This window comes from Nevskia soli DSM 19509, from assembly GCF_000711955.1.
In the GTDB taxonomy this organism is placed as follows: Bacteria; Pseudomonadota; Gammaproteobacteria; order Nevskiales; family Nevskiaceae; genus Nevskia; species Nevskia soli.
Genome location: NZ_KL544000.1, coordinates 1 through 57,096 on the forward strand (window position 1 = coordinate 1; position 57,096 = coordinate 57,096).

Sequence of the window (57,096 nt, forward strand, 5' to 3'; positions counted from 1 at the left end):
GCGCTGGAGGCGCCCACGTTCATCGGGATCACCTCACCCTGCTGCGTGCGCAGGTGCTCGATGGCGATGCGTACCGAGTCGATGGCCCGCGCCACCTCCACCTTCGAATCCACCAGTGGCTTGCCGCCCTCGCGCGCCGCCTCGATCGCCAGGTATTCGGCCCGCGCCTTCATCATGCTGGCGGTGCCCTCGAGGATCGAGATGCGCTTGGCCAGCGGCAGCCAGGCATCGCGGTTGCGGTAGAGCTTGTGCGCCGTCGCCAGCGCATGCTCGATGGTCGCGGCATCCGCTGTCGCCACCGTGGCGATGGGCTTGCGGTCGAACGGCGCCAGCACCGTCACATCCGGCGAAGCGCTCTTCGCACCCGGGACCTTCAAGGCATACCGTTCCGTGGCCATCGCGCGTCCTTGGTTCTGGAGGGGAGGCTTCCGACTCTAGTAGCCGCCGGCGCTGACCGCAACCCCGCGGCGATGACGGCGTCGGCGAAGACGGGCCAAGTGGCTGCCCGTCATCCGAATTTGATGGTGCGCAGCGGCGGGCACGGCCCGCCCTACGATTAAAGCGCGAGTACATAGTAGGGCGGGCCGTGCCCGCCGCTGCGCCCTAATCCAGATCAAGATCCGGCGACATATCGCACCAATCCGCCGTATAAATCCCTTGTTTCAGATAGCGGTGAAATGTCGAATACGGCCAATCAAGCGCCCGCTGCGCCAATTGGTGTTTGACCGGATTCCAGTGGACGTAGTCGAAGTGCCGCTGGAAATCGGTTTCGTCGCGAATCAGGTGTTCCCAGAAGCGGGGTTGCCAGACGGAGCGCCCGACTGTCTGGGTAGTAAGTCGCTTGATCGTGGCCCACCGCCTGGAAAAATCCGCGTCTCCCTGCGGTAACGTCCACAGGCAATGCAGGTGATCGGGAAGCAACACCCATGCATCGACGGTGAACGGCCATCGAGTGCGTGTAGCTTCGATTGCATCGCGCAGGGCATGACGAACTTCGTTGTTGACCAGAACGGGGGCGCGATTTTGCGTCGTCAGCGTGAAGAAATAAGTCGCCCCTTCGACGCGGGCTCGCACGTAATTCGGCATGCCCGATTGTAGGGCGGCCTGTGGCCGCCGTGCACGGCCTACGCGTGACGCGACGGTGGAATCAATCCACCCGGAGTCGCGGATGGATGGTGCGCATCGGCGGCCACAGGCCGCCCTACTATGTGGACGGCGCAAGGGGCGAGTTCATCGCTTTGATTTTTGTGTGTGCCCACAAAAAAGCCCGGCATCGCCGGGCTTCTTCTCAAACTCGATCCGGCTTACGCCGTCTCGAGCTGTTCCTCTTCGATCGCCTTGCGCAGCTTCTTCATCGCCGCCGATTCGATCTGGCGGATGCGCTCGGCGGAGACGCCGTATTCGTCGCCCAGCTCCTGCAAGCCGGCCTTGCTGCCGTCGCTGAGCCAGCGGCGCTGCAGGATGTCGCGCGAACGGTTGTCGAGCTTTTCCAGGGCGTCGTGCATGCGCGTCTCGCGGCGCTCGCTCCAGTCCTCGCGCTCCAGTTCGCTGCTCGGGTCATCCGACGCGGCCAGGTAGTCCTCCGGCATGTAGCTGGACTCCTCGCTGTCGTCCGGGGAAGCGTTGAAGGAGACGTCGGCACCGCCGAGGCGGGCTTCCATCTGCAACACTTCTTCCGGCTTGACCTTCAGTTCCTTGGCCAGGGCTTCCACTTCCGCCTGCGTCATCCAGCCCAGGTGGTTCTTGGACTTGCGCAGGTTGAAGAACAGCTTGCGCTGCGCCTTGGTGGTGGCGATCTTCACGATGCGCCAGTTCTTCAGGATGTACTCGTGGATCTCGGCCTTGACCCAGTGCACGGCAAAGGAGATCAGGCGCACGCCGACGTTCGGGTCGAAGCGCTTGACCGCCTTCATCAGGCCGATATTGCCTTCCTGGATCAGGTCCGACAGCTGCAGGCCGTAGCCCATGTAGCCGCGGGCGATATGCACCACGAAGCGCAGGTTGGAAAGCACCAGCTGCTGGGCGGCGCCGAGATCGTGTTCGTCGTGGAGGGCATGCGCCAGGCGCGTCTCTTCCTCCGGAGTCAGCAGCGGCACGCGGCTGACGCTCTGGATATAGGCGTCCAGGCTGCCGGACAGCGGCATCGGCAGGCTGGCAGGCCGTACAGCAAGGGCTGTGGTATTCATTTGTTTCATGACCCCCCTGATGTTATCAGGCTTCAACAGGTTTGGCACTCGGATGATTGGAGTGCTAAACACTTGAAAAGTTCAGCCTGAGGCAGCAAACGATGGGGGTGCTCCGGGGGCGTTCAAGGGCCTGGCCGCAAACTGCTGCGAAAGAGCCCGTAAGCCGCCCCGGAGGCCGCTTACAGCCGGCTCAGATGGCCGGTTCGATGTGGCGCAGGTGGCGGGAAACCGCCCAGAACGCCCCCAGCCAGCCCAGCCCCAGCCCGGCGGCGAAGACCCCGGCCGCCGCATTCAGGGACAGGCCCTGGAGCGTCGCCTGGCTATCGTACAGCCCCGCCAGCTGCCGTGCCGGCTGCACCAGGGACATCACCCCCGCCTGCACCAGCAGGCAGGCCAGGATGCCCCCGGTCAGCCCGTACCACAGGCCGGTATAGAGGAAGGGCCGGCGGATGTAGCTGTTGGGGGCGCCGATCAGCTTCATCACCTCGATTTCGTCGCGCCGGTTCTCGATGTCCAGGCGGATGGTGTTGCCCACCACGATCAGCACCGCCAGGGCCAGGGCGCCGGCGATCATCATCACCGCCCTCTGCACCAGGTCCAGGATGGCGTAGAGGCGCTGCAGCCACTTCTCGTCCAGCTTGGCCTGCGCCACCTCCGGCAGGGTGCCCAGGTCCTTCAGCAGGGCCTCGGTCCTGGCCTGCGGCTGCTTGGCGCTGGGGGTGACCACGATGGTCGCCGGCAGCGGGTTGTCCTTGAGGATGTCCAGCGCCTCGCCGAAGCCGGAGAAGGTGCGGAATTCCTCCAGCGCCTGCTCGCGCGAGATGTAGCGGGCGCTGCTCACCCCCGGCCGCCGGGTGATGTCGTGCGCCAGCTCGGCGCCGCGCTCGGCGCTGACGTCGTCGTTGAGGAACAGCGACGCGCGCAACGAGCCCTGCAGGCTGTCGCCGGCCTGGCCCAGATTGGCCACCAGGGTGTTCAGCCCGGCGGGCAGGGCCAGGGTGATGCCGATGACGAAGGCGGTGAGCAGGGTGCCGATCGGGCGCCGCGCCAGGGCCGACAGGGTGCCGCTGATGGCGCGCACATGGTCCTGCGTCATCTTCTCCAGCCACGAGGGCTGGTGGGCGACGCGCTTGGGGCCGGGCTTGGCGGGCTTAGCTGAAGTCATGTGTCTTATCCATGAGTTCCGCCTTGCGCCGTTCCTCCAGCGTGCCCTTCTCGATGTGAATTACCCGGTGCGGCAGCCGGCTGATCAGGCTGATGGCGTGGGTCGCCACCAGCACGCTGACGCCGACCTCGTTGAAGCGCATGAACAGCGCCATCACGTCCATCGCCAGCTGCGGGTCGAGGTTGCCGGTGGGTTCGTCGGCCAGCAGCAGCGGCGGCTTGGCCACCACCGCGCGGGCGATGCCGACGCGCTGCTGCTCGCCGCCGGAAAGGGTCAGCGGAAAGGCTTTTTCCTTCGGCAGCAGACCCACCGCGTCGAGCGCGGCGCGCACGCGGCGGCCGATGTCGTCGCCGCTGTGGCCGCGGATCAGCAGCGGTAGCGCCACGTTGTCGAACACCGTGCGCTCGTTGAGCAGGCTCGGGTTCTGGAAGATCACGCCGATCTGGCGGCGGAAGGCGGGGATCTGGCTGCGCTTGATGTCGGCGAGGTTCTTGCCCTCCACCACCACCTGTCCCGCGGTCGCCCGCGCCAGCAAGGCGGTCAGGCGCAGCAGGGTGCTCTTGCCGGCGCCGGAGGGGCCGGTCAGGAAGGCCATCTCGCCCTTGCCCAGGGTGAAGCTGACGTCCGAGATGATCTGCGGGCCGCCGTCGTAACGGTGGCTGACGCGATGGAAGTGGATGATGTCGGCCATTGACGCTTTTTTTGATCTGCGGTGCTGCGGACGATGACCCGGCATCCGGGCCGGCATGCGGCAAAGAATAGCAACCCGGCGGCAACTTCGTTAAGCGCTGCGGCCGGCCCGGCTCAGCCGATCAGCGCATCCACGTAAGCCTCGGCGTTGAACGGCTCCAGGTCGTCGATCGCCTCGCCCAGCCCGACGAAGCGGATCGGCAGCGCCAGGCGCCGCGCGATCGCCAGCAGCACGCCGCCCTTGGCGGTGCCGTCGAGCTTGGTGATGGTGATGCCGGTCAGGCCGATCGCCTCGTGGAACTGCACCGCCTGGTTCAGCGCATTCTGACCGGTCGTCGCGTCCACCACCAGCATCACCTCGTGCGGCGCGTAGGCGTCGTGCTTCTGCACCACGCGCTTGATCTTGCGCAGCTCGTCCATCAGATGACTTTGCGTGTGCAGGCGCCCGGCGGTGTCGGCGATGACCAGGTCGGCGCCGCGGCTCTTGGCCGACTGCACCGCGTCGTAGATCACCGAGGCCGAGTCGGCGCCGGCGCCCTGCGAGATCAGCGGCACCCCGGCGCGCACCGCCCAGGTGTTGAGCTGCTCCACCGCCGCCGCGCGGAAGGTGTCGCCGGCCGCCAGCAGCACGTGGCGGCCCTCGTTCTTGAAGCGCGCGGCGAGCTTGCCGATGGTGGTGGTCTTGCCGACGCCGTTGACCCCCGCCACGAACAGCACGTAGGGCTTGATGAAGGGCGGGATCACCAGGGGCTTGGCGATGGGCTGCAGGATCTCCAGCAGCGCCTTCTTCAGCGCCGCGCGCAGCTGCGCCTCGTTCTTGATGCGGCCGGCGCGCAGCTCGGCGCCAAGCCGTTCGGTCAGCCAGGTGGTGACCTCGATGCCGGCGTCGGCCAGCAGCAGGCGGTCGCCCAGCTCGTCGATGGCGTCTTCCTTGAGCACGTCGGCCGTGAACAGGCGGCCGAGGTCATAGGTCAGCCAGGAATCGCCGCGGTTGATGCCCTTGCGAAACTTGGCGATCAGGCTCGGGTTTTCACTCATTTGCCGGCCAGCTCCGCAAACGCCTCGCGGGCGGCGACGATGGTCGAAGCGATCTCGTTCGGGCCGTGCGCGGCGGAAACGAAGCCCGCCTCGTAGGCGGAAGGCGCCAGGTAGATGCCGCGGCTCAGCATGCCGTGGAAGAAGCGCTTGAACGCCTCGGCGTCGCAGGCCATGACTTCGGCGAAGCTGCGCACCGCCTGTGCCTTGGTGAAGAACAGCCCGAACATGCTGCCCACCTGCACCGTGGTGAAGGGCACGCCGGCGGACTGCGCCGCGTCGCGCAGGCCGTCGAGCAGGGTGCGGGTACTTTGTTCCAGGCGCGTGTACAGCGCCGCGTCGTCGAGCTGGTGCAGCAGGGCCAGCCCCGCCGCCATCGCCAGCGGATTGCCGGACAGCGTGCCGGCCTGGTACACCGGCCCCACCGGGGCCAGCTTCTGCATGATGTCGCGGCGGCCGCCGAAAGCGCCCACCGGCAGGCCGGCGCCGATGATCTTGCCCAGCGTCACCAGGTCCGGCGTGATGCCGTAGAGGCCGGCGCTGCCGCGCGGGTGCACGCGGAAGCCGGTCATCACCTCGTCGAAAATCAGCAGCGCGCCGCTGGCGGTGCAGATGCGCCGCAGGCCTTCGAGGAAGCCGGGTGCGGGCGGCACGCAGTTCATGTTGCCGGCAACCGGCTCGACGATGATGCAGGCGATGCGGTCCGGGTAGGCCTGGAACAGGCGCTCCACCGAGTCCAGGTCGTTGTAGTGCGCGGTCAGGGTCAGCTTGGCGAACTCGGGCGGCACGCCGGGCGAGGTCGGCACGCCGAAGGTCAGCGCGCCGGAGCCGGCTTTCACCAGCAGGGCGTCGCCGTGGCCGTGATAGCAGCCCTCGAACTTGAGGATGCAGTCGCGGCCGGTGAAACCGCGCGCCAGGCGCAGCGCCGACATGGTGGCCTCGGTGCCGGAGTTGCACATGCGCACCTGCTCCAGCCCCGGCACCCGCGCGCACAGCAGCTCCGCCATCTCGATTTCCAGCTCGGTCGGCGCGCCGTAGCTGACGCCGATCTGCGCCTGCGCCAGGATGGCGTCGCGCACCCGCGGGTTCTGGTGGCCGAGGATCATCGGCCCCCAGGAACCGACGTAATCGATATAGCGCTTGCCGTCGGCGTCCTGCAGCCAGGCGCCGTCCGCCGCCGTGATGAAGCGCGGCGCGCCGCCGACCGCACGGAACGCGCGCACCGGTGAATTGACCCCGCCCGGGATGCTGCGCTGGGCGCGGTTGAAGAGTTCTTCGGAACGATCCATGAAAAGCGTTTCCACATGTAGGCCGGGATGTGTGCAACGAACCCCGGCGATGACCTCGATAGCGCCTGCCGGGATTCGCTGCGCTCATCCCGGCCTGCTTGGAGCTTATCCGCGGACAAGCGTTCAATGCATCAGTTTACGAACAGCAGCGCGTAGCTGCACCAGCATCGCTCCGGCCTGGAAGAAGTCATGCGCTGCGTCCGGGGACACGTCCTGGAATGCGCCGGCCCTGTCCGACACGGATAGCCCGCTGCAAGGCCTGCTGGGTCCACTTCTGCGCCTGCAGCAGCGCCGCCTCCACCGGCAGGCCGCGCGCCAGCAGTACCGCGATGGCGGAGGCCAGGGTGCAGCCGGCGCCGTGGAAGGTTTCCGGCAGGCGCGGCCAGGTGTAGCGGCGCGGCGGCTGCCCCGGCGCGTACCAGGTGTTGACCACCTTGGCGCCCGGCTCGTCGCCGCCGGTGATCAGCACATGGCCGCAGCCGGCTGCGAGCAGGCTGGCGCCGCAGTCGTCGAGCGTGGCGCTGCCCGGGCACAGGCGGCGCGCCTCGGCGGCGTTGGGCGTCAGCACTGTGACGGCGGCGAACAGTTCGCGCCGCAGGGTCTGCGCCGCGGCCTCGTTGTGCAGCAGGGTGCCGCCGCCGGCGCGCAGCACCGGGTCGCACACCACCGGCACCGGGCAGCGCCGCAGCGCCGCCAGAATCACCGGCAATTGTTCCGCCCCGCCGAGCAGGCCCAGTTTGAACGCCTGCGGCGGGCTGTCGCGCAGCAGCAGGTCCAGTTGCTGCTCCAGCAGCGCCGGGTCGGTCGCCACCACCCGCGCGACGTTGCTGGTGTCCTGGGCCGTCAGTGCGGTGACCACGCCCAGCGCATGGCCCCCAAGGGCGGCAATGCTTTCGATATCGGCTTGGAGGCCGGCGCCGCCGCTGGGATCGAGACCGGACAGGCAGAGGACGAGGGGAGGGGAGGGCATGGCGCAGTTTATCGAAAGGGCGTTTTCCGATCCTCCCCAGCGGCACGATCCGTGCGAAAAAAATCGGGCTGACCTATTGCTTTGCGCATTTACTTATGCACATTGCAGTGCAACAAAGGGCTGGAAGGCCCGTCACTACGACATATTTCTGTAAGAATGCAGCAGAAAGTTGGCAACTTATTGATTTTATTGACTAGTACCGGATGACCATAAAATGCCCGCACCTGTAAAAACCCGCATCACAGCGTGCGATTCGGCATTTGCACAGGGGCTTGTCAACAGTGTTATCCACAGTATTTGTGCGTGAATGGCGGTTTGCCATTTACACCAATAAGTTACGGCGCTTATTTAAAGTAAATCCTTGAATTGGCTTGAATCCGGCGCGGCGCTCCGGGCCTTGTTTTTTCAGCCGCAAAAAGCATTTGGAGCGACCGGCGCCGGCCAGCTATTCACAGGCTCCGCGCCGGCCAATCCCTGTCGTGGAAACGGCACTGGCCGTCGTTGAGGTAAAGGTCGGATTCGTTGGCGCAAACTCAGCTGCGAACCATGCCCGCCGGCACCGTCGATATCGGTGCCGTTCTGTCGTTGCCGGCACTGCCGGCGCAGGAAGTGGTGTTGTAAAGCGCGTTGCGCACCCTGGCCGCCGCCTTCAAGAATCTGTCGCAGGGCTGGGGAGCCCGGCCCTCGCCTCTAGCGCAGGTCTGCCAGGTAGTCCGATCCCAGCAGGCGCATCTGTCCCTCGATATCGTCGGCGCGTTCCTGCACGTAGGCGGAAGGCCGGCCGGCGTGCATCTTCTCCGGATTGGGTAGGACGGCTGCCAGCACGGCCGCCTCGTGCGCGTCCAACCGCGCCGCCGGCTTGCCGAAGTAGCGCTGCGCGGCTTCCTCCACTCCGTACACGTCCGGCCCGAACTGGGCGAGGTTGAGATAGACCTCGAGGATGCGCCGCTTCGGCCACAGCGCTTCCAGCAGCACCGTGAAGTACGCCTCCATGCCCTTGCGGAAGTAGCTGCGGCCGGACCAGAGGAACAGGTTCTTGGCGGTCTGCTGGCTGATGGTGCTGGCGCCGCGGAGGCGGCGGTGCTTCTCGTTGTGCTCCAGCGCCTTGTCGATGGCGTCGAAATCGAAGCCGTGGTGGTCGGGGAATTTCTGGTCCTCCGAGGCCACCACCGCCAGTCGCGCGGGCGGGGCGATATGCGACCAGCTGACCCACTCCTGGTGCACCGGCCGGATATCCGCTTCCAACATGAAGGCGCTGGTCGGCGGCGGCACCCAGCGGAACAGCAACACCAGCAGCACGCTGAAGGCGAACAGGCCCAGCACCACCAGCAGCAGGCGTTTCAGGATATATCCGATCACGTCGGCGGACCGTTTTCTTCCGGCGGCAGCTCGTACACAGGCAGCGTCAGGTTCCAGGCGATGGAGGCGAAGCGCAGGCCGGCAATCACCCCCATGCCGAGCAGGGAGGCGATTTCACGCGAAACCCCCAGGCTGCTGGTGACGACGTAGAGGCTGACGCCGGCGATCGCCGCCGTGGCGTAGATGTTGCCCTTGCGCAGGATCATCGGGATCTCGTTGCACAACACGTCGCGCAGCACGCCGCCGAAGACGCTGGTGATGGTGCCCATCACCACCATGATCACGCCGGGGAAATGCGCGTTCTCCGCCACCTGGGCGCCGCTGATGCCGAAGAAGGCCAGGCCCAGCGCGTCGGCGACCTGCAACGTCTGCGTCGGCGTGCGGAAGTGGCGGGTATACGGCACCGTCAGCAGGGCGGTGGCGACGATCACCAGCAGGTAGGTGGGGTTGCCGATCCAGAACACCGGCTGGCGGTTGAGCAGCACGTCGCGCACCGTGCCGCCGCCGATCGAGGTGACCAGGGCGATCACCACCACGCCGAGCAGGTCGAAGCTCTTGCGCCCGGCCGCGATGGCGCCGCTCACCGCGAACACGGCGACGCCAGCGTAGTCGAGGGTTTGCAGGATCGTCATGGCGGCGCGAGCATGCCCGCGGGCGCGGGAAAAATCAAAAGGTGCGCGAGAATGACGGGGTGAGGGTGTTTCGCATTTTCCGAACGGCGCCGTAGGCGCCGCCCGGCTTCAACCCTCTGCTACACCGGTACCGGCAGCGCCAGATTCTTCCACAGCCGCAAGGTCGGCTCGGCCTGGTTGATGGTGTAGAAATGCAGCCCGGGCGCGCCGCCCTTGAGCAGGGTTTCGCACAACCGCGTCACCACGTCCAGGCCGAAGTCGAGCAGGGCCGGCTTGTCGTCCTGCAACTCTTCCAGGCGCAGCCGGATCCAGCGCGGCAGGTCGGCGCCGCAGCTGGTGCAGAAGCGCACGATGTTCTGGAAGCCGGTGATCGGCATCACCCCGGCGATGACCGGGATGGTGAGCTTGGCCTTGGCGCAGCGCTCGATGAAATCGAAGTAGCTGTCGGCGTTGTAGAACAGCTGCGTGATCGCCGCGTCGGCGCCGGCTTCCACCTTGCGGCGGAAATGCTCGAAGTCGACGATGGGGCCGCTGCCTTGCGGGTGCATCTCCGGGTAGGCGGCCACCTCGATCTCGAAGGCATCGCCATGGGTTTCGCGGATGAAGCCGACCAGCTCGTTGGCGTAGTGGAACTCGCCCGGCGCGGACGGGCTCATCGCCGTGGCCGGCAGGTCGCCGCGCAGCGCCACGATGCGCTTCACCCCGGCATCGCGGTAACGCTGCAGCAGTGCCGCGATGTTGGCGCGGGTGGAGCCGACGCAGGTCAGGTGCGGCGCCGCTTCCACGCCGGTGTGTTCCACCACCTTGACCACGGTGTCGTAGGTGCCGTCCTGAGTGGAACCGCCGGCGCCGTGCGTCACCGAAAAATATTTCGGCTTGACCGCGGCCAGTTGTGCCACGATCGCCGGTAACTTGGCCACGCCCTCGGGAGTGCGCGGCGGAAACAATTCGAAGGAAAAGCTCTGTGTCTGAGCCATGTAAAGAGCTCCTCAGATGAAAGGGGCCGCTTGCGCGGCCCCTGTTGTCGCTCGCTTAGTAGCGGTAGTGCTCGGGCTTGTACGGGCCATCGGCTGAGATGCCGAGGTAGGCGGCCTGGGCTTCGGTCAGACGCGTCAGCTTGACCCCGATCTTCTCCAGGTGCAGGCGCGCCACTTCCTCGTCGAGGTGCTTGGGCAGGCGGTATACCTTCTTCTCGTAGCTGTCCTTGTGCGCCCACAGGTCCAGCTGCGCCAGGGTCTGGTTGGCGAAGGAGTTGGACATGACGAAGCTCGGATGGCCATGGGCGCAGCCCAGGTTGACCAAGCGGCCTTCGGCCAGCAGGTACAGGCAGTTGCCCTTGGGGAAGGTGTACTTGTCCACCTGCGGCTTGATGTTGAGGTGCTTGGCGGCCTTGACCAGCCGGTCGACCTGGATCTCGTTGTCGAAGTGGCCGATGTTGCAGACGATGGCCTGGTCCTTCATCTGCTCCATGTGCTCGAGCGTGATGACGTCGCGGTTGCCGGTGGTGGTGACGTAGATGTCGCCGCGGCCCAGGGTTTCCTCGATGGTGGTGACTTCGAAACCTTCCATCGCCGCCTGCAGGGCGTTGATCGGGTCGATTTCGGTGACGATGACGCGCGCGCCGAAGCCGCGCAGCGAGTGCGCCGAGCCCTTGCCCACGTCGCCGTAGCCGCACACCACCGCCACCTTGCCCGCCACCATCACGTCGGTGGCGCGCTTGATGCCGTCGGCCAGCGACTCGCGGCAGCCGTAGAGGTTGTCGAACTTGGACTTGGTGACGGAGTCGTTGACGTTGATCGCCGGCACCAGCAGCTTGCCCGCTTCCAGCATCTGGTACAGGCGGTGCACGCCCGTGGTGGTCTCTTCGGACACGCCGCGCCATTCGGCGACCAGCTTGTGCCAAAAGCCCGGGCGTTCCTTGGCCACGCGCTTGAGCAGGTTCTTGATCACCTGCTCCTCGTGGTTGGAGGAGTCGGAGTCGACCCACTTGTCGCCGTCTTCCAGCTCGTAGCCCTTGTGGATCAGCAGCGTCACGTCGCCGCCGTCGTCGACCACCAGCTGCGGGCCCTTGCCGTCCGGGTGGACCACGGCGTCCAGGGTGCAGTCCCAGTACTCTTCCAGGGTCTCGCCCTTCCAGGCGAACACCGGCACGCCGGTGGCGGCGATGGCCGAGGCGGCCTCGTCCTGGGTCGAGAAGATGTTGCAGGAGGCCCAGCGCACCGAGGCGCCGAGGTCGACCAGGGTCTCGATCAGCACGGCGGTCTGCGTCGTCATGTGCAGCGAGCCGGTGATGCGCACGCCCTTCAGGGGCTTGCCGGCTGCGTATTTCTTGCGGATCGACATCAGGCCGGGCATTTCGGCTTCGGCGATATCGATCTGCTTGCGGCCGGCATCGGCCAGGGCGATGTCGCGGACCTTGTAGTCGGCGTTTGCGGGAGTTTTGATCACGGCGCTCATGAGTGTTCTCTCTCGAAGTCTTGGGGCGCGGTTCCGTTCAGGAAGTCCACCAGCCGAGCCTGGTCCGCGCGGATGCAATCCTGGCGGCTCGCAGCGCCCCTCGGCGGGGATCAGAGGGATGCAGTATATCCGCTTATGCGGATAAAAGGATAGACGGGGCTTTTTTGCCCGGTACTGTCGAAAATCAGGCGGGCCGCTCGACGTCCTTATGCAGCCCCGATGCGACCCCGGCCCCCGCCGGATTCGCCTCAATAAAACCAATGGAGATCCTGACATGAGCCTCAACGTTGTCCGCTTGCACCGCGTGCTTGGCACCACGCCTGAAAAAATCTACCGCGCCTTCCTCGATGCGGACGCCATGGCCCGCTGGCTGCCCCCGGACGGGTTCACCGCCAAGGTTCACCATATGGATGCGAAGGTCGGCGGCGGCTACCGCATGTCGTTCACCAACTTCAGCACCGGCCACGGCCATTCCTTCGGCGGCACCTACCTCAAACTGGTGCCCCACGAGCGCATCCGCTACACCGCGCAGTTCGACGATCCGAACCTGCCCAGCGAGATGCAGACGACGGTGAGCCTGAAGCCGGTGTTCTGCGGCTGCGAACTTCACATCGTGCAGGAGGGCATCCCCTCGGTCATTTCTGTCGAGGCCTGCTACCTCGGCTGGCAGCAATCGCTGGCCCACTTGGCGAGGCTGGTCGAGCCGGAGATTCCGGACTGAGCCGGCGTGCCCGAGCCCTTGCCCGAAAAGCGAAAAGGCCGCCCGGAGGCGGCCTTTTCGGATACGGCTGGAAGCTTACTTGATCGACTTGGCGTCGGCCTTCAGCGCCTCGGCCTTGTCGGTCTTTTCCCAGGAGAAGGCGGTGAACTTCTCGCCGTTCGGCAGGGTGACGTCGTAGGGCTTGCGGCCGAAGTGGCCGTAGGAGGCGGTGACCTGGTACATCGGGTGGATCAGGTCGAGCATCTTGACGATGCCGTAGGGGCGCAGGTCGAAATGCTTGCGCACCAGCTTCTCCATCTTCTCGTCGGGGATGATGCCGGTGCCGAAGGTGGTGACGAAGATCGAGGTCGGCTCGGCCACGCCGATGGCGTAGCTGATCTGCACTTCGCAGCGCGAGGCCAGGCCGGCGGCGACGATGTTCTTGGCCACGTAGCGCGCGGCGTAGGCGGCCGAACGGTCGACCTTGGACGGGTCCTTGCCGGAGAAGGCGCCGCCGCCGTGGCGGGCCCAGCCGCCGTAGCTGTCGACGATGATCTTGCGGCCGGTCAGGCCGCAGTCGCCCACCGGGCCGCCGATGATGAACTGGCCGGTCGGGTTGATGTGGAACTTGGTGGCCTTGGTGATCCACTTCGCCGGAATCACCGGCTTGATCACTTCCTCCATCACGCCTTCCTTCAGCGTCTTGTACTTCACGTCCGGCGAGTGCTGGGTGGAGAGCACCACCGCATCGACGCCGACGGCGACGCCGTCGCGGTAGCGCAGGGACACCTGCGACTTCGCGTCCGGGCGCAGCCAGGGCAGCTTGCTGTTCTTGGCCTTGCGCACCTTGGCCTGCTGCTCGACCAGGCGGTGCGAGTAGTAGATCGGTGCCGGCATCAGCTCGCGGGTTTCGTCGCAGGCGTAGCCGAACATCAGGCCCTGGTCGCCGGCGCCCTGTTCCTCGGGGCTCTTGCGGTCCACGCCCTGATTGATGTCGGGCGACTGCTTGCCGATGATGTTGAGGATGCCGCAGGTGGCGCCGTCGAAGCCGACATCGGAAGAGTCGTAGCCGATGTCGATGATGACCTTGCGCACCAGCTGCTCGAGGTCGACCCAGGCGCTGGTGGTGACTTCACCGGCGACGATGGCGACACCGGTCTTCACCAGCGTTTCGCAGGCGACGCGCGCGCGCTTGTCCTGGGCGATGATCGCGTCCAGCACCGCATCGGAAATCTGGTCAGCGACCTTGTCCGGATGGCCTTCGGACACGGATTCGGACGTGAAAAGATACTCGCTCAAGTTGCAATCCTCATCATCTGTTTATACGGATAGGCGGATATTGTAGATCAAACGGCACCGGGGTGCATCCGCCAGAAACGCTCCCGCACCGCGGCGGCCGGCGACGGCCCCCCGCTACAATGCGCCATACGATATTGCAGGTTCATGTACGGCGGAACGGCCGTTGATTCGCCAGGGGTTCGCCAAACCTCTCCGCGCCGGCCCGCATCCAATATCCATCCACGCCAGGGAACGAAACATGCGCCGCACGCCAGCCATTGCCCTGCTTTGCCTCGGTGCCGTGGCGGGGCCCGCCGTGGCCGCCCCGCTGTCCTGCGATTCCCTGCTGCCGCACCCCAAGACACACGACGAACAGTCGGTGCGCGATGTCGAACACGCCTGGCTGGTGGCGGAGATGGGCGGCGACACCAAGACGCTGGGATGCCTGCTCGACGACGACTACACCAACCTCAGCTTCGACGGGAAAACCTACACCAAGGCCGACATCCTGAAGCACGCCGCGGCGCACAAGGGCAAGAACCTGCCGTTGCCGGTGGTGGAACTGACGGTGCTGGTGCATGGCCGCAGTGCCATCGCCTACGCGGTGCAGCAGAAGCATGACCAGGATGGCAAGCCGCTGACCGTGTACTTCGCGGACTCGCTCGAATTCCGCAACGGGACCTGGCATCCGTACTTTTCCGTGGACTCGGTCGCGGCGCCGGGTGTGCAGGTGAAGGACTAGCTTCCGGCGGGTAGGGGCAGGCGGGGCCACCGCGTCTGAGCAGTGGTCCCGACCAAAGAATCCGCCATGCCCGTGAATTCCCGTTTCGCCGTCCTGCCGCGCGCTTCGGCCGCCGGCCTGCTGCTGGCCTGCGCCGCCCTGGCCCCGGCACAGGCGGACAGCCAGCCGCCGTTCAAGCTGGAAGAGGCCAGCGTGGCGCAGATCGACGCCGCCCTCGCTTCGGGCAGGCTGACCTCGGTGAAGCTGGTGCAGATGTACCTCGACCGCATCGCCGCCTACAACGAGCAGGGCCCCAAGCTGCACTCGGTGCTGACCATCAACCCGGCGGCGCTCAAGCTGGCGGCGCAGCTCGACCAGGAGCGCGCGGCGCATGGCCCGCGCGGTCCCCTGCATGGCATCCCCGTGCTGCTCAAGGACAACGTCGATACCGACGACATGCCGACCAGCAACGGCTCGGCCATCCTGAAGAACTCCATTCCCTCGACCGACGCCTTCCTGGCCCAGCGCCTGCGCGATGCCGGCGCCATCATCCTGGCCAAGACGGCGATGGGCGAGTTCGCCGGCGGCAGCTACAACTCGGTGGGCGGGCAGACCATCAATCCCTACAACCTCAAGCGCCATACCGGCGGCTCCAGCAGCGGCTCGGCCGCCAGCACCGCCGCCAACTTCGCCGTGCTGGCGATCGGCACCGACACCAGCACCTCGGTGCGCGGTCCTTCCTCCTACAACGGCATCGTCGGCCTGCGCCCGACCACCGGCCTGATCAGCCGCGCCGGCATTGCGCCGAAGAATCTCAACTTCGACAGCGCCGGCCCGATGGCGCGCAGCGTGGCCGACGTGGCCCTGATGCTCGGCACCGTCGCCGGGCCGGACCCGGCGGATCCGCTGAGCCAGAAGGTGTGGAGCGAAGAGAGCAAGCGTTACAAGCCGCATGGCAGCCGCATCGACTACACCCGCTTCCTCGATGCGCACGCCCTCAAGGGCAAGAAGATCGGCGTGGTGCGCACCTTCTTCGGCGGCGACCCGGAGATCGACGCCCTGGCCGAGGCGGCCCTGGTCAAGATGCGTGAGCAGGGCGCGACGACAGTGGACATCGAGCTCGATCCCGCCTTCGTCGAGGCCTACCTGGGCGAGGGCAACCGCAAGATCCGCAAGGTGTCCGACTACCGCTTCAAGGCGGACTGGGAAACCTACCTTGCCAGCCTCGGGCCGGAGGTGCCGAAGAGCGTGGCGGATTTCATTCACCTCTATGAGACGCAGGTGAACAAGTCGCCGCTGCCGGTGGAAGACAGTGTGATGCGCCTGCTCAAGGACTCCACCACCACCTCCACCGACGATCCCGCGTATCAGGATCTCGTCACCAGGGTGCTGCCCAAGGCCACCGCCGACAAGCTGGCGATCTTCGCCAAGTACCATGTCGATGCGCTGGTGTTTCCCTACTTCAGCAGCTTCGCGCCGCCGATCAGCAACCCGGTGTACAGCGTCGAGGATCCGACTTTCGTGAAGTCCACGCGTCCGGAGCCGGCGACCCTGGCCGGTTATGGCTCCGTGGGCTTTCCCTGCCTGGTGGTGCCGATGGGGTTCGGAACTCAAGGTTTGCCGATGGATATTGCGTTTTTCGGCAAGCCTTATGAGGAAGGGAAGCTGATCGGGATGGGGTATGCGTACGAGCAGGCTTCGAAGATGCGCAGGGCGCCGCCGTTGTTGCCGGCGTTGGCGTCGGAGGCTCAATAACACGCTGATTGGAGTGAGGGGTGCTTTTCCTCTGCGCCGCACCACCCTCCGTTCGCCCCGAGTGAATCGCGCAGCGATTTGTATCGAGGGGCTAAGCGCACCACCTGCTTCCAGCTTTGCTGTCATTCTGAGCGTAGCGAAGGATCTGGCCTCGCAGATCTTAAACTTCACTGCATGCGCTTGCGCGCGTGCCGGATCCTCCCGAACGGCTTAGCTGAGTTTTCGCCTGCGGCGAGTCACTTTTCTTGACGCAAGAAAAGTAACCAAAAGAACATGCCCCGGAGTTTGCGCCGGACCAGCGCGAAAAGAAGAAGCGCGCTGATCCGGTGCCCTGCGCTTCTCGCTCGTGGCGGGGTCTGAAGACAGGCCATCCCTGGCCTGTCTTCAGACGCTTCGGCATCCTGCCTCGCCCGGCGCGAACACACGCGCCGGCTGATGCCGCCACGAGCTGCGATGCTCGGCGCAAACTACGGGGCGGAACATCAAAGGCAAAAGCCACAGCAACATCAAAAGCCACAGCAACATCAAAAGCCACAGCAACATCAAAAGCAAAGCGTCGCATCCCCCACCTTGGCCGAGAAGCGCAGGGGACCGAGTAAACACCGACAGGTGTTTATTCGGCGCAGACATCGGGTCGCATTTCTTTTGGTTACTTTCCTTGGGGCGAAACCCAAAGAAAAGTAACCCGCTATCAGGGCGGAACCAGGGTTTCAGGCAGCGCGGTCAATGACCCGCGCGCAAGCGCGTACGCAGAGATTTCAAAGAAGATCCGGAGCCAATCTCACCTCTTCCTTCGCTTCCCCCGAACCGCTCTCAACTCCAACCCCTCCAACCTGACACTGCGCAACTCCAGCACCTTCATCAAAGCCAGAAACAACTGCGCACTCATATCCCCGCGCCCCAGCTTGGTCCGCAGATTGCTCGGTGTCTGGTGAATGCCGTACTGCCGCAGGCGCTGCGCGATGTCCTCGAAGGTAAGCTTGCGCCGCGCCTTTTCGGTACGGATCAGTCCCTGAATGAAATGCCCCACTTCGGCGTGTTTGGCCATCGGAATAAGCAGCCATTAAATGATGTGGTTTTATAATGACATGCGTCACTTATTGTTGACAGTCCCATGCCGCGGGCGCAGCATTCCCCGCGTCACTTATTGGTGACATCACGGGCGCCGCCAAGGCGCCCGGAAGCCCCTGCGAGGTGGCTTCGTTTATGAGTACGCAACGCAAAGATTGCGCATCGCCGTCCCCGCTCCTGGCCGCCCCGCGGCACTCCCCCGGCTCGTCGTTCTCGCCAACCCGGACCTAGCGCCGCGCGCCGATTCGATAGTGGAACACGGGCATCCCCGGATGCCTGCGGGAGCTTGCGTCCCCTGCCGGCCGGTTCGGCGGCTTTCCGTTTGTAGACAATAAAGGAGTACCCGGATGGACATCTGGTCGATCTTCCTGGCTGTGCCGCTTTTCATACGCGTCATCGTGGGCGTGTTGCTGGCCGTCTACCTGATCTACGTTTCCAGGGTTGTCGTCTTCATCGGCAATGACTCCATGGGCATCGTCGAAAAGATCTGGAGCCTGCGCGGCTCGGTGCGCGACGGCTTCATCTCGCTCGACGGTTCGGCCGGCTTCCAGCCGGAGGTGCTGCGCGGCGGCATCCACTTCTTCATGCCGTTCCAGTACCGCATCCACGTCAAGTCGCTGCCCACGGTGCCGCAGGGCACCATCGGCTACGTCTTCGCCCGCAGCGGCCAGCCGCTGTATCCGGGCCAGGCCCTGGCCTCGCTGCCGCAGGATGTTTCCTTCGAGGACGTGCGCGGCTTCATCATGGGCGGCGGCCAGCGCGGCCCGCAGCGGCAGATCCTGCGCGAGGGTGTCTACGCCATCAACACGGCGCAGTTCGTGATCCTCACCAGCGACGGCAACCATGCCGTGCGCCTGTCCGGCGACGAAGCCTCGCTTGAAGAGATGCGCTCGCGCCTGATGGAGCGCCGCGGCTTCGAGCCGGTGGTGATCCGCGACCAGGAGGATCGCATCGGCGTCGCCACCGTGCACGACGGCCCCTCGCTGGAGCATGAGGAGATCATCGCGCCCAGTGTCGGCACCGATGCGCGCGACCCGGAGACCTATCACAACTGCTTCCAGGACCCGGAAAACTTCCTGCGCGCCGGCGGTCGCCGCGGCCGCCAGGAGCAGGTGCTGGTGGAAGGCACCTACTTCATCAACCGCCTGTTCGCCACCATCGACCTGCAACCCAAGACGGTGATCGAGATCGGCAAGGTGGGCGTGGTGGTGTCCTATACCGGCCCGCGCGGCAACGACCTCACCGGTACCGAGTACAAGCATGGTGAACTGGTGGAGTCCGGCAAGCGCGGCGTGTGGAGCCGCGCCCTGCAGCCCGGCAAGTACGCGCTGAATCCCTATGGCGTGAAAGTGATCCAGGTGCCTACCACCAACTTCGTGCTGCGCTGGATCGAGGGGCGCAGCGAGGAGCACGGCTTCGACGAGAACCTGTCGGAAATCCGCCTCATCACCCGCGATGCCTTCGAGCCGGTGCTGCCGCTGTCCATCGTGCTGCACATCGCCTATGAGGACGCGCCCATGGTGGTGCAGCAATTCGCCGACCTGCGCCTGCTGGTCGAACAGACGCTGGACCCGATGGTCTCCGCCTACTTCAAGGACACGGCACAGGGCTGCACCCTGATCGAGCTGGTGTCCAAGCGCGCCGAGATCCAGGCCCATGCGGTCAAGGCCATGGCCGAGCGCTTCAAGAAATACAGACTCAATCTGATGGAGGTGATGATCGGCACGCCGCGCCCGGCCCAGGGCGACGTGCACATCGCCACCATCCTCGACCAGCTACGCTTCCGCCAGGTGGCGGAGGAAAAGGTCGTCACCTACGAGAACCAGCGCAAGGCCGCGGACAAGGAGCGCGAGCTGCGCCAGGCCGAGGCCATCGCCGCCGCCCAGGGCGACCTGACCCGCTCCTCGGTGGAGATCAAGATCGCCGAGAACAAGGGTTCCGCCCAGCTCGCCGCGCGCCAGCGTGACGCCGACGGCGTGCGCGTCACCGCCGCCGCCAACGCCGAGCGCATCCGCGTCGAGGGTATCGCCGAGGCCGACCGCATCGCGGCGGTGGGCGAGGCGCAGGCCCGCTCGGTCAAGGCCCAGGTCAATGCCTTCGGCGGCCCGGAGTTCCAGCTGAAGAAGGAACTGGCGCAGATTCTCGAAGCCGCCATCCGCGACTCCAAGAATCCCCTGGTGCCGCAGGTGGTCATCGGCCAGCAGGCGGACGGGCGCGGCGGCAACGCCGTCGACGCGCTGCTCGGCATGCTGTTGAGCAGCAAGACGCAGCCGGCGGAGACCGCCCGGAGCGACGCCCGCTGAGCCTGCGTTGAGGCGGCTGGTGCGCCGCGCCCGCATGGGCGGCGCACTGGCCTGTTTAGGGGCTAAAATGGCGGCATGAAACGCGTCCTGTGCCTTGCTGTGCTGCTGACGGCCGCTTCCGGTCCGATGGTTCCGGCGTTTGCCGGCGGCATGGGCACGATCGCGCCGCCCGCCATCAACATCCAGCCGCGCTATCCGGTGCTTGATCAGAAATGCGTCGATAAATTGAAGGGCGCGGGCGCCAGCACGGCGCGCGCCGCGCACGAGTGCCGCAAGGCCGCCAGCCCCGGCACGCCGCAACCGCTGGCCCTGCGCGAGCAGAACCAGGCCGCCATCACCCCGCCTCCGCCCGCCAAGCCTTGAACACCGCAGAACCCTTGCGCGCCCTGCTGGGCGCGCGCTACGTCGAAGACCGTGAGCGCCTCAAGCGCTACGAGATCCCCGAGCGCGGCGAACCCGGCCATACCGATTGCCTGCTGCTGCCGGCCAGCGCCGCCGAGTTGCAGCAGGTGTTGCGCCTGTGCAACGAAGTCGGCCGCAAGCTGGTGCTGAGCGCCGGCCGCACCGGACTGGTCGAGTCGCAGCGCCCGGAAGGCGAGACGGTATTGTCGCTGGAAAAGCTCAATCGTCCCCTGCGCTTCGAACTGGCCGATGGCCGCGCCTTCGATTTCCCGGCGCAAGCCAAGCCCGAAGAGGCCGCCGACGCCCTGGCCAACTGGTGGCGCGGCCTGAACCAGCCCGCGCTCGATGGGGCGAAGCTCGAAGTCGAAGCAGGCCTGGCGGTGGATGCGGTCAACGAACTGCTGCGCCCGCTGGGCCTGATGTGGCCGATGGAAATGGGCTCCACCAGCGCCGCCACTGTCGGCGCCTGTGTCTCCAACGCTTCCGCCGGCGCCAATGCCGTCAGCTACGGCACTGCCGCGCACCTGTGCGAAACCGCCTGGGGCTACTGGGGCGACGGCAGCGAGACCGGCCCTTGCAGGGCCGTTGCCTGGCAGGCGCCGCCGCCGGATCGGCTGGCGATCGATTCCGCCAGCGTGCAGCCGGCCTGGGGCCTGATCGGCAGCCAGGGCCTGTTCGGCGTCGTCACGCGCGCGCGCCTGCGCACCTACCCGATTCCGGCGCAGCGTGAAGCGGTGCTGCTGCCGGTGGACGGGATGCCGGCGGCGATGCGCCTGCTCGACGCGGCGCGCGGCCAGTTCCCCGGCGCCATCGAGGAATTCGAATTCATGAGCCGCCAGTCGCTGCAACTGGTGGAAACGCATCTCGGCGCCGCCTTCCGCTGGCCCTTCGAGACGCCGCAGATCGATTCACCGTTCTACGTGCTGCTCCAGGTGGAGTCGCGCGACGCCGAGGAAGACCTCGCCGGCCGCCTCTACGACTTCCTGGCGGACAAACTGCAATGGCCGGCGGAGAAGATCGGCTACGCGCCGCTGCCGCTGCTGAAGAAGCTGCGCCACTCCATCACCGAATCCAGCAATGCGCGCATGCGCGTCCTCGGCGGCGGTCGCCTCAGCTTCGACACCGCCACGCCGGTCGCCGTGTTCGGCGACTACCTGGCCGCGCTGGAGCAGGAGTTGCGCGCCGCCCATCCGGAAGTGGAGTTGATCGCCTTCGGTCACGCCGGCGTCGGCGGCGCCCATTTGCACCTGCTGGGCAGCAAGGAGCAGCCGGTGAAGGCGCACGCCGCGGAACTGGTCAAGCTGGTGTTCGACGTAACCCTGCGCTTCGGCGGCACCTTTTCCGCCGAGCACGGCATCGGCCCCAAGTGGGCGCGGGAATTCCAGCAGCGCGCGCCGGCGCAATTACGTGAGGCGTTGGCGGCGGAAAAACACAAACGCGATCCGCGCGGCATTCTGAATCCCCGCAGTTTCGGCCTGGTCGAAACAGGCTGATTTGTCTCCGGAACCCGGAGCCTCGCTTCCGGGTCTGATGAGCCCTTTTCGTTTCATTCGGTTGTCCGAGTCATGAGCGCCCTGCTGCTACTTTTCTTCTGCCTGGCCATGGGCATCGCCGTGACGCGCTACGCCAGGCCGCCCGCGGGCCTGGCGCAGAACCTCAACTGGTGGGTGCTGAACATCGCCCTGCCGGCGCTGGTGCTGGACCTGATTCCGCGCATCCGCTTCGATCCGCACCTGTGGTTCCTGGTGGCGACGATGTGGCTGCTGTTCATCGGCTCCTGGCTGCTGTTCGCCCTGCTCGGGCCGCGGCTGGGCTGGTCGCGCGGCCGCATCGGCGCGCTGATCCTGGTCGGCGGCCTGGGCAACACCTCCTTCATGGGCTACCCGATGATCGAGGCCCTGCGCGGCAAGGAGGGTCTGGGCCTGGCGGTGATCGCCGACCAGGTCGGCAACTTCGTGGCGCTGGCGGTGGGCGGCGTGGCCGTCACCGCCGTCTACGCCGGCCGCACCCTGATGCCGGCGGAAGTGCTGCGCCGCATCCTGCTGTTTCCCTCCTTCCTCGCCCTGGTCGGCGGCATCATCGCCGGCGCCCTCGGCGGCTGGCCCGAGCCGGTGCACCTGGTGCTGGAACGCATCGGTGCCTCGCTGACGCCGCTGGCCCTGTTCTCGGTGGGCCTGCAATTCCGCCTGCACCTCGGCCGCTCGCAACTCGGCGCGTTGGGCATGGGACTGGGCTGGAAGATGTTCGCCGCGCCGCTGCTGTGCTGGCTGCTCGGCATCGCCACCGGCGTCAGCGGACTGGTGCTGACGGTGGGGGTACTGCAGGCGGCGATGGCGCCGATGATCTCGGCCGCGATCCTGGCGGAGCAGTACGAGATGGAGCCGGAGCTGGCGAATACCGTGCTGGGCGCCGGCATCCTGCTGTCGCTGGTGACGGTGCCGCTGGCGAATCTGCTGCTTTAGCGACGACCGCGCCAACCATCAACTGTCATCCCCGCGCAGGCGGGGATCCGGTTTTTTCTTCGCGCTGCGTCCGGGTAGCAAAGGAAACCGGGCCCCCGCCTTCGCGGGGCGACGATGAACCTAGCTGACGAGCTTGGCGTACAGGTCGTGCGTATCGGCGCGCACCACCTTCGCCTGCACCCGCTGCCCCGGCATCGGCTTGAGCTTGCCCTCGATGTAGACCTTGCCGTCGATCTCCGGCGCGTCCGCCCAGGAGCGGCCGACCACGCCCTTGGGCGTGACTTCGTCGATCAGCACTTCCAGCGTCTTGCCGACCTTGGCCTTGAGCTTGGCGGCGCTGATCACGGCCTGCTTCTGCATGAAGCGGGCGAGGCGCTCTTCCTTCACTTCCTCCGGCACGGCGCCGGCCAGCAGGTTGGCGGTGGCGCCTTCGACCGGCGAATACTTGAAGCAGCCGACGCGGTCGAGTTGCGCCTCGTCGAGCCAGTCCAGCAGGATCTGGAAGTCTTCCTCGGTCTCGCCGGGGAAGCCGGTGATGAAGGTACTGCGCACGGTGATGTCCGGGCAGATCGCGCGCCAGGCTTCGAGCCGGCGCAGCGTGTTCTCCGCGGCGGCGGGGCGCTTCATCGCCTTCAGCACCTTGGGGCTGGCGTGCTGGAAGGGCACGTCCAGGTACGGCAGGATCAGGCCCTCGGCCATCAGGGCGATGATCTCGTCGACGTGCGGATACGGGTAGACGTAGTGCAGCCGCACCCAGGCGCCGAGCGAGCCGAGGCCGCGGCACAGGTCGAGCATGCGCGTCTCGTATTCGCGGTCGCGCCAGGATTTCTTCACGTACTTCAGGTCGGCGCCGTAGGCGCTGGTGTCCTGCGAGATCACCAGCAGTTCCTGCACGCCGGACTTGACCAGCTTCTCCGCCTCGATCAGCACCGAGTCCACCGTGCGCGAGGCCAGCTTGCCGCGCATCGAGGGGATGATGCAGAAGCTGCACTTGTGGTTGCAGCCCTCGGCGATCTTCAGGTAGGCGTAGTGCTTCGGCGTCAGCTTGATGCCCTGCGGCGGCAGCAGGTCAAGGAAGGGATCGTGCTGCGGCGGCACCGCCGCGTGTACCGCGTCCATCACGCCCTTGTAGTCCTGCGGGCCGGTGATCGACAGCACTTCGGGGAATTTGTCCCGGATCAGGCCGGATTTGGCGCCGAGGCAGCCGGTGACGATGACCTTGCCGTTCTCGTTGAGCGCCTCGCCGATGGCGTCCAGCGACTCCTCCACCGCCGAGTCGATGAAGCCGCAGGTATTCACCACCACCACGTCGGCCGCGCTGTAACTTGGCACGGTCTGGTAGCCCTCGGCGCGCAGCTGGGTCAGGATCCGTTCCGAATCGACCAGGGCCTTGGGGCAGCCGAGCGAGACGAAACCGATCTTGGGCGCGGTCTGCGGGGCAGCGGGTGCCGGCTTCTTGCGGCGGGGGGATGCGGCGGGGGAGGGCATGGCGCGATACAGCAGGCTCTAAAGGCGCATTTTACCGCGCCGGGCCGCGCGCCGTACGGCCGTCCGCCGGCCGGCCTGCTGCTTTTCCGGCGGGAATCCAGCCTCCATGGTTTTCTGGCCGGCGCTGCCGGAATCCATGGCGCTCCTCCACTGCATCTAAATTGCACGTCTTCCGGGCCGGCGGCCCGCCCGCCCCGCCGCCTGGCCGGACTTATGGACGCTTATCCCGGCCGCTACACTAACCCCTCACCGATGCGGCGCACATCGCTTTTGCTCAAGGACGGATCATGAAGATTTTCCTGTGGATCGTCGGCTCCCTGCTGGCAGCCCTGGTCTTGCTGTCCCTGGCGGTGTCGCTGCTGTTCGACGCCAACAGCTTCCGCGCCCGCATCAGCGCCGAGGTGGACAGCTCGATCCACCGCCAGCTGACCATCGGCGACATCCACGTCAGCCTGTTTCCCACCCTGGGCGCGCGCGTCAAGGATGCGAAGCTGAGCAATGCCGCCGGCTTCGGCGAAGAGCCGATGGCCGAGGTCGGCGAGGCCGAGGTGGGCATCCGCATCCTGCCGTTGTTGCTGCATCGCCGTGCCGACATTTCCAGCATCACCCTCAAGGACCTGAAGCTCAACCTGCTCAAGCAGGCGGACGGCAAGAGCAACTGGGACGACCTCACCAGCCCCGAGAAGCCGGCGCAGCCGCAGCAGCCGGGCCAGAAGCCGTCCCCGCCGCCACAGAAGCAGGGCGGTGGCGAGCTGCACATCGGCGGCATCGACATCGACAACGCCAACATCGGTTATGTCGACCAGCAGGCGAAGAAGTCCTATGCCCTGAGCAAGTTCAAGCTCAAGACCGGCACCGTCGGCCCCGGCAAGCCGTTCGACTTCAAGCTGGCCTTCAGCGCCGTCCTGGCCGATCCGGCGGTGAACGCGGACGTGGAAGCCTCCACCAAATTCATGTTCGACGAGACGAACAGGCTGTTCGACGCGCAGGATCTCGAGGCCAGCGTCGCCGCCACGGGCAATGCGGTCCCCGGCGGCAAGCAGAACCTGAAGCTCTCCGGCAGCGTCCACTTCGACGGCGACAAGGGCACCTTCAAACTCGCCGACGGCAAGCTGTCCCTGGCCAATATCGTCGCCGCCATCACGCTCGACGGCAGCGGCTTCGACGGCGACGGCGGGCATGTCACCGGCCCGCTCAGCATCGCCGCCTTCAATCCGCGCGAGACCTTCAAGTCGCTGGGCATCGAGGCGCCTGCCACGGCGGACAGCGCGGTGCTGCAACAGGCCAGCCTCAACGCCACCATCGACGCGGTGAAAGGCAATGCACGTATCAACAATCTGATCCTGAAGCTCGACCAAAGCACCCTGACCGGCTCCGCCGGCCTGGTCAGCCCGGGCAGCAACGGCATCCAGTTCGCCTTCAAGCTCGACCAGATCGATGTCGACCGCTACATGGCCCCGGCCTCGCGCAACCCGGTCGCGCCAAAGGGCACCAGCAAGCCGGGCGAGGGTGACAACACGCCGCTGCCGCTGAACAAGCTCGACGGCATCACGGCCAACGGCACCCTCGACATCGGCAAGCTCAAGCTGAAGAACCTCAACCTCGCCAACGCGCAGCTGAAGGTGGCCATGGCCAAGGGCGCGCAGAAGAACATCAACCTCGGCGCCAGCCTTTACGGCGGCTCGCTCGCGTCCGCCACGCGCATCGGCCCCGGCGCGCGTCCGGCCCTGGCGCAGACCCTCAAGCTGGCTTCGATCAGCGCCGGCCCGCTGCTGCTGGACTTCATGGGCAAGGACTACGTCAGCGGCAACGGCAACTTCGCGCTGGACGTCACCAGCGCCGGCAACACCGTGAGCGAGCTGAAGCGCGCGCTCAACGGCAACGTCTCCTTCGCTCTGCAGAACGGCGCCGTGAAAGGTTTCAACCTGGCCCAGATCATACGCCAGGCCCAGGCCCTATACGGCGGTCAGCAGCCCGAGCAGAGCGGCTCCTCGCAGCAGACCGACTTCACCACCATGAGCGCCAGCGGCAAGATCAGCAACGGCGTGCTGCACTCCGATGATCTCAATGCCGCCAGCCCGCTGCTGCGCCTCAGCGGCGCCGGCCAGGTCGACCTGGTCAACAGCACCCTCGACTACACCGCCAGGCCCACCGTGGTGAACACCGCCACCGGCCAGGGTGGCAAGGAACTGGCCAACCTGCAGGGCGTGGTCATTCCCGTGCGCGTGTCCGGTCCCTTCAGTGCGCCCAAGTACCAGATCGACGTCGCCGCCGCCCTGCAGCAGCAGGCGGTGCAGAAACTGACGCAGAAGCTGGGCGGCCAGAAGGGCAACGACATCGTCAATGCCCTGCAGGGTCTGTTCGGCAAGAAGAAGCAGGAGCAGCAGCCCGCGCCGAAGCCTTGATGTCATTTCCTTCGAAGCGGGCGGAAGCGACTTGGGCCGGCGCAGGGCTGTGCCTTGCGCCGGCCTTGCTCGCTTGCGCATGCCCAGCCTCCGCCGCGGAAATCCAGTCCCTCCATGTCGCGCATGACGGCGCGCGCTATCACGTCGAAATGGAAGTGAAGCTGCAGGCCCCGTCCGCCGCGTCCTACGCGGTATTCGCCACGCCCGGCGATCTGCCGAAGATCAACCCGGCGGTGCAGCAGGTGCGGGTCATCGAGCATCGCGGCGATGAACAGGCGCGTGTCTACACCGAGGTGCGGGTCTGCGCGCTGTTCTACTGCAAGCTGCTGCACCAGGTGCAGGACATGCGCTACGCCGCGCGTCCGGACGGCGGCGACCTGCATGCCGAGGTGCTGCCCGCGCAGAGCGACTTCAGCTACGGCCGCGCCGACTGGCGCTTTCGTCCCGACGGCGCCGCCACCCATCTGCATTTCAGTGCCGAACTGGAGCCGGCCTTCTGGGTGCCGCCGCTGATCGGCCCCTGGCTGGTCGAGCGCTCGCTGCGCGAGGAAGCGCAGCGCACCTCCGCCGGTATCGAGCAGCTCGCCGGCCTGCCGGCCGCAAGCGGTGCGACGCCATGAGCAAAGCGCCTTTCAGCCAGCGCCTGCTCAAGTGGTTCGATGTACACGGCCGGCATGACCTGCCCTGGCAGGAGCCGCGCACGCCCTACCGCGTCTGGCTGGCTGAAATCATGTTGCAGCAGACGCAGGTCGCCGCCGTCATTCCCTATTTCCAGCGCTTTGTCGCGCGTTTCCCCGATCTCGCTACCCTGGCGGCGGCGCCTGCCGACGACGTGCTGCAGCACTGGGCGGGCCTGGGCTACTACGCACGCGCGCGAAACCTGCAGCGCGCGGCGCAGCTCATCGTCAGCGAGCACGGCGGCGAGTTCCCGCGCGACATCGAGGCGGTGACCGCGCTGCCCGGCATCGGCCGCTCCACCGCCGGCGCCATCCTGGCCCAGGCCTGCGGCCAGCGCCACGCCATCCTCGACGGCAACGTCAAGCGCGTGCTGGCGCGCCACGGTGCTATCGCCGGCTGGCCGGGTGAACCGAAGGTGAGCAAGCAACTCTGGGCGCTCTCGGAAGCACTGCTGCCGAAGCGGCGCCTGACCGACTACACCCAGGCCATCATGGATCTGGGCGCCACGCTCTGCGCCGCGCGCAAGCCGGCCTGCACGCGCTGCCCGGTGAGTGCCGACTGCAAGGCCTTCCTCGGCAATCGCGTCGGCGAGTTCCCCTCGTCGCGGCCGAAACGCGAGCGGCCGCTGCGCCACGCGCGCCTGCTGCTGATCGAGAATGCGGTGGGCGAGCTGCTCTTCGAGCGCCGCCCGCCGGCCGGTATCTGGGGCGGCCTGTGGTGCCTGCCGGTGCTCGAAGGCGAGGCCGATGAGGGTGCGGACCCCGCCGCCTGGGTGCTCCAGCGGCACGGCCTGCGCGTGCAGTCCCTGGCCACGCTGCCGTCCCTCAGCCACGCCTTCACCCATTTCGAACTGGAGCTGAGTCCGCTGCGTCTGCGCGCCAGGTCAGCCGGCAACACGCTGGGCGAGCGCAGCGAGCTGCGCTGGATTAACATTGCGGCCGATGATCTGCCTGGCTTGCCCGCGCCGGTCAGCAAGCTGCTCCGCGCGCTGAACCGGCCGGTGCCGATCGATCCGCAGGGCAGCCTGCTGTTCGCCGAAGAAGGCCAGACGGCATCGGGCCGCACCGAACGCCCCAAGCCCAGGAAACGGCGGGCGTCCACCCCTTAATTCCCCCCAGGTAGCCATGACCCGCACCGTTCAATGCATCAAGCTCGGCAAAGAAGCCGAAGGCCTGCCCAAGCCGCCCATCCCCGGCGCGCTCGGCCAGCGTATTTTCGAACAGGTCTCGAAGCAGGCCTGGCAGGACTGGCTCGCCCACCAGACGCGCCTGATCAATGAATACCGGCTTGTGCTGGCCGACGCCCCGGCGCGCAAGTTCCTCGCCGAGGAAATGGAAAAATTCTTTTTCGGCGGCGAACTCGCCACCACCCACTACGTGCCGCCTCCGCCGAAACCTTGACGGCGCGCGTCCTCTCGCGTCTAATTGCGCGCTCCGCGCAATGCGGCCGGGTAGCTCAGTCGGTAGAGCAGGGGATTGAAAATCCCCGTGTCGGCGGTTCGATTCCGTCCCCGGCCACCACTTTATTCCCTGTGGATCAAAGACTTATTCGTCTTTACCCCGCTCGGAGCGGAACCACTTTGGGTCGCCGTGCCGCCAATCCGGCACGCCGCCACCCTGAGATGATCCGCCGCGAGGTGGCAACCGCATGACCATCTCGTGCGTTGAGCAGCCGCCAGGCTCCGTCATCTCTTGCAGGCTGGCCCGCTTTGCGCGCGTCAGGACGCTCAGGAGTGCCGCAGATCCCGCCAGCGGAAATCCATGATTCCCCGCCAGCTCGCAAGCCCGTTTCCAGGCTTTCTTCTTACAGCGCTCGACTGATTGCCGGCATACGTAAACATGTAGTCCGGATGCCAAAGCTGCCTGCCAGTACCGTACTGCTTTCGTCATCCCCGGATTCCAAGCTCGACGGTGCGGCGACCGGCGACGGCGACGTTTCACGGAACATCCGGCGCTTCATTTGCGGCCATGCAAGCTGGCAGGTCCAGCCGGACGATCACCCACGACAACACTCCCGACAGTAATTGACAGCGCTGTCAATTCTCTCCAAGCTGCGCGGGCGCCATGGGCGTCGAATAGGGGATCAACATGACGGGAGTTATGGACAGTCCAATACTGGTGGCCGATATCGGCGGGACCAAGGCACGTTTCGCCCTGAGTGCAGCAGGGCCTGGGCGAGGGCCGCATCTCTGGGCAATGCATGAATTCTGGGTGGACCACTTTGATTCCCTGGCGGAGGCGATCCAGTACTACTTGACTCGACTCCACGAGCCGCTGCCGCGCCGCGCGGTGATCGCCGTAGCTTCGCCAGTCACCGGCGGCCACATTCAGTTCAGCAACAGCCCCTGGTCGTTTTCAATCGCCGCACTCCAGGCCGAAGCCGGATTGGAGAAGCTCGAGGTCATCAATGATTTCGCTGCACTCGGCAGGGCCGTTCCTCATCTTGAAGCGGCAGACCTTCGTGCCATCGGCGCCGTTCCGGAGCCCCTCTTGCATGATGAGCATGAGCGACAGTGTGCCGTCCTGGGGCCGGGTACCGGATTGGGCGTGTGCCGTATAGTTTTGCGCCAGGGGCCGCCGTTGGTGCTGGAAACCGAAGGCGGCCACATCGGCTTCGCGCCCGCCGATGCCTACGAAGCGGCAATTCTCGCCTTCCTGTTGCGGCGTTATCCGCGAGTTTCGGTGGAGCGGTTGATTTCAGGGCCGGGGCTGGAGAATCTTCACGCTGCGGTTTGCACCATCGACGACAGTCCACGCAGCGCCGGCGGCCCGGTGGAAATCATCGCAGGCGCGCAGCGGGGCGAAGCCACCTGCACTCGCGCGGTGGAATTGTTCTGCTCCATTCTGGGAAGCTTTGCAGGCGACGTCGCGTTGCTGCACGGCGCTTGGCACGGCCTGTACCTCGGTGGAGGCATGACCGCACGGCTGTTGCCCTGGATCCGCAACGGCGCGTTCCGGCAGCGCTTCGAAGCCAAGGGGCGTTTCGAGGCATTGATGCGCGGCATCCCGACCCACGCCATTACGCATGCCCAACCCGGCCTGCTCGGCGCCGCCGCCTGCGCTCTGGATGGCTTCCGCAGCTGAGCGGAAAACATTCAAGCAGCAGATTGATTGTCCTGTTGACAGCGCTGTCAAAATGGCGCAGCCTACATTCCAGCGGCAAGCAAATGCAGCGTCCAGGATCAAGCCAGGCCAGCGGCAAGCCAGCCGATCGGCCTAGGGGGAGGGGTTCGACAGAACAGCGAAGACAAATGAAATGGGCCGGCGCAGGCCGGGCCAGCGGCAAATCCAAACGGAAGTAACACCAGGCCCGCGGCCTAATCCGCGGCGAGAGGGACCGCGCATCACAGCGCAGGGCCCCGAGATGGAGGAGACCATCGAAATGAAGCAGACGAGATTTCGCAGGAAAGCCCTGCCGATCCAGGCGGCGATCATGGTTCTGTTCGCGGGCGCCGGCGCGGCGCTGGCGGACGATGCCGCCCCGACAGCCATCCAGGAGGTCACGGTCACCGCGACCAAGCGTTCGACCTCCTTGCAGCAGACCCCGGTCGCCGTCACCGCGGTAAACGCGCAGGCGCTGGAAAACAACCACGTCATGACCATCGAGGATGTGGTGCATCTGGTGCCGAGTTTCCAGGCCACCTCGGAGGGCGATCACGGCGTGATCACCATGACGATGCGCGGCATCGGCAACGACAGCGCCAAGACCGAGTACGCCGACCCGGAGGTCGCGCTGTTCGTCGACGGCATCTACGCGCCGCGCGCCGAGGGTGCCGCGACGCTGCTGTTCGACATGGACTCCGTCGAGGTGCTGCGCGGACCGCAAGGCACGTTATGGGGCCGCAACTCCACCGTCGGCGCGGTCAACATGCAGACCGCCAAGCCGGTGCTGAACCAGAGCTTCGGCATGGCCCAGGGCGGAGCGGGTGACTACAACCGTTACGGTGCGCGTGGCGCCTTCAACCTGCCTGTCACCAACACGCTGGCGCTGCGCTTCGCCTTCGTCCATGAACAGCACGACGGTTACGTCGGCTACCAGGAAGCGCCCCATCCTTCGGTGGCCGACCAGCAGGCTGCTTACAACGCCGCCGGCATCACCAGCAAACCATTCGAGCCGCTCAACCCCGATCTGTTCGTGCAGGGCGGCCCGCGCTACAACTCCCAGGATCAAAGCGCGGTGCGCCTCAGCGCCTTGTGGAAGCCGCTCGACCGCTTCACCTGGAACATCTCCTACGAATACTTCATCGACCGCGGCACGCCGGGCATGAACCTGCTGCAGACGCCGCGGCCGGGGCAGGACTTCTGGTCGGCGCTGATCGACACGGCGCCCTACCTGCACCGCAATGTCAGTACTTTGCGCAGCCGCATCGATTACGGCATCAACGATTACCTCAACCTGTCCTACATAGCCGGCTACTCGCGCTTCACCGGCTCCTCCGACTTCGACCAGGATGGCGGCGCGACGGTGCCGACCAGTTTCACCACCGGCGCAACCTTCCAGGAGGACCGCACCAACTACTCGCGCTACCTCAACTACAGCCACGAACTGGAGCTGCAGTCCGCCGGCAAGCACGAGGTGGACTGGATCCTCGGCCTGTACTACGCCGCCGAGGACAACAGCATCCGCTTCGACATCCCGATCTTCAACGGTACAAAGCAGGGCACGGTTAACTGGCAGGGTTCATTCATCCAGCCCAAGGAAACGGTGGCATCGAAGGCGGCGTTTGGCCAAGCCACCTGGAATCTGACCCAGGCCTTGCACCTCACTGGCGGCGTGCGTTACACGGAGGACGATCGCAAGAACGAGGGCGGTACCAACAATGGCTGGAACCCCACCGCCAACCCGCCGTCCGGCGGCGACGTGCCGATTGATCCGGGCAGCGATCCGTTTGCCCAGGGTTCGGGCTTCACCACCTATCAGCACAACGACGGCCACTTCACTGGCAACAAGGTGACCTGGCTGGGGCGCGCCAGTTACGACTTCAGCCACGATTTCATGGCCTACACCAGCATTGCCACTGGTTACAAGTCCGGCGGTCTGCAAGACGGCGGGGTGCACTACGGCCCGGAGACGCTGACCAACTACGAGCTCGGCACCAAGAACACCTTCTTCAATGGCCGGGTGCGCTTCAACAACGCCCTCTACTACGAAAACTTCAAGGATTTCCAGTTCAGCGCACCGGTCACCAATCCGGACGGCACTCATTCGCTCGCGACCAGCAACGCCCAGGGCGCCAGGGTCTACGGCCTGGAGTCGGAGCTGGCGGTCAAGCTGACGCGCGACGACCGGGCGCAGCTGACCATGGCCTACACGCACACCCGTCTTGGCCACCTGATCGCCGGCAGCAACGACTACACGCTGCCGTCTCCCTGCGTCGATCGCAACGGCAATCCAGTGAGCGGCATCAGCAATTGCTTGGACGTGACCGACCACGACCTGCCGCACGCGCCCACCTTCGCCGCCCAGCTGCTGTACGAGCACAGCTTCCGTTTCGACAACGGTGCGGTGCTGGCGCCGCGGGTCAGCACGCACTTCGAGACCGGCAGCTGGCTCAGCGTGTTCAACCTCGGCGATGGCGACCGCCAGAAGTCCTACACCCGTACCGACTTGGCGTTGCGCTACTCGGCGGCGGGTCCCAAGCCCTGGTGGATCGATCTATTCGTGCAGAACGTTGAGGACGGCAAGATCAAGACCAATGCGCAGAACGCTTTCGGCCCGTGGCAAGCGCAGTACCTGCCGCCACGGACCTTCGGCGTCAATCTCGGCGTGGATTTCTGAGCAGGGTGCGCGGCATCGGAATGGATAAGCGAATGGAGGCGGCATCACAAGAACCGGGCCTGACCATGCGGCTGACACTGGTCGCGGCGTTGGGCGGACTGCTGTTCGGCTACGACACGGCGGTGATCTCCGGCGCTGTTGGCTCGATCGATACGGTGTTCATCGATCCGCTCCATTTGAGCGAGACCTGGCGCAATACTCTGTCGGGGCTGACCGTGTCCAGTGCCCTGTTCGGTTGCGTGCTGGGCAGCGTCATCGCCGGCGGCATCGCCGACCGCTACGGCCGCAGGACGGGCCTGATCGTGGCGGCGATCCTGTTCCTTCTCTCCGCCATCGGCACGGCGGTACCGGAAGCGGGGCTGCAGCCGCTGGGCAGTACCGGCCTGCCGGCGCTGATTGCCTTCAACCTCTACCGTCTGTTATGCGGTGCAGGCATCGGCGTCGCTTCGATGCTGTCGCCGCTGTACATCGCGGAGATCGCGCCGAAGGAGCGGCGCGGGCAGCTGGTCTCGCTGTACCAGATGGCCATCGTCGTCGGAATCGTCACCGTCTATTTCGTCAATTGGCTGATCGCCCGCGGCGGCGACGCCGCCTGGCTTGACCACATCGGCTGGCGCCTGATGCTCGGCTCGGAAAGCTTGCCGGCCATGCTGTTCCTGGCCTTGCTGGCGGGCGTGCCGGACACGCCGCGCTGGCTGATGCTGCGCGGACGCGAGGCCGAGGCGCTGCGGGTGCTGCAGCGTGTCGCGGGCGCGGTGCAGGCGCCGCAGATCCTGTCCGAGATCGGCGCCAGCCTCAAGGCCACGGCGGCGCCGCGCCTGCTCGGCTATGGCTGGACCGTGATCCTGGTGGGTCTGGCGCTGTCGGTGTTCCAGCAGCTGGTCGGCATCAACGCGGTGCTGTACTACGCGCCGCTGATGTTCCGCAATCTCGGCGCCGGCAGCGACAGCGCCCTGCTGCAGACCGTGGTGATCGGCGCCGCCAATATGCTGTCCACGCTGATCGCCATCTACGCAGTCGACCATCTCGGCCGCAAGCCGCTGCTGATCGTCGGCGCCGCCGCCATGGCGCTGCCGATGCTGCTGCTCGGCTACCTGTTCAGTGTTCATTCGCAAGGCGGCGCCGCGCTGTTCTGCGTGCTGGTCTACATCGTCGGCTTCGCCATGTCCTGGGGGCCGGTGGTGTGGGTGATGCTGTCCGAGATCTTCCCCGGCGCGATCCGCGGCAAGGCCATGGCGGTGGTGGTGGCGGCACAATGGATCACCAACCTGGCGGTGTCGTGGTCGTTCAAGGTGCTGGATGGCAACTCCTTTCTCAACCAGTGGCTCAACCACGGTTTCGCCTACTACCTGTACGGACTGATGAGCGTGCTCGCCGGCTTGTTCGTGTGGCGCTGCGTGCCGGAGACCGCCGGGCACAGCCTGGAGTCGATCCAGGGGTTGTGGACGCGCGGCGGTCCTCGTGCCGCCGCTCCCCCGGCAGCGCGCGCGCATGACTGGGCGTGAACCGGGAAGGTGTTTCGTCCGCGGGACGCTCCCGGCCGCGGATTTGCTGTGAGCCGGAACGATCCTGTCGGCGGCGTGGTACGCCCAACCCGCCCCGGCCTGCCGGCCTCGGTATTCCTGGTCCGCGCCGCGGTACGGGCCAGGAGCTTTTTTCCCATCTGGCCAGTCCGCTGAAGGACGGCCTGTGGGCAGGGACACCGCCGCCCGGCAGCGCGGTCCGCGCCAGGAGAGGAACCGATGCATCCAGCTGAAGCGGCCCACGGCGAGGGCGTGCTGCTCGCCACCTTGTTGCAATTGATCGTTATCGTGCTGGTGGCGCGCGGCGGCACCCTGCTCGGCCTGGACAGCTTTTCCGACTGGAGCTGGTGCGCGCTGATCGTGCTCGTCGCCGGCGCGGCCAAGATCGTCCCGGTGTATTTCGCCGCGCGCGCCGCAGGGATGCGGAACGAGGACGCCGCCGCCTGCGGCGTGCTGATGAACACGCGCGCCTTGATGGAACTGGTGGTGCTGAACATCGGCCTCGACCTCGGCTTCATCCCGCCGAAGGTCTTCACCCTGCTGGTGATCATGGCCGTGGCCACCACCCTGGTCACTGCGCCCCTGCTGCGCCTGCGTTATCGCCGCAGCGGGCGCCTGCTGGTCATCGCCACCGAAGCCTGATCCCCCTGAAACGCATATTCATGAGAAAGCACGCAAGCGCCCTGTTCCTCCTCGCAGCGCTGGTCGCCGCGCCGGCAACCCCGGGCGAAGCGGCGCCATCGTCCGGCCGCGGCCAAGCGCACCCGACGCTATGGCCGCAGGCACATAGCCGCGGCCTGGTCGACGCGGCGACCGAGCTGCGCGTGGCACAACTGCTCGCGCGCATGAGCCTGGAGGAGAAAGTCGGGCAGATGATCCAGGCCGACATCGCCAGCATCCGTCCTGAAGATCTGCGCGAGGTACCGTTGGGCTCGGTTCTGGCTGGTGGCAACTCGCCGGCACTGGGTGCGGACGGCCCGCGCTCGCCGGCGCCGGCCTGGGTGGCGACGGCGCGCGCCTTCCGCGCCGTGTCGCTGGAGCCGCGACCGGGCCACGAGCCCATCCCCGTGCTGTTCGGACTCGACGCGGTGCACGGCAACAGCCGCGTCGTCGGCGCCACCCTGTTTCCGCACAACATCGGTCTCGGCGCCGCGCACGACCCCGACCTGCTGCGCCGCATCGGCGCGGCCACCGCCGAGGAGACCGCGGCGAGCGGCATCGACTGGGCCTTCGGCCCGGCGCTGTCGGTGCCGCGCGACCTGCGCTGGGGTCGCCACTACGAGGGTTATGCCGAGGAGCCCAACCTGGTGCGGCTGTACGCCGACGCCATGGTACGCGGACTCCAGGGCGAGCCGGGTGCGCGGCCGGCGCTGCAAAACGGACACGTCGCGGCCTCGGCCAAGCATTTCCTGGCCGACGGCGGCACCCGTGGCGGCGTCGATCAAGGTGACGCCGACATCGGCGAAGCCGAACTGATCCGCGTCCACGCGCAGGGCTACCCGGTCGCGATCGAGGCCGGTGTGATGACGGTGATGGCCTCCTTCTCCAGCTGGCAGGGCGTGAAGATGCACGGCAACCGCAGCCTGCTGACCGACGTGTTGAAAGGCCGCTTCGGCTTCGAGGGCTTCGTCATCAGCGACTGGAACGCGCACGGCCAGGTGCCCGGCTGCAACAACGACAGCTGCGCCGCAGCCTTCAACGCCGGCATCGACATGCTGATGGCGCCGGACAGCTGGAGAACCCTGTACCGCAACACCCTGGAGCAGGCGCGCGCCGGCGAAATCCCGCCGCAGCGCATCGACGACGCGGTGCGGCGCATCCTGCGCGTCAAGTTTGCGCTGGGCCTGTTTGATCCGCAGCGCCCGTGGGAAGGGCGCGAGGGTGTGCTCGGCTCGCCGCAGCACCGCGCGCTGGCGCGCGAGGCAGTGCGGAAATCGCTGGTGCTGCTCAAGAACGATGGCGGGGTGCTGCCGATCCGTTCCTCCGCGCGGGTACTGGTGGCCGGCTCCGGCGCCGACGACATTGGCCGCCAATGCGGCGGCTGGACTTTGTCGTGGCAGGGTACCGGCAACCGCAACAGCGACTTCCCCAACGGCCAGTCGATCTACGCCGGACTGCGCGAGGCGCTGGCGGCGGGCGGCGGCGCCGCCGAGCTGAGCGCGGACGGCCGCTATACGCAAAAGCCGGACGTCGCGGTGGTGGTGATCGGCGAGACGCCGTATGCCGAAGGCTGGGGCGATCTCAAGACCCTCGAGTACCAGCCCGGTGACAAGAGCGACCTGGCCCTGCTCAAGCGCCTCGTGGCGCAGGGCGTGCCGGTGGTGACGGTGTTCCTGTCCGGGCGCCCGCTGTGGGTCAATCCCGAGATCAACGCCTCCGACGCCTTCGTCGCCGCCTGGCTGCCGGGTTCCGAGGGCGGCGGCATCGCCGACGTGCTGGTGGGCGATGCGGCCGGCCGGCCGCGCTTCGAGTTCAGCGGAAAGCTGTCCTTCTCCTGGCCGCGCAACGCCGCACAGGCCGTGCTGAACCGCGACGCCAAACCCTATCGTCCGCAGTTCGCCTACGGCTATGGCTTGGGCTACCGCGACCATCGCGAGCAGCCGCTCTTGTCCGAGGTTTCCGGCGTGGCGCCCGAGGCCTTCAATTTCTCCAACTATCTGGTACATGGCCGCGCCGCGGCGCCCTGGCAACTGGTGCTGCGCGGCGGCGGCCAGTCGCTGGACATCACCGCCGGCAGCAACAGCGGCGCGGTGACGGGCCTGAGCATGCGCGCGGTGGATGCGGACGGCGTGCAGGAAGCAGGACGCGCACTGAGTTGGTCAGGGCAAGGCGAGGCCGCCGTCGCGGTCTCCGGTGGGCCGCTGGATATGCGCATGCTCACCAACGGCGACGCGACACTGAGCATCGCCTACCGTATCGACGAGCGGCCCAGCGCGCCGGTGCGTCTGGAGCTGGCATGCGGTCCCGGCTGCGGCGCGGCGGTCGATCTCACCGCTACGCTGGACGGTGCGGCCATTGGCGAGTGGCGCACGCTCAAGGTCCGCATGGCTTGCCTGCGCGACGCCGGTGCCGACGTGTCGAAGGTCACCGAACCGTTTGCGCTGAGCACGGCCGGACAGCTGCGGTTGTCGCTGAGCAGCGTGCAGCTGGCTTCCGATCCAGCCGGGGCGGTGTGTCCGCCAGCGGTGCACTGAAGCTTCCCCTCCCGACAAAAGGAAGGGAAGCTGCGCCGCGCTAAACAGGCATCGTTGCCCGCGCATCGGCGCGCCGACAGAGCTGCTCCACTAGCGCGCGGTGGGTCGGCAGATCCACCAGCGCCCGTTCCGAAACTTGGCGGATGTTGCGGAATTCCTGTCGCGCCGCCTCCTGGCGCGGGTAGCAGGCGCGGCTGGCGGACAGATCGGTCGGATACTCCATGCCGTACAACACGAACTGCCAGCTTGCCGGCAGGTACATCTCCAAATCAGCAATGAAGTCCAGCCGCTGCGGCGGACGGCAACGCCACATCGCCAGCTTGTCGCGCAGCGTAGCGGGGATCGTGGAGGGATCGGTGTTGTCGATCCAGAAGGCATGGTCGTGGCGCTGCGTCAGGCAGTAGTGCATCTTGACGAAGTCGAAGATGCGCTCGTAGCGCGCCTGCATCAGCGCGTTGAATTGCCGCGCCACCGGTTCCATCGCGCCGTCGAACGGGAACAGGTAGGCGATCAGGTAGGCCGCGGTTTCGATCAGGCCGATGCCTGAGGATTCCAGCGGCTCGACGAAGCCGCCCGACAAGCCCACCGCCACGCAGTTCTTCAGCCACTGCGTCTGCCGGTAGCCGACCTTGAGCTTGAGTTGCCGCGCGGAAAGCTGCGCGCAAGCCGGGCCGATGTATTCGCGCAGAACCTGCTCCGCGCGGCTGTCGTCGGTGTGCCGCGAAGAATAGACGTAGCCGACGCCGCGCCGCGCCTGCAGGCCGATGTCCCAGGTCCAGCCCGCTTCGTGCGCGGTGGCGATGGTATAGGACGGGATCGGCGTGTCGGGCCTCTCGTAGGGCACCTGGATGGCCAAGGCGCGGTCGACGAACAGCACGTCGTTCATGTCGCGATACGGCACTCCCAGCGCGTCACCGATCAGCGCCGCGCGGAAGCCGCTGCAGTCGATGTACAGGTCGGCGCGCAGCGCGCCGTGCTCGCGCGTGTGCACCGCGTCGATGGCGCCGTCCTCGCCCAGCTGCACCCGCTCCACCGTGCCGAGCAGGTGCTCCACGCCCAGGCTCTTGCCGTGCTCGCACAACAGTCCGGCGAAGCGCGCCGCGTCGAAATGGTAGGCGTAGTTGAGCGGCCCGAGAAAATCCGCGTCGCCCGGCCGCTTCGGCGCGTGCGCGGCATCGGCCACCCGCTTCTGCAGGGTGGCGCTTTCCGCAAACGCTACGCCCGGCCCGGCGGCACCCAGCAGCCAGTAAGGCAGCAGCTCCGGGCCTGCGCTGCGCTGGCTGGGCAGGCTGAAGGGATGGAAGTAGTGGTCCGGACCCGGCGCGCCGCGCGGCCGCACCCAGTGATCGAAGCGGATGCCTTGCTTGAACGTACCCAAGCTGCCGCGCAGGAAGCGCGCCTCGTCGATGCCGATCGCCGCGAGCGTACCCTTGATCGAGGGGAAGGTGCCCTCGCCGACGCCGATGATGCCGATCTCGCTCGACTCCACGAGAGCGATGCGCACGCCCTGCTGCGCCGTGCCGAGATGGCGCGCCAGGAACGTCGCGGTAAGCCACCCCGCTGTACCGCCCCCGACGATCAGGACCCTGCGTATTGCCGGCATATTGGTCTCCTCCCGGACCCTATCTTAACGCTACGGCGAGTCCGATTGATAGCGCTGTCAATCGCTCGTCCAGCCATGTCCATGCGCGCCGGCGCGCCGCGCGGCCAGCGCATCGAGGATGCGGCGGTGCTCGGCCTGGTCGAGGCCGTAACCTCGCATCAGAAGCATTGACATTGCCATGCCGAGCGCCGGGATGAGGCCCAGGCTGGCGCGGATCGCCTCGACCGCGCCGACGTTCTGCGCCTGGTTGGCGACGAAGCCGGCACCATCGAGCAGCACACCGGCGGCAAAGGCGGACAGGCCCATCGCCAGCTTCTGGGTCAGCGAAGCGACCCCGAACACCTTGGCCTCGTCACGCCGTCCGAAGCGCCATTCGCTGTACTCCACCGTGTCGGGCAGCATGGCCCAGAAGCAGACGCCGTGTCCGGTGGTGCCGACCGCGAACGCGCCCAGCAGGGCCACGGCGCAGGCCGGTTGCAGTGCCGCCGGCAGGTGCAGAGCCAGGGCACAGACCAGGCTCAGGAGGCAGGCGTACTGCCAGACAGCACGCTTGCCGCCGCGGCGGATCAGGCGCACCCACAGCGGCACGCTGAGCAGGCTCAGCGCCGCGAACAGCGGCAGGGCATAAGGCGCCAGGCCGGTGTCGCCGAGCACGTACTTGAGGAAGTACATGGTGTTGCGGATGTGCATGGTCTGCGCGAAAGCCATGGCGAACCGCGCCGCCAGCAGGCGCAGCAGAGGCGCGTTGCCGCCGACCGCATGAAGGAAAGCACGGATTTCCGGCAGTGGCCTGAGTCGCGTCTCGGTGCTGCCGCGGTCCTCGTCGTCCGGTTCGCGCACCGCGGCGAAGCACCACAGCAAGGTGGCGGTGGCGAGGATGCCGACGATTGCCGCCGCCGAGGCGTAGGCGGCGCGGCCCAGGGTCGGGGCCAGTTCCTGCGCCAGCGCCGGCATCAGCCAGGCCACCGCGATGCCGCCGGCGAAGGCGCACTGCATGCGTAGTCCCGACAGCGTGGTGCGCATCGCACTGTCGCGCGTCATCGCAGCGGACAGGGTGGCGTAGGGGATGGCCAGGGTGTTGTACAGGGTGCGCACCAGCAGCTGGGTGGCGAGGGCGTAGCCGAACAGAGCCGGTTGCGGCAGCCGCGGCGCCGAGAAGGCGAGGACGAAGGCCAGCGCCAGCGGCACCGAACCGAACAGCAGGAACGGCCGGTAGCGCCCCCAGCGCGTGCGGCTGCGGTCGGCGACCAGGCCCAGCAGCGGGTCGGAGATGCCGTCCCAGACCGAGGCGAGCAGGAAGGCCATGCCGGCCCAAGCCGCCGGCACGCCGAGCACGTCGGTGTGGAAGTAGACCAGGAACAGGCCTAGCCCTTGCCAGTAGAGGTTAAGGCCGAAGTCACCGACGGCGAAGCCGAGGGCCGCGCCCGGTGCCAGGCCGTCCTCCCGTCTGCGCTCCTCCGTCCGCAGCCCTTTTTCCGGATGCTGCATGCCGCCCGCCTTTTGTGGAAATGCCCCGCGTTGGCAGCGCTATCATACGCAGGCAGCCAGCGGCGCTGCGCCAGCCAGGACCGAAACAGAATGCGCAAACGCAACCCCCCGGCCCGACCGCAGCCCAGCTTGCCGGCGCGCCAGCCGACCATGATGGACGTGGCGCAGTTGGCCGGGGTGTCGATGAAGACCGTGTCGCGGGTGGTGAACAAGGAGCCCAACGTCCGCAATGAGGTGCGCGAGCGTGTCACGCGCGCCGCCACCGCCCTCGGCTACCAGCCGAATTTCTCGGCACGCAGTCTGGCAGGCGAGCGCTCGTTCCTGATCGGCTACTTGTTCGGCGATCCGGGCGGCGACTACGCGCACCGCGTCGAGGTCAGCATCCTCAACCGCTGTCGTGGTGCCGGCTATCACCTGCTGGTGGAGCAGCTCGACGACGCGGCCGCGGACGTTGCCGAGCGCACTGCCGCGCTGGTCTCGCAGCTGCGCCTGGACGGTGTGATCCTCACCGCCCCGATCACCGACAATGCCGAGGTGCTGCGCGTGCTGGATGAAGCCAGGGTGCCGTATGTGCGGATCGCCCCGGATGCCGAGTCGGACCGTTCGCCGGCGGTGTGCATCGACGACATGCGTGCGGCCCAGGAATTGACCGAGCACGTGATTGGGCTTGGCCATCGGCGCATTGGCTTCATCAAGGGCGATCCCAAGCATGCAGCGGCGCGCCTGCGCCTGCGCGGCTTCCGCCGTGCCATGAGCGCCCACAAGCTGGAGGTGGCCGAGCAGCTGCTCGAGCAAGGCTCGTTTTCTTACGCCTCGGGGCTCGATTGCGCGCGGCGGTTGCTGCACCGGCGCCCGCGGCCCACGGCGATCATCGCCAGCAACGATGACATGGCGGCCGCGGTGATCGCGGTGGCACACGAGATGGGCCTGCATGTGCCGGAGGAGCTTTCGGTGGTCGGCTTCGACGACGCGCCGATCGCGCAAGTGGTGTGGCCGGCGCTGACCACGGTGCGACAGCCGATCCCGCTGATGGCGGAGGCGGCGACCGACATGCTGCTGGCGCGGCTGGCGCCGCGCGGCGGCGGTGCCTGGCCCAGCCCGATGCCGCGGCGCGAACTCGACTACGAGCTCAAAGTGCGCCAGTCGGCGGCGCCGTTGGGCGGCTACCGCCGGCGTGGCGCCGCAGGCAACTGACCCTGCCGCACCGTGAGCAATGGCGCCATGAAGCTTCTCATGGCATCGATGTGGCGGGAGGCTCCCGAGTGACGTCGTCGCCGTTCCGTAGCGGATATCGCAAGCTGCTTGGTGCCCTTTGCGCCGCCGCCTTCAAGCAGGGCCTGCGCGATTGAGGCAATCCCGGGCAAGGGCGCGCATCCGCCGCGCGCGCCCTTGCATCGGCGGGAGGCTTGCCACACAGTAAGGTCCGCCCACGTCATCCAGCCAGGATTCCATGAAGATCGTCGTCGCCGACGACCATCCGCTGTTCCGCAGCGCCATCGTGCATGCCCTGCGCGGGATCACCGGCGGCGTCATGCCGGTGGAGGCTTCCAGTCTGCGCACGCTGGAAGAAGCGGTACGCACCCATGCGGATGCCGATCTGGTGCTGCTCGACCTGCATATGCCCGGCGCGCGCGGCTTCTCCTCGCTGGTGTTCCTGCGCGGCGAGCGTCCCGAGGTGCCGGTCGTCGTCATCTCCTCCAACGATCATCCGCGCACCATCCGCCGCGCCCAGCAGTTCGGTGCCGCCGGCTTCATCCCCAAGTCGGCGCCGGTCGAGCGCATGCTGGAAGCGATCCGGACGGTGATGGCGGGCGGCATCTGGTTCCCGCCGCTCGAGGCCGAGCGCAGCGAGGAAGACGCGCAGCTCGCCGCGCGCCTGGCGCAGCTCACGCCGCAGCAGGTCCGTGTGCTGATGTGCCTGGCCGATGGCCTGCTCAACAAGCAGATCGCCTACGAGCTCGGCCTCACCGAAAACACGGTAAAGGTCCATGTCACCGCCATCCTGCGCAAGCTCGAATGCCACAGCCGCACCCAGGCGGCGGTGCTGGTCAAGTCGCTGGAGCCGGACCCGCCGCCGGAGCGCGAGCCGGACGCCTCAGATGCCGCCGGCGACATGCCGGTTGATGAGCGCCCGTAACGCCGCCGGGCGGATCGGCTTGACCAGGAAGCCCCAGCCCGCCTCGCGCGCCGTCGCCGCCAGGGCCGGATCGCGCTCGGCCGAGATCATGATCACCGGCAACGTGCGCTTCCAGGCGGTGAACAGCGCGGGCAGGCAATCAGGCCCCAATCGGTCGCCGAGCCGGTAGTCGAGCAGCAGCAGGTCCGGCGGCGCGCCGGTCGCGGCGAGCGCCAGCGCCGCGTCCGCGTCGGCGACGGCAGTCACCTTGCAGTCCCAGGATTCGAGCAAGGCATGGGTCGCGGCGCGCACCCGCGCATCGTCGTCGAGGCACCAGATGTGCAGCCCGCGCAGCGGCGATTCATCCTCCGCCTTTGGCCTTGCCGTCGCCGGCAGCCCGGCGCTGTGGCCGCGCGGCACCGTCACCGAAAAGACGCTGCCGCGGCCGGGCCAGGAGCGCAGGCCGATGGCATGGCCGAGCAGGCGCGCGATGCGCTCGACGATCGCCAGGCCCAGCCCGGCGCCGCGCTCCTGCGAATTGAGCCCCGTGTCGAGGCGGCGGAATTCCTCGAAGATGGCGGCGCGCTGCGCCTCGGGAATGCCGATGCCGCTGTCCCACACTTCGATGCGCACGTCGTCGCCGGCGCGGCGGCAACCGAGCAGGATGCGCCCCTGCGGCGTATAGCGGATCGCGTTGGAGAGGAAGTTCTGCAGGATGCGGCGCAGCAGGTCTTCGTCGGTATGCACCACCGCGCGCGTCGGTACATGGTCCAGCGTGAGTCCATGCGAATGCGCCAGCACGCCGAAGTCGCGCGCCAGCGCTTCCAGCAGCGCGCTCAGGCGCAGGTCGCGCCGGCGTATTTCCAGCGCGCCCGATTCCAGCCGCGAAATATCGAGCAGGCCGTTGAGGATCGCATCCTGCGCCGCGAGTGCCTCGTCGACATGGTCCACCAGTTCGCGCTGATCCGTTGCCTGCGCACGGCTGCGCAGGGCGGAGACGAACATGCGCGCCGCGTTGAGCGGCTGCAGCAGGTCGTGCACCGCGGCGGCGACGAAGCGCGTCTTGTACAGGTTGGCGCGCTCGGCCTCGCCCTTGGCGGCCTGCAGATCGCTGGTGCGCTCCTTGACCCGCTGCTCCAGCGTCACGGCCAAGGTGCGCAGCTCGCGCGCCGCGTTTTTGTAAGCCGTGATGTCGGCATAACTGGTGACGAAGCCGCCGCCCGGCACCGGGTTGCCGCGGATCTCCAGCACCGTACCGTCCGGCCGCTCGCGCTCATGCAGATAGGGCGTGGCGGCGCGCAGATGTTCGATGCGTCGCTCGATCGCCACGCCCGCGTCGCCGGAGCCGAGCAGGCCGCGATCGGCGTTGTAGCGGAACAGATCGGCGATCGGCCGTCCCACCTGCATCAGCTCGGAGGGGTAGCGGAAGATCTCGACATAGCGCCGGTTCCAGGCGACCAGGCGCAGTTCGGCGTCGATCACGCTGACGCCCTGCGGCAGATGTTCCAGGCTGGCGCCCTGGCCCAACGCTGCCAGGTGTGCCGCCTCGACCACGTCGTCGTGCGCGGTGCGCAGCGCCACCGCATGCTGCTGCACCATGTGCTCCAGCTCCTCGCGGCTGCGCTTGCGCAGGCGGGCCAGGCGCACGCGGCTGTGGATGAACAGCCCGAGGAAGATCAGCGCCAGCCACACACCGCCGGCGGCCAGCGCGGCGATGCGGCCGATGGCGCGCGCCGGAGCCGGGTCGCGCAGCAGGTGCAGGTCCCAGCCTTCCGCCGGCAGCGCCAGGCTTTGCCACAGCCATTCTTGCTTCCCGCCGCCGCTGTCGGGAACCAGCGTCAGCGCGCCGTCGGCTCCCAGGGAATCGCGTGCCTCGTGCGGCAACCACTGCAGCGCGTGGCCGCTGTAGGGCAAGGTGTGTTCGATTTCGATCTGCTCTTTCGCCGCCAGTGGACGCAGCTCGTGATACAGCCATTCGGGCCGGTTGGCGAGGATCACCACGCCGTGCTCGTCGCTGACCAGGATCGCATCGCTGCTGTCGCGCCAGCTGTCCTTCAGCTCCTGCAGTTCGAGCTTGATCACGATCACGCCGAGCAGCTCGCCCGCGGTATTGCGCAGCGCCTCCGACAGGAAGTAGCCGGGCACGCCGGTGGTGACGCCGACGCCGTAGAAGCGGCCGCTGCCGTGCTCGGCGGCGCGCTGGAAGTAGGGCCGGAAGGCGTAGTCGTGTCCGACATTGCTGGCCGGCGTGCGCCAGTTGCTGGCGGCGATGCTCATGCCGTGGCGGTCGATCAGGGTCAGCGTCGACGATTCGGTCACGCCGTTGACCTCCTCCAGCCGCTTGTTCAGGCGCGCCTGCGCCGCCACATCCAGCGGCTGCGCCAGGGCCGCATGCAGTTCCGGGTCCAGCGCCAGCACCGCCGGCAGGGTGCGGTAGCGCTCGACGTAACGTTCCAGCGCGGTCGCCTGCAGGCCCAGCTGCTCGCGCGCGGCGGCGCCGTCCTGGTGCAGGGCGCGCCGCTCCACCAGCCGCCCGGCAATCAGGCCGATGGCCAGGGTGCTGACGAGCAGCAGCAGCGCCAGCGCCGGCTGACGGTACCGCGTCGCACGCGCCTTCAGCCAATCCCGCATCGCCGTCTCGTTATCATGATGGCGACATTCTAGGCCAGGCCGTCCCCCCCATCGCCCGGCCTAGCTATAAAGTCTTAGCTCCAAGGTCTTAGCACCAAGGTGTTATGGGCAAGTGCCCGCCACGCTGACATCCTCAACGCACTGCCGATCTGGAGGACAGTGCGTCATGAAAACGAAGGCTTCACGCCTCTATCTATGGGTGCTTGCGGCGATCGTCGCGGGCGGTCTGCTGGGCCATTTCGCGCCCGACATCGCGGTGAGCCTGAAGCCCCTGGGCGACGGTTTCATCGCCCTGATCAAGATGCTGATCGCGCCGGTGATTTTCCTCACCGTGGTGCTCGGCGTCGCCGGCGCCGCCAACGCGCGCAAGGTCGGCCGCGTCGGCGCCAGGGCCATCCTCTATTTCGAGGTGGTGTCCACCTTCGCCCTGATCATCGGCATGATCGTGGTCAACGTGCTCAAGCCCGGCGCCGGCTTCAACATCGACCCGGCCACGCTGGATGCCGGCGCGGTGGCGCACTACGCGCAGCAGGCGCACGAGCAGTCCACCGTGCAGTTCCTGCTGCACATCATTCCCAAGACCTTCCTCGATGCCTTCAGCGGCAACGGCGACCTGCTGCAGGTGCTGCTGCTGGCCCTGATGTTCGGCTTCGCCCTGACCCGCATCGGCGAAGCGGCCCGCCCGGTGGTGACCCTGCTGGAATCGCTGTCACAGACCTTCTTCCGCATGATCGCCATGGTCACCCGCCTGGCGCCCATCGGCGCCGGTGCCGCCATGGCCTTCACCATCGGCAAGTACGGCGTGGAGAGCCTCGGCCCGCTGCTGCGGCTGATGGCCGGCTTCTATCTGTCCTGCGCCCTGTTCGTCCTCGTGGTGCTCGGCCTCATCGCCCGCCTCACCGGCTTCTCCATCCTGCGTTTCCTGCGCTACATCCGGGAGGAACTGCTGCTGGTGCTCGGCACCTCCTCGTCGGAATCCGCCCTGGTGCCGCTGATGCAGAAGCTGGAACGGCTAGGCTGCCCGCGCGCCGTGGTCGGCCTGGTGGTGCCCGCCGGCTACTCCTTCAACCTCGACGGCACCAACATCTACCTGACCATGGCAGCGATCTTCGTGGCGCAGGCGCTCAACGTCGATCTGAGCCTGACGCAGGAGCTGACCCTGCTGGCTGTGGCCATGCTCACTTCCAAGGGCGCCTCCGGCGTCACCGGCGCCGGCTTCATCACCCTGGCGGCGACGCTGACTGTGGTGCCCTCGGTGCCGGTGGCCGGGCTGGCCCTGATCCTGGGCATCGACCGCTTCATGAGCGAGGCGCGCGCGCTGACCAACTTCATCGGCAACGGTGTCGCCACCGTGGTGGTCTCGCACTGGGAAGGCGAGCTGGACCATGAACGCATGCGCAGCGAACTCGCTTCGCCCGGCGGCGACGGCGCGCTGTACCCGCTGGCCGAGCCGGCGGGCGAGGGCTGAAGCAGCAGCTCGCGCCTCAGTTCCTGGGGCGCGACTTTGCCGGCACCGCCTGCATCACCGATTTCCAGGCTGCTTCCGCATCGTCACCCGCCGCCGTGAATACGGCGGCGAGGTGTTTCATCTGGGTACCGGTCAGCCGCGTTTCGAGCCTGCGGCCGGCGTCCGTCAGGCGCAGCCGGCGGAAGCGGCGATCCTGCTCGTCCGGCCGCATCGCCACCAGCTTGCGCTCCACCAGCTGCCGCAACGGCGCGTTCAGCGCCTGCTTCGATACCGCCAGGATCTCCAGCAGGGCATTCACCGTGAGATCGGGATTGCGGCCGACGAAGTAGAGGATGCGGTGGTGCACCCGGCCCAGGCCCTGTTGTTCGAGCAGCTGGTCCGGCCCCGCGGTAAACGCCCGGTAAGCGAAGTAGAACAGCTCGATGGCTTCGCGAAGCTTGTTTTCAATCGGGTCAACCATGTTGACATGGTAGGGTGCGGGGTCGTAGCCTGTCGATAGGTCAATAATATTGACGGTTATTCATGAACGCGACGCCAGCGGCAAAACTCTCCGGCCGCGTGGCCGACCTGCACGCCTCGCCGATCCGCGAAATCCTCGCCGTGATCGACCGTCCCGGCATGGTCTCCTTCGCCGGCGGCCTGCCCGCCGCCGAGACCTTTCCGGCGCTGGATCTCGCGTCGGTGCCGCAAGCCTGGCTGCAATACGGTGCCACCGAGGGCGAGCCGGCCCTGCGTGAGCGCGTCGCCGCGGACGTCAACGCCCTTGGCCTGCGCTGCACGCCGGAACAGGTGCTGATCCTGTCCGGCTCGCAGCAGGGCATCGACCTCGTGGCCAAGCTGTTCATCGACCCCGGCACCCCGGTGGCGCTGGAATCCCCGACCTACCTCGCGGCTCTCCAGGTGTTCCGCTACTTCGGCGCGCGCTTCGTCACGCTCGATCCCGATCAGCCCGGGGCCGGGCTGCCGGTGGATGCGCCACCGGCCTTCGTCTACGCCATTCCCACCTTCCAGAATCCCACCGGCCGCTGCTACTCCACGGCACAGCGTGTAGCGCTGGCGCAGGCCTGCGACGAGCGGGGCATCCCCTTGTTCGAGGACGATCCCTACCGCGACCTGGTCTACGACGCCTGCGACCGTACCCCGGTCTGCGCCCGTCTCAAGCGCGCGTCCTGGATCTACCAGGGTTCGTTCTCGAAGAGCCTGGCGCCCGGCCTGCGGCTCGGCTACATGGTCGCCTCGCCGGACCTGCTGCCCTACCTGACCCGCCTCAAGCAGGCCGCCGACCTGCACAGCAACCGCGTCAGCCAGTGGATCGTGCTGAACCAGTTGCAGGACGCGGCGCGGCAGGAGCGCCTGGCGCGCGTGGTGGAGGTGTATCGCCGCAAGCGCGACAGTTTCGCGCTGGCCCTCCAACGTCATCTCGGCGATGTCGCTAGCTGGGAGATGCCGCCGGGCGGCCTGTTCTTCTGGCTCAAGCTGAAGCGGCAGGTCGACAGCCGGACGCTGCTGCCGGAAGCGATTGATCGCGGCGTCGCCTTCATGCCGGGCGAGCCGTTCTATCCGGACAACCCGCAAAGCTGCGGCGCCCTGCGCCTCAACTTCAGCCATGCCGGCGAAGAACAGGCCGAACGCGGCCTGGCACTGCTGGCACAGTTGCTCGTCTAGCGCTGCGCTCCGGCGCCATTGGCGCCGATCGGCAGATGGCGCTGGAAACATTCCACCGCGGTGCGCGCGGCGGGGCCGGCGAGTTCGGGCCGCACCAGCACCAGGTGCAGCGGCACCGTGCGCGTGCCGCCGGGTGACAGCGGCAGGGCCTGTAGCGCGCCGCTGCGCAGCGACTCGGCCACCAGGTGTTCCGGCAGCCAGGCGTAACCCAGCCCGGCACGCACCGTGGCCAGCGAGGCTTCCATGCTGCTCACCGTGCAGCGGCGATCCGCGCCGAGCCAGCCCTCGTTGCGCGGATTCCTGACGCCGGAGTCGCGCACCACCACCTGCACATGACGCACCAGATCCTCGATGCTGAGCGGGCGCGCCGGCTGCAGCAGAGGATGCTCCGGGCTGGCCACGGCGATGAACTCGATGTTGAGCAGGAACTCGCCCAGAAAGCCGGATGGCAGGCGCGAGGTCACCACCACGTCGGCGGTATTGTCGGTGATCGCCTCCTCGGCGCCGGAGAGTACCGCGTCGGACAGCTGCATCTGCGTATTCGGACATAGCTGCTGCAGCTCGGCGACGATGCTGAGCAGGCGCTGGCGCGGAAAGGCCACGTCCACCACCAGTCGCAGCTGCGGCTCCCAACCCTGCTTCAGCTTCTGTGCCAGCGCCTCCAGCGTGTCCAGGTCGCGCAGCAGCGGCCGCGCCCGCTTCAGCAGGGTCTGGCCATGCGGCGTCAGTACCGCCTTGCGGCCTTCCACCACCAGCAGGGGCAGATCCAGTGCCTCCTGCAGCCGCGCCACGGCGTAGCTCACCGCCGACTGGCTCTTGTTCAGCGCCGCCGCCGCCTGGGCGAAGCCGTCGTGATCGACGATCGCCGCCAGCACGGTCCATTGCTCCAGAGAGGTTCTCGCCAGCGGCACGGGCTAATCTATCGAATTTATGAATTGATTGGATGCAAATATTGCGCTTTTTTATTCGATAAGCAAGGCATATCTTCTCCTCACCAACAGGAGATTCCCATGAATACCATCAGCAACGCAGTCAGGAACGAAGTCCGTCGCAGCAAGGAACGCGGCCACGCCGACCACGGCTGGCTCAACTCCTACCACAGCTTTTCCTTCGCCGATTATTTCGATCCGCAGCACATGGAATACGGCCCGCTGCGCGTGATCAACGAGGATCGCGTCAAGCCCGGCGCCGGCTTCGGCACCCACGGTCACCGCGACATGGAGATCATCAGCTACGTCCTCTCCGGCGAACTGGCCCACAAGGATTCGATCGGCAACGGTTCGGTGATCCGGCCCGGCGACGTGCAGCGCATGAGCGCCGGCTCCGGCATCCGCCACAGCGAGTTCAATCCCTCGGACAGCCAGCCGGTACACTTCCTGCAGATCTGGATCCAGCCCAATGTGCACGGCATCCAGCCCAGCTACGAAGAGAAGCGCTTCGCCGAGGCCGACAAGCGCGGCCAGCTCCGGCTGATCGCCTCGCCGGATGGCGCCGCCGGCTCGGTGCTGATCCACCAGGACGCCAGGCTGTATGCCGGGCTGTTCAACGGTGTCGAGCAGGCCGCGCTCGAAGTGCCGGAGGGCCGTCGCATCTATCTGCACGTGGCGCGCGGCGCGATCGACGCCAACGGCGTCGAGCTCGCGGCGGGCGATGCGCTGAAGCTGGCCGATGTCTCGAAGCTGACGCTGCGCAACGGCCATGATGCCGAAGTGCTGGTGTTCGACTTGCCGCAGGACGTGGAATAAGCGGATGCCCACCGCCGCCACTCGATGGCGGCGGTGGGCATCCGCCGGGAACGCTGGAATCGCGCAGGCGTTTGCAACAAGCCAAGGGGAGCGAGGACATGAATGGACAGGGTGAACAATTGCTGGAGAGCGTCGCCGCGACCTCGTGTGCGGCGGCGCTGGCGCAGGATGCGAAGCATTTCGGCAGCGCCGCTTCGCTCGATGAACTGGACGTGTCGTGGGAGCGCTGCATGCGCCAGCACCGGCTCGATCCGGACGGCGGCAACGGTCCACGGATTCTGTCGTCGGCGGAAGTGAAGCGCCTGCGCGCACCGCTGGAGCAGACTCTCGCGGCCGCGCAGGAAGAGATCAACGCCTTGCATGCCATGGTGCGGCCCCTGGGCTACGCCACGTTGCTCGCCGATCCCGGCGGCGTCATCATCGAGCGCTACTGCCGCGCCGAGGATGCCGGGCGTTTCGCCGACTACGGCACGCAGCCCGGCGCGGTGTGGACCGAGCAGGCCGAAGGCACCAACGGCATCGGCACCTGCATCGTCGAGCAACGCCCGCTGAGCGTGCACCGCCAGCAGCACTTCAACCAGCGCTACGCCGGCCTCAGTTGTTCCGGCGCGCCGATCTTCGATGCCGCGGGCAAGCTCAAGGCCGTGCTGACCCTCGCCAGCCATGCCGGTGAAATCTCGGAGCGTTCCCACCAGCTGGCCCTGGCCCTGGCCACTTACTGGAGCCGCGCCATCGAGGAGCGCGACTTCCGCGAAAGCCACCGTCGCCACTGGACCTTCGCGCTGGAGCCGGCGGCAGGCAATGCCCCGGCGGTACTGCTGGCGGTGGATGCCGACCATCGCATCGTCGCCGCCGATCGTCACGCGCGCCGCGCGCTGGCACTGCCCGCCTCGCGCATCGATGCAGGCATCCACCTGCGCGACGTGTTCGACCGCTACCCGGTATCGCTGCGCGGCAAGGGCGCCGAGGACCTCGCCGTTTCCCTGCGGCGCAACGAGAGCGGTGCGCAATGGCAGGGCGTGGCCACTCCGCCGGAAGCCGGCGGCGGCGCTTACCGAAGCGCCACTCGTTCCGCGCTGCACACCCGTCCGCGGCTGGCGCAACTGTCCGCCTCACGGCCCGCGTCCGCACAGACCCTGCCGCGCGGCGGCCTGCCGCCCGGAATCCTGCGCAGCCTGGACCAGTACATCCGCAACAATCTTGAACGGAACCTGCCGGTGGAGGCGCTCGCCGCCGTGGCGGGTCTTTCACCCACTCACTTCGCACGCGCCTTCAAGAACAGTGTCGGCGTTACGCCGCATCATTACCTGACGCAACAGCGCGTGGAGAAGGCGGCGCAACTGCTGGCCGAGTCCGATCGCAGCATGGCGGAGATCGCCCAGGCGGTCGGCTTCTCCGACCAGAGCCACCTGAGCCGCCGCTTCACCCGCCTCGTCGGCACCACCCCCGGTGCCTATCGGCACGCGCGGCGCTAGCGGCGCTAGAGAAAACAGCAGCCTTGTACAAACCCCGGCGCATTTGTTCAATCCCGTCGCTGAGCCAGCGGTAACTATGGATGCCCCAGGAAGAGCACACCCAAGCCGGCCCGCCGCACCGATGGCGACCGGATTGCCCGTCAATGCGAGTCAGGAGAACATCATGTCCAACAGTTCAGGCCGGGCCAAGCGCAGCGAAAAAGGCTTGCTGACCCCCGACAATTGCGTCGTCACCATCATCGACCTGCAGCCGCAGATGCTGTTCGGCGTGGCCAACTTCGACCGCCAGTCGATCATCAACAATAACCTCGTCCTGACCAAGGCGGCCAAGGTCTTCGACGTGCCGGTGATCCTGTCCACGGTCGAGACCAAGGCTTTCAGCGGCAATATGTGGCCGCAGATCCAGGCGGTGTATCCCGAACAGGCGCCGATCGAGCGCTCCAGCATGAACTCCTGGGACGACGAGAACTTCGTCGCCGCGGTGAAGAAGAGCGGCCGCAAGAAGATCGTGCTGGCCGGGCTGTGGACCGAGACCTGCGTGGCGCTGCCGACGGTGCAGGCGATCCACGACGGCTTCGAGGTCTACGTGGTCGAGGACTGCTGCGGCGACGTCAGCCAGCTGGCCCACGACAACGCCATGAAGCGCGTCATCCAGGCCGGCGCCAAACCGGTCACCGCCCTGTCGGTGATGCTCGAGTGGCAGCGCGACTGGGCCCAGCGCGACAGTTATGACGCCGTCATGGACATCGTGAAGAATCATTGCGGCGCCTACGGCGTGGGCGTGGAATATGCCTATACCATGGTGCACGGGGCGCCGCAGTCGGTTTATCCGGAGTACAAGGTGCCGGCCGCCGCTCCGCACAAGTAACGTCCGCACCACCCGACCATCGAAAGGAAACCAGCCATGCCCACCATCAGCACCCGCGACGGAACCGCTATCTACTACAAGGACTGGGGCAGCGGTCAGCCCATCGTCTTCAGCCACGGCTGGCCGCTGAGCGCCGACGCCTGGGAAGACCAGATGGTGTTCCTGGCCTCGCATGGCTATCGCTGCATCGCCCATGACCGCCGCGGCCACGGACGCTCCGGCCAGCCCTGGGAAGGCAACGAGATGGATACCTACGCCGACGACCTCGCCGCCCTGGTCGAAGCGCTGGACCTGAAGGACGCCGTTCATGTCGGCCACTCCACCGGCGGCGGCGAAGTCGCCCGCTACATCGGCCGGCACGGCACCAAGCGCGTGGCCAAGGCCGTGCTGATCGGCGCGGTGCCGCCGCTGATGCTGAAGACCGCGGCCAATCCCGGCGGCCTGCCGCTGGAAGTGTTCGACGGCATCCGCGCCGGCGTGCTGGCCGACCGCTCGCAGTTCTTCAAGGACCTGACGATCCCGTTCTACGGCTACAACCGTCCGGACGCCAAGGTTTCGGAAGGCGTGCGCGATTCGTTCTGGATGCAGGGCATGCAGGCCGGCTTCAAGGGCGTGCTCGACTGCATCAAGGCCTTCTCCGAAACCGACTTCAACGAAGACCTGAAGAAGTTCGACGTGCCCACCCTGATCCTGCATGGCGACGACGACCAGATCGTGCCCATCGCCGACTCGGCCCTGCTCTCGGCCAAGCTGGTCAAGGGCGCGCGCCTGGTGGTCGTCAAGGGGGCGCCGCACGGCCTGTGCACCACCATGAAGGACCGGGTCAACGCCGAACTGCTCGCCTTCATCAAGGAATAGGCGGGGGCGGGGCGTAGCGGTTTGCCCGGTGCCGGATCAAGGAGCCTCACCATGAAGCCTTATCTCATCTCCCTCGGCGCCGGCCTGCTGGTCGGCATCGTCTACGCCCTGCTCAATGTGCGATCACCGGCGCCGCCGGTGATCGCCCTGGTGGGCCTGCTCGGCATCCTGGTGGGCGAGCAGGTGGTGCCGGTGATCAAGCGCGCGCTCGGCCCCGAGCCGGTGACCACCGCCTGGATCAGCACCCAGTGCGGCCCGCACGTGCTGGGCGATCTGCCGGCGGCGCCGAAGCCGGATTGCGTGGAGCCGGCCAAGCCCGGCAACGCGCCCGGCAACGGCGGTGCGCCATGAGCGCCGCCGCCGAGTTGATCGTCCGCAACGCCAGGATCACCACGCTCGATCGCGGCAAGCCTCAGGCCAGCGCGCTGGCGGTCGGCGCCGGCGTGCTGCTCGCCGTGGGCGACGAGGCGGAGGTGATGCGCTTTGCCGACGCCGGCACGCGCATCGTCGATGCCGGGCAGCGCCGCCTCATCCCCGGCCTGATCGACTCGCACATCCACGTCATCCGCGGCGGCCTCAACTACAACCTGGAGCTGCGCTGGGACGGCGTGCCCTCGCTGGCCGACGCCATGCGCATGCTGAGGGAACAGGTCGCGCGCACACCCTCGCCGCAGTGGGTGCGCGTGGTCGGCGGCTTCAGCGAGCAGCAGTTCGCCGAGAAGCGCCTGCCGACGCTGGACGAGCTCAATGCCCTGGCGCCGGAGACGCCGGTCTTCATCCTGCATCTCTACGACCGCGCCCTGCTCAACCGCGCAGCCCTGCGCGCCGCCGGCTATACGCGCGACACGCCCAATCCCCCGGGCGGCACCATCGTCAAGGACGCGGCGGGCGAGCCCAGCGGCCTGATGCTGGCCCAGCCCAATGCCATGCTGCTTTACACCGCCCTGTCGAAAGGGCCCAAGCTGCCCTACGAGCAGCAGCTCAACTCAACCCGACATTTCATGCGCGAGCTGAACCGGCTCGGCATCACCTCGGTGATCGACGCCGGCGGCGGCTTCCAGAATTATCCCGACGACTACAAGGTCATCGACACCTTGCACCGCGAGGGGCAGCTCACGCTGCGCATCGCCTACAACCTGTTCACGCAGAAGCCCAGGGAAGAGGTCGCGGACTTCGTCGGCTGGACCGGCAACAACCGCTATCAGCAGGGCGACGACTTCTACAAGCTCAACGGCGCCGGCGAGATGCTGGTGTTCTCGGCGGCGGACTTCGAGGACTTCCGCGAGCCGCGCCCGGAGTTGCCGGCGAGCATGGAAGGCGAGCTGGAAGCGGTGGTGCGCGTGCTGGCGGCCAAGCGCTGGCCCTGGCGCCTGCACGCCACGTATGACCAGACCATCGGCCGTGCGCTGGATGTGTTCGAGAAGGTCGACCGCGACATTCCGCTGGCCGGCATCCACTGGTTCTTCGACCATGCGGAAACGGTGACCGACCGTAACCTGGAACGCATCGCCCGCCTTGGCGGCGGTGTCGCCGTGCAGCATCGCATGGCCTACCAGGGCGAGTACTTCGTCCAGCGCTACGGCGCCGCCGCGGCCGGGCGCACGCCGCCGTTCAAGCGCATGCTGGAGATGGGCGTGAAGGTCGGCGCCGGCACCGACGCCACCCGCGTCGCCAGCTACGATCCCTGGAATGCCCTGTACTGGCTCAGCACCGGCAAGACCCTCGGCGGCCTGTCGCTGTATCCGACCGCCAATTGCGTCGACCGGGAAACAGCCCTCCAGCTCTATACCCAGGCCAACACCTGGTTCTCCAACGAGGAGGGCCTGAAGGGCCAGTTGATCGCCGGCCAGCTCGCCGATTTCGCGCTGCTCTCGGAAGACTATTTCTCGGTGCCGGAATCGCGCATCCGCCAGATCGTCTCGGTGCTGACCGTGGTCGGCGGCAACATCGTCCACGCCGACCAGGACTTCAGCGACCTGAATCCGCCGCTGCCGCCGGCGCTGCCCGACTGGTCGCCGGTCAACTCAGGCAGCCGTTACTGGAAAGACCTGGCGCCGAACACCGCGGCAAGTGTGAGCAGCGCCTGTGCTTGCAACAGCGCCTGCGGCGTGCACCAGCATGCGCACGCCTATGCGCGCGAAGCGCCGGTGGCCGATGCGGACCGCGCGAGTTTCTGGGGCGCGCTCGGCTGTTCGTGCTGGGCGTTTTGAGACCGCACCATGTCCGCACCTGAATCCATCCAGCGCCCGGCCGCCGTCGCCATCCTGCTCAGCTTCATCGCGGGCTATGTCGATGCCGTGGGCTTCGTCGCCCTGCTGGGCCTGTTCACCGCGCACGTCACCGGCAACTTCATCCTCATCGGCACGGCGGTCGCGCATGCGCGCGGCGGCCTCGTCGCCAAGCTGGCGGCGCTGCCGATGTTCATCCTCGCCGTGTCCGCCACCACCGTCTTCGTGCAGGAGCGCACGCGCTCTGGCAAGCCGGCGCTGGTTGCGGTGCTGGCGGCGCAGCTGTTGTTTCTCGCCGGCTTCATGGCGGTGGGTTGGGCGGCCGCGCCGATTCTCGACGTGGATGCGCCAATGGCGGTGCTGGCCGGCATGCTCGGCGTCTGCGCCATGGGCATCCAGAACGCCGCTTCGCGCCTGCTGATGGGTGAGCTGCCGCCGACCACGGTGATGACCGGCGGCGTCACCCAGTTCGCCATCGACGCCACCCACCTGCTGCGCGCCAGGGTGCCCGGCGTCGATGCGGTCGCTGCGCGCAAGCGCCTGGGCAAGTTCGTGCCGCCGGTGGCGGCGTTCGCGGTCGGCGCGGTGGCCGGTGCCGTGCTCTACACCCAGGCCGGCTTCGGCGTGCTGCTGCTGCCGATGCTGGCCCTGGTCGCGGTGATGCTGCTGCTGCGCCAACCTGTCACCACCAGCAAAGATCCGACATGAACCTCGCCACCGTCTGTTACTGGCTGGCCCGTGCCGGCCTGTGTTTGGCCTACGCCTACAGTGGCGTGGCCAAGCTGTTCGATTTCAGCAGCGCCATGGCCGAGCAGGCCCACTTCGGCCTGTCGCCGCCGGCGCTGTTCGCCGCCCTCACCATCGCCGTGCAGCTCGGCGGCTCGGCGCTGATCCTGTTCGCGCGCGGGCGTTTCGCTGCGCTCGGTGCTGTGGCGCTGGCCGGGTTCACCCTGGCCGCCACCTTCGTCGGTCACCCGTTCTGGCGCGAGGCCGGCATGGAGCGCTTCGCCGACCTCAATGCCTTTCTCGAACACTTCGGCCTGATCGGCGGCTTCCTGCTGGTCGCGCTGCTGGAGACTGGGCGCATCGCGCGGCCGGCCGCGTCGTTCGAGGGTTTTCGGGCCATCCCATGATCATCCACAGGAGCATTGCCATGCGTTTCCTCCGCATTCCCCTGGGCGCGCTCGCCGCCGCCGCGCTGCTGTTCACCCTCGCTGCGCCGGCGCAGGCCAAGGGCGGCACCGCGGCGGCCGGCGTCGCCGTGGCCGCGCAGTACGACACCACCCACGTCTACATCGCGCCCGCCGACTACGACACCTTCGTCAACAGCATCATCGCCACCTTCGGCGGCAAGCCTTCGCCGCGCATCACCGCCAACGTGCTGCCGGTGCCCAGCAGCACCCAGGCGCA

49 protein-coding genes, 1 tRNA gene and 1 riboswitch (1 of these 51 only partly in view) are annotated in these 57,096 nt (G+C 67.1%); of the genes, 30 read left to right on the plus strand and 20 right to left on the minus strand.

The annotated features are described in order from the left end of the window. The 12 genes from BP26_RS0125490 to ahcY form a co-directional block, all read right to left on the minus strand. On the minus strand, positions 1-398 hold a 398-nt coding region (locus tag BP26_RS0125490), incomplete at its 3' end, for an aldehyde dehydrogenase family protein (protein ID WP_029923373.1). A gap of 205 nt (positions 399-603) precedes the next feature. Then, positions 604-1,086, minus strand: a complete 483-nt coding sequence (locus BP26_RS0125495) for an REP-associated tyrosine transposase (protein WP_029923374.1) — start codon at positions 1,084-1,086, stop codon at positions 604-606. Positions 1,087-1,304: 218 nt separating this feature from the next. Next, entirely contained in the window at positions 1,305-2,186 is an 882-nt protein-coding gene (gene rpoH / locus BP26_RS0125500; protein WP_029923375.1) for an RNA polymerase sigma factor RpoH, read from the minus strand. A gap of 190 nt (positions 2,187-2,376) precedes the next feature. After that, the gene (ftsX, locus tag BP26_RS0125505; protein WP_084183457.1) at positions 2,377-3,351 is read right to left on the minus strand and encodes a permease-like cell division protein FtsX; all 975 of its coding nucleotides are present in this window, start codon (positions 3,349-3,351) and stop codon (positions 2,377-2,379) included. Further along, positions 3,338-4,033, minus strand: coding sequence for a cell division ATP-binding protein FtsE (gene ftsE, locus BP26_RS0125510; protein ID WP_051749571.1), 696 nt, complete (start codon positions 4,031-4,033; stop codon positions 3,338-3,340). Before ftsE ends, ftsX begins: the two co-directional genes overlap by 14 nt. A gap of 122 nt (positions 4,034-4,155) precedes the next feature. Next, entirely contained in the window at positions 4,156-5,079 is a 924-nt protein-coding gene (gene ftsY / locus BP26_RS0125515) for a signal recognition particle-docking protein FtsY (RefSeq protein WP_029923378.1), read from the minus strand. Next, entirely contained in the window at positions 5,076-6,365 is a 1,290-nt protein-coding gene (hemL, locus tag BP26_RS0125520; protein ID WP_029923379.1) for a glutamate-1-semialdehyde 2,1-aminomutase, read from the minus strand. Before hemL ends, ftsY begins: the two co-directional genes overlap by 4 nt. Positions 6,366-6,552: 187 nt before the next feature. Continuing rightward, positions 6,553-7,335, minus strand: coding sequence for a bifunctional hydroxymethylpyrimidine kinase/phosphomethylpyrimidine kinase (thiD, locus tag BP26_RS0125525; RefSeq protein WP_029923380.1), 783 nt, complete (start codon positions 7,333-7,335; stop codon positions 6,553-6,555). A 690-nt stretch (positions 7,336-8,025) separates the two neighbouring features. Beyond that, positions 8,026-8,694 carry a monofunctional biosynthetic peptidoglycan transglycosylase gene (gene mtgA, locus BP26_RS0125535; protein WP_029923381.1) on the minus strand — a complete coding sequence of 223 codons (669 nt, stop codon included), beginning with the start codon at positions 8,692-8,694 and terminating at the stop codon, positions 8,026-8,028. Further along, positions 8,691-9,326 (minus strand): trimeric intracellular cation channel family protein, encoded by a 636-nt coding sequence (locus BP26_RS0125540; protein ID WP_029923382.1) that lies wholly within the window; start codon positions 9,324-9,326, stop codon positions 8,691-8,693. The genes mtgA and BP26_RS0125540 overlap by 4 nt, the downstream gene beginning before the upstream one ends. Positions 9,327-9,445: 119 nt before the next feature. Beyond that, positions 9,446-10,303 carry a methylenetetrahydrofolate reductase [NAD(P)H] gene (gene metF / locus BP26_RS0125545; protein WP_029923383.1) on the minus strand — a complete coding sequence of 286 codons (858 nt, stop codon included), beginning with the start codon at positions 10,301-10,303 and terminating at the stop codon, positions 9,446-9,448. 55 nt (positions 10,304-10,358) lie between these two features. Further along, positions 10,359-11,783: an adenosylhomocysteinase gene (gene ahcY, locus BP26_RS0125550; RefSeq protein ID WP_029923384.1), complete on the minus strand. Its 1,425-nt coding sequence runs from the start codon at positions 11,781-11,783 to the stop codon at positions 10,359-10,361. A 16-nt stretch (positions 11,784-11,799) separates the two neighbouring features. Then, positions 11,800-11,891, minus strand: a riboswitch (S-adenosyl-L-homocysteine riboswitch). A 166-nt stretch (positions 11,892-12,057) separates the two neighbouring features. Here ahcY and BP26_RS0125555 point away from each other — a divergent pair. Beyond that, the gene (locus BP26_RS0125555; RefSeq protein WP_029923385.1) at positions 12,058-12,504 is read left to right on the plus strand and encodes an SRPBCC family protein; all 447 of its coding nucleotides are present in this window, start codon (positions 12,058-12,060) and stop codon (positions 12,502-12,504) included. Between the two features lie 75 nt (positions 12,505-12,579). Here the strand turns inward: BP26_RS0125555 and metK are convergent, their stop codons facing one another. Continuing rightward, positions 12,580-13,782, minus strand: a complete 1,203-nt coding sequence (gene metK, locus BP26_RS0125560; protein ID WP_029923386.1) for a methionine adenosyltransferase — start codon at positions 13,780-13,782, stop codon at positions 12,580-12,582. Positions 13,783-14,020: 238 nt separating this feature from the next. On the opposite strand from metK, the gene BP26_RS0125565 reads away from it, so the two are divergent. Further along, positions 14,021-14,503, plus strand: coding sequence for a nuclear transport factor 2 family protein (locus BP26_RS0125565; protein WP_029923387.1), 483 nt, complete (start codon positions 14,021-14,023; stop codon positions 14,501-14,503). 66 nt (positions 14,504-14,569) lie between these two features. Further along, the gene (locus BP26_RS0125570; protein WP_051749517.1) at positions 14,570-16,237 is read left to right on the plus strand and encodes an amidase family protein; all 1,668 of its coding nucleotides are present in this window, start codon (positions 14,570-14,572) and stop codon (positions 16,235-16,237) included. Positions 16,238-17,018: 781 nt separating this feature from the next. Here the strand turns inward: BP26_RS0125570 and BP26_RS0125580 are convergent. Then, positions 17,019-17,285 carry a DUF6471 domain-containing protein gene (locus BP26_RS0125580; RefSeq protein ID WP_029923390.1) on the minus strand — a complete coding sequence of 89 codons (267 nt, stop codon included), beginning with the start codon at positions 17,283-17,285 and terminating at the stop codon, positions 17,019-17,021. Between the two features lie 370 nt (positions 17,286-17,655). Between BP26_RS0125580 and BP26_RS0125585 the strand changes: the two genes are divergently transcribed. The 4 genes from BP26_RS0125585 to BP26_RS0125600 all read left to right on the plus strand — a co-directional run bounded on the left by BP26_RS0125585 (position 17,656) and on the right by BP26_RS0125600 (position 22,475). Beyond that, positions 17,656-19,611 (plus strand): SPFH domain-containing protein, encoded by a 1,956-nt coding sequence (locus BP26_RS0125585; RefSeq protein WP_051749519.1) that lies wholly within the window; start codon positions 17,656-17,658, stop codon positions 19,609-19,611. A 75-nt stretch (positions 19,612-19,686) separates the two neighbouring features. Then, positions 19,687-19,974: a hypothetical protein gene (locus BP26_RS0125590; protein WP_157572773.1), complete on the plus strand. Its 288-nt coding sequence runs from the start codon at positions 19,687-19,689 to the stop codon at positions 19,972-19,974. Next, positions 19,971-21,506, plus strand: coding sequence for an FAD-binding oxidoreductase (locus BP26_RS0125595; RefSeq protein WP_157572774.1), 1,536 nt, complete (start codon positions 19,971-19,973; stop codon positions 21,504-21,506). The genes BP26_RS0125590 and BP26_RS0125595 overlap by 4 nt, the downstream gene beginning before the upstream one ends. A 72-nt stretch (positions 21,507-21,578) precedes the next feature. Further along, the gene (locus BP26_RS0125600; RefSeq protein ID WP_029923394.1) at positions 21,579-22,475 is read left to right on the plus strand and encodes an AEC family transporter; all 897 of its coding nucleotides are present in this window, start codon (positions 21,579-21,581) and stop codon (positions 22,473-22,475) included. A gap of 120 nt (positions 22,476-22,595) precedes the next feature. Here BP26_RS0125600 and rimO read toward each other — a convergent pair whose 3' ends face one another. Then, complete coding sequence (gene rimO, locus BP26_RS0125605) at positions 22,596-23,963, minus strand: 30S ribosomal protein S12 methylthiotransferase RimO (protein WP_084183459.1); 1,368 nt, start codon at positions 23,961-23,963, stop codon at positions 22,596-22,598. A 287-nt stretch (positions 23,964-24,250) separates the two neighbouring features. Here rimO and BP26_RS0125615 point away from each other — a divergent pair, with 287 nt between their 5' ends. The 10 genes from BP26_RS0125615 to BP26_RS0125655 all read left to right on the plus strand — a co-directional run bounded on the left by BP26_RS0125615 (position 24,251) and on the right by BP26_RS0125655 (position 37,541). Beyond that, positions 24,251-26,368: an AsmA family protein gene (locus BP26_RS0125615; RefSeq protein ID WP_029923396.1), complete on the plus strand. Its 2,118-nt coding sequence runs from the start codon at positions 24,251-24,253 to the stop codon at positions 26,366-26,368. Between the two features lie 65 nt (positions 26,369-26,433). Continuing rightward, on the plus strand, positions 26,434-26,988 hold the full coding sequence (locus BP26_RS0125620) for an SRPBCC family protein (protein WP_169740786.1): 555 nt from the start codon (positions 26,434-26,436) through the stop codon (positions 26,986-26,988). Further along, on the plus strand, positions 26,985-28,154 hold the full coding sequence (gene mutY / locus BP26_RS0125625) for an A/G-specific adenine glycosylase (protein ID WP_051749522.1): 1,170 nt from the start codon (positions 26,985-26,987) through the stop codon (positions 28,152-28,154). The genes BP26_RS0125620 and mutY overlap by 4 nt, the downstream gene beginning before the upstream one ends. Before the next feature lie 16 nt (positions 28,155-28,170). Beyond that, entirely contained in the window at positions 28,171-28,446 is a 276-nt protein-coding gene (locus BP26_RS0125630) for an oxidative damage protection protein (RefSeq protein WP_029923399.1), read from the plus strand. Between the two features lie 44 nt (positions 28,447-28,490). Then, positions 28,491-28,566 (plus strand) — tRNA-Phe (locus tag BP26_RS0125635). A 579-nt stretch (positions 28,567-29,145) separates the two neighbouring features. Beyond that, entirely contained in the window at positions 29,146-30,129 is a 984-nt protein-coding gene (glk, locus tag BP26_RS0125640) for a glucokinase (RefSeq protein WP_245611896.1), read from the plus strand. Between the two features lie 298 nt (positions 30,130-30,427). After that, positions 30,428-32,824, plus strand: coding sequence for a TonB-dependent receptor (locus tag BP26_RS0125645; RefSeq protein ID WP_029923401.1), 2,397 nt, complete (start codon positions 30,428-30,430; stop codon positions 32,822-32,824). A gap of 65 nt (positions 32,825-32,889) precedes the next feature. Beyond that, a complete protein-coding gene (gene xylE / locus BP26_RS0125650; RefSeq protein ID WP_245611897.1) occupies positions 32,890-34,329 on the plus strand; it encodes a D-xylose transporter XylE in 1,440 nt (479 codons plus the stop codon). 237 nt (positions 34,330-34,566) lie between these two features. Next, positions 34,567-34,989: a cation:proton antiporter domain-containing protein gene (locus BP26_RS29965; protein ID WP_157572775.1), complete on the plus strand. Its 423-nt coding sequence runs from the start codon at positions 34,567-34,569 to the stop codon at positions 34,987-34,989. Between the two features lie 20 nt (positions 34,990-35,009). Continuing rightward, on the plus strand, positions 35,010-37,541 hold the full coding sequence (locus BP26_RS0125655; RefSeq protein ID WP_157572776.1) for a glycoside hydrolase family 3 protein: 2,532 nt from the start codon (positions 35,010-35,012) through the stop codon (positions 37,539-37,541). A gap of 40 nt (positions 37,542-37,581) precedes the next feature. Here BP26_RS0125655 and BP26_RS0125660 read toward each other — a convergent pair whose 3' ends face one another. Together BP26_RS0125660 and BP26_RS0125665 are read right to left on the minus strand one after the other, a co-directional pair. Further along, the gene (locus BP26_RS0125660) at positions 37,582-39,144 is read right to left on the minus strand and encodes a tryptophan halogenase family protein (protein WP_029923404.1); all 1,563 of its coding nucleotides are present in this window, start codon (positions 39,142-39,144) and stop codon (positions 37,582-37,584) included. A gap of 57 nt (positions 39,145-39,201) precedes the next feature. After that, positions 39,202-40,632: an MFS transporter gene (locus BP26_RS0125665; RefSeq protein WP_051749526.1), complete on the minus strand. Its 1,431-nt coding sequence runs from the start codon at positions 40,630-40,632 to the stop codon at positions 39,202-39,204. 90 nt (positions 40,633-40,722) lie between these two features. On the opposite strand from BP26_RS0125665, the gene BP26_RS0125670 reads away from it, so the two are divergent. Then, positions 40,723-41,826 carry a LacI family DNA-binding transcriptional regulator gene (locus BP26_RS0125670; RefSeq protein WP_051749528.1) on the plus strand — a complete coding sequence of 368 codons (1,104 nt, stop codon included), beginning with the start codon at positions 40,723-40,725 and terminating at the stop codon, positions 41,824-41,826. Between the two features lie 256 nt (positions 41,827-42,082). Then, positions 42,083-42,769 carry a LuxR C-terminal-related transcriptional regulator gene (locus tag BP26_RS0125675; protein WP_036518123.1) on the plus strand — a complete coding sequence of 229 codons (687 nt, stop codon included), beginning with the start codon at positions 42,083-42,085 and terminating at the stop codon, positions 42,767-42,769. Here the strand turns inward: BP26_RS0125675 and BP26_RS0125680 are convergent. After that, the gene (locus BP26_RS0125680) at positions 42,728-45,379 is read right to left on the minus strand and encodes a NahK/ErcS family hybrid sensor histidine kinase/response regulator (protein WP_029923408.1); all 2,652 of its coding nucleotides are present in this window, start codon (positions 45,377-45,379) and stop codon (positions 42,728-42,730) included. The genes BP26_RS0125675 and BP26_RS0125680 overlap by 42 nt on opposite strands. Positions 45,380-45,545: 166 nt before the next feature. On the opposite strand from BP26_RS0125680, the gene BP26_RS0125685 reads away from it, so the two are divergent. Then, positions 45,546-46,847, plus strand: coding sequence for a dicarboxylate/amino acid:cation symporter (locus BP26_RS0125685; RefSeq protein WP_029923409.1), 1,302 nt, complete (start codon positions 45,546-45,548; stop codon positions 46,845-46,847). A gap of 16 nt (positions 46,848-46,863) precedes the next feature. On the opposite strand, the gene BP26_RS0125690 is transcribed toward BP26_RS0125685, so the two are convergent. After that, complete coding sequence (locus tag BP26_RS0125690; RefSeq protein ID WP_029923410.1) at positions 46,864-47,307, minus strand: MarR family winged helix-turn-helix transcriptional regulator; 444 nt, start codon at positions 47,305-47,307, stop codon at positions 46,864-46,866. Positions 47,308-47,369: 62 nt separating this feature from the next. Here BP26_RS0125690 and BP26_RS0125695 point away from each other — a divergent pair, with 62 nt between their 5' ends. Continuing rightward, positions 47,370-48,512: an aminotransferase-like domain-containing protein gene (locus BP26_RS0125695; RefSeq protein ID WP_029923411.1), complete on the plus strand. Its 1,143-nt coding sequence runs from the start codon at positions 47,370-47,372 to the stop codon at positions 48,510-48,512. On the opposite strand, the gene BP26_RS0125700 is transcribed toward BP26_RS0125695, so the two are convergent. Further along, positions 48,509-49,423, minus strand: coding sequence for a LysR family transcriptional regulator (locus tag BP26_RS0125700; protein ID WP_084183461.1), 915 nt, complete (start codon positions 49,421-49,423; stop codon positions 48,509-48,511). The genes BP26_RS0125695 and BP26_RS0125700 overlap by 4 nt on opposite strands. Before the next feature lie 99 nt (positions 49,424-49,522). On the opposite strand from BP26_RS0125700, the gene BP26_RS0125705 reads away from it, so the two are divergent. The 9 genes from BP26_RS0125705 to BP26_RS0125750 all read left to right on the plus strand — a co-directional run. Then, positions 49,523-50,257, plus strand: coding sequence for a pirin family protein (locus tag BP26_RS0125705; RefSeq protein WP_029923413.1), 735 nt, complete (start codon positions 49,523-49,525; stop codon positions 50,255-50,257). Between the two features lie 98 nt (positions 50,258-50,355). Beyond that, positions 50,356-51,732: a helix-turn-helix domain-containing protein gene (locus BP26_RS28130; RefSeq protein WP_084183462.1), complete on the plus strand. Its 1,377-nt coding sequence runs from the start codon at positions 50,356-50,358 to the stop codon at positions 51,730-51,732. Between the two features lie 163 nt (positions 51,733-51,895). Then, positions 51,896-52,600 carry a hydrolase gene (locus tag BP26_RS0125720; protein ID WP_051749572.1) on the plus strand — a complete coding sequence of 235 codons (705 nt, stop codon included), beginning with the start codon at positions 51,896-51,898 and terminating at the stop codon, positions 52,598-52,600. Between the two features lie 36 nt (positions 52,601-52,636). Further along, positions 52,637-53,458, plus strand: coding sequence for an alpha/beta fold hydrolase (locus BP26_RS0125725; protein ID WP_029923415.1), 822 nt, complete (start codon positions 52,637-52,639; stop codon positions 53,456-53,458). A gap of 51 nt (positions 53,459-53,509) precedes the next feature. Further along, positions 53,510-53,809 carry a XapX domain-containing protein gene (locus tag BP26_RS0125730; RefSeq protein ID WP_051749532.1) on the plus strand — a complete coding sequence of 100 codons (300 nt, stop codon included), beginning with the start codon at positions 53,510-53,512 and terminating at the stop codon, positions 53,807-53,809. Further along, on the plus strand, positions 53,806-55,668 hold the full coding sequence (locus BP26_RS0125735; protein WP_029923417.1) for an amidohydrolase: 1,863 nt from the start codon (positions 53,806-53,808) through the stop codon (positions 55,666-55,668). Before BP26_RS0125730 ends, BP26_RS0125735 begins: the two co-directional genes overlap by 4 nt. A gap of 9 nt (positions 55,669-55,677) precedes the next feature. After that, positions 55,678-56,394, plus strand: a complete 717-nt coding sequence (locus BP26_RS0125740; RefSeq protein WP_051749535.1) for a YoaK family protein — start codon at positions 55,678-55,680, stop codon at positions 56,392-56,394. Continuing rightward, positions 56,391-56,819: a DoxX family protein gene (locus BP26_RS0125745; protein ID WP_051749537.1), complete on the plus strand. Its 429-nt coding sequence runs from the start codon at positions 56,391-56,393 to the stop codon at positions 56,817-56,819. The genes BP26_RS0125740 and BP26_RS0125745 overlap by 4 nt, the downstream gene beginning before the upstream one ends. A 20-nt stretch (positions 56,820-56,839) precedes the next feature. After that, on the plus strand, positions 56,840-57,096 hold the beginning of the coding sequence (locus BP26_RS0125750; RefSeq protein WP_029923420.1) for a VOC family protein. The gene runs 649 nt beyond the window's last position; only the first 257 of its 906 coding nucleotides appear in the window; its start codon is at positions 56,840-56,842; its stop codon lies off the right edge, out of view.

Coding starts and splice junctions, on each gene's coding strand:
- BP26_RS0125570 (WP_051749517.1), top strand. CDS start 14,570: ATGCCCGTGAATTCCCGTTTCGCCGTCCTGCCGCGCGCTTCGGCCGCC.
- ahcY (WP_029923384.1), bottom strand. CDS start 11,783: ATGAGCGCCGTGATCAAAACTCCCGCAAACGCCGACTACAAGGTCCGC.
- BP26_RS0125630 (WP_029923399.1), top strand. CDS start 28,171: ATGACCCGCACCGTTCAATGCATCAAGCTCGGCAAAGAAGCCGAAGGC.
- BP26_RS0125590 (WP_157572773.1), top strand. CDS start 19,687: ATGAAACGCGTCCTGTGCCTTGCTGTGCTGCTGACGGCCGCTTCCGGT.
- BP26_RS0125745 (WP_051749537.1), top strand. CDS start 56,391: ATGAACCTCGCCACCGTCTGTTACTGGCTGGCCCGTGCCGGCCTGTGT.
- BP26_RS0125615 (WP_029923396.1), top strand. CDS start 24,251: ATGAAGATTTTCCTGTGGATCGTCGGCTCCCTGCTGGCAGCCCTGGTC.
- BP26_RS0125580 (WP_029923390.1), bottom strand. CDS start 17,285: ATGGCCAAACACGCCGAAGTGGGGCATTTCATTCAGGGACTGATCCGT.
- glk (WP_245611896.1), top strand. CDS start 29,146: ATGGACAGTCCAATACTGGTGGCCGATATCGGCGGGACCAAGGCACGT.
- mutY (WP_051749522.1), top strand. CDS start 26,985: ATGAGCAAAGCGCCTTTCAGCCAGCGCCTGCTCAAGTGGTTCGATGTA.
- BP26_RS0125665 (WP_051749526.1), bottom strand. CDS start 40,632: ATGCAGCATCCGGAAAAAGGGCTGCGGACGGAGGAGCGCAGACGGGAG.
- ftsX (WP_084183457.1), bottom strand. CDS start 3,351: ATGACTTCAGCTAAGCCCGCCAAGCCCGGCCCCAAGCGCGTCGCCCAC.
- BP26_RS0125690 (WP_029923410.1), bottom strand. CDS start 47,307: ATGGTTGACCCGATTGAAAACAAGCTTCGCGAAGCCATCGAGCTGTTC.
- BP26_RS0125695 (WP_029923411.1), top strand. CDS start 47,370: ATGAACGCGACGCCAGCGGCAAAACTCTCCGGCCGCGTGGCCGACCTG.
- ftsY (WP_029923378.1), bottom strand. CDS start 5,079: ATGAGTGAAAACCCGAGCCTGATCGCCAAGTTTCGCAAGGGCATCAAC.
- BP26_RS0125705 (WP_029923413.1), top strand. CDS start 49,523: ATGAATACCATCAGCAACGCAGTCAGGAACGAAGTCCGTCGCAGCAAG.
- BP26_RS0125585 (WP_051749519.1), top strand. CDS start 17,656: ATGGACATCTGGTCGATCTTCCTGGCTGTGCCGCTTTTCATACGCGTC.
- BP26_RS0125660 (WP_029923404.1), bottom strand. CDS start 39,144: ATGCCGGCAATACGCAGGGTCCTGATCGTCGGGGGCGGTACAGCGGGG.
- xylE (WP_245611897.1), top strand. CDS start 32,890: ATGCGGCTGACACTGGTCGCGGCGTTGGGCGGACTGCTGTTCGGCTAC.
- hemL (WP_029923379.1), bottom strand. CDS start 6,365: ATGGATCGTTCCGAAGAACTCTTCAACCGCGCCCAGCGCAGCATCCCG.
- BP26_RS0125495 (WP_029923374.1), bottom strand. CDS start 1,086: ATGCCGAATTACGTGCGAGCCCGCGTCGAAGGGGCGACTTATTTCTTC.
- BP26_RS0125600 (WP_029923394.1), top strand. CDS start 21,579: ATGAGCGCCCTGCTGCTACTTTTCTTCTGCCTGGCCATGGGCATCGCC.
- BP26_RS0125730 (WP_051749532.1), top strand. CDS start 53,510: ATGAAGCCTTATCTCATCTCCCTCGGCGCCGGCCTGCTGGTCGGCATC.
- BP26_RS0125725 (WP_029923415.1), top strand. CDS start 52,637: ATGCCCACCATCAGCACCCGCGACGGAACCGCTATCTACTACAAGGAC.
- BP26_RS0125645 (WP_029923401.1), top strand. CDS start 30,428: ATGAAGCAGACGAGATTTCGCAGGAAAGCCCTGCCGATCCAGGCGGCG.
- BP26_RS0125720 (WP_051749572.1), top strand. CDS start 51,896: ATGTCCAACAGTTCAGGCCGGGCCAAGCGCAGCGAAAAAGGCTTGCTG.
- rimO (WP_084183459.1), bottom strand. CDS start 23,963: ATGCCCTCCCCCGCCGCATCCCCCCGCCGCAAGAAGCCGGCACCCGCT.
- BP26_RS0125685 (WP_029923409.1), top strand. CDS start 45,546: ATGAAAACGAAGGCTTCACGCCTCTATCTATGGGTGCTTGCGGCGATC.
- BP26_RS29965 (WP_157572775.1), top strand. CDS start 34,567: ATGCATCCAGCTGAAGCGGCCCACGGCGAGGGCGTGCTGCTCGCCACC.
- BP26_RS0125555 (WP_029923385.1), top strand. CDS start 12,058: ATGAGCCTCAACGTTGTCCGCTTGCACCGCGTGCTTGGCACCACGCCT.
- BP26_RS0125565 (WP_029923387.1), top strand. CDS start 14,021: ATGCGCCGCACGCCAGCCATTGCCCTGCTTTGCCTCGGTGCCGTGGCG.
- BP26_RS0125655 (WP_157572776.1), top strand. CDS start 35,010: ATGAGAAAGCACGCAAGCGCCCTGTTCCTCCTCGCAGCGCTGGTCGCC.
- BP26_RS0125540 (WP_029923382.1), bottom strand. CDS start 9,326: ATGACGATCCTGCAAACCCTCGACTACGCTGGCGTCGCCGTGTTCGCG.
- BP26_RS0125740 (WP_051749535.1), top strand. CDS start 55,678: ATGTCCGCACCTGAATCCATCCAGCGCCCGGCCGCCGTCGCCATCCTG.
- BP26_RS0125680 (WP_029923408.1), bottom strand. CDS start 45,379: ATGCGGGATTGGCTGAAGGCGCGTGCGACGCGGTACCGTCAGCCGGCG.
- BP26_RS0125735 (WP_029923417.1), top strand. CDS start 53,806: ATGAGCGCCGCCGCCGAGTTGATCGTCCGCAACGCCAGGATCACCACG.
- BP26_RS0125670 (WP_051749528.1), top strand. CDS start 40,723: ATGCGCAAACGCAACCCCCCGGCCCGACCGCAGCCCAGCTTGCCGGCG.
- metF (WP_029923383.1), bottom strand. CDS start 10,303: ATGGCTCAGACACAGAGCTTTTCCTTCGAATTGTTTCCGCCGCGCACT.
- rpoH (WP_029923375.1), bottom strand. CDS start 2,186: ATGAATACCACAGCCCTTGCTGTACGGCCTGCCAGCCTGCCGATGCCG.
- thiD (WP_029923380.1), bottom strand. CDS start 7,335: ATGCCCTCCCCTCCCCTCGTCCTCTGCCTGTCCGGTCTCGATCCCAGC.
- BP26_RS0125675 (WP_036518123.1), top strand. CDS start 42,083: ATGAAGATCGTCGTCGCCGACGACCATCCGCTGTTCCGCAGCGCCATC.
- BP26_RS28130 (WP_084183462.1), top strand. CDS start 50,356: ATGAATGGACAGGGTGAACAATTGCTGGAGAGCGTCGCCGCGACCTCG.